We start from the raw sequence: 57,671 nt of genomic DNA, 5'->3' as shown, positions 1-57,671 counted from the left end.
AAACGACAGGGGAATTGCCGAAAGCGTCAATCCGCGACAAAGGGTCGCCAACCGACGTGATTGCCTACCTGTTCAAGCCCGTTCGCATGGGCCAGAATTCGTCGCATCACCGAATGTTTCACTGAATTAAGGGCGGCGACGCAATGAAATCCATCTTCTTGGCTTTGGCACTGATAGCGACTGGCGTACAGGCGGCCGAAGGGGCCGACGACAACCCCTGTGACGCCGTCGAAAACGAAGTCCAGACCCTGGAATGCTCGGCTTACAGCAGAAACACCGCCGAACAGCTGCTGAGCGACAACTACCAAGGCCTGAACGAGCGCATGCAAACGCGCTACGGCAGTAACAAGGCGCAACTGGCCGACATCACCGCAAAAATCAAAACTGCGCAACAACAATGGCTGAAGACCCGGGATGCCGATTGCGCGGTGGAAGCGTTCCCGGCGACGAGCGGCAGCAAGGCGTTCAACATTGCGCAAAATGATTGCGTGGCGCGGATGAGTGACGAGCGGTCGGAGTTTTTGGAGTCGATTGGGCAGGAGTAAAAAGGCCACAGCGGTTGACATAAACACTTGCCAACTTGAGCTGTAAGCTGCACGTCATCAGCCAGTAAAGGGATTCAAATGAAAATCTGCGGCATCGAAATCAAAGGCAGCGAAGCAATCCTTGCCGTGGCCTCCCTCGACGATCAGGGGCTGACCCACGTCGCGCTGGCCACCAAGAAAATCGCCCTCGACGATGACGACGAAGCCGCCAACGTCAAAGTCTTTGCCGCTCAGGTGGCGTCGTTTATTCGTGAGAATTCAATCGACCGGATCGCGATCAAAAAGCGCAGCAAGAAAGGTGAGTTCGCCGGTGGGCCGACCACCTTCAAGATCGAAGGGGTTTTCCAGCTGCTGGAAAATTGCGAGGTGACGCTGCTGTCGCCGCAAACCATCAATGCGCAGAACAAAAAGTTCGACTTTGAACTGCCGGCCACGCTGAACAAGTATCAGCACGAGGCCTACAAAGCGGCCTGCTCGGCGCTGATGAAGAAGTAACGACATAAATCCCGTAGGAGGTCGGTTTCAGGCCTTCTGGCTTTGTCGGCGATCCTCCCGCGGGCACCGCTCGAATCTCGCCCGATAACTGCGGGTGAAATACGATGGCGATTCAAACCCGCAGGCGATACTCACCTCCAGCACGCTCATGTCCGTCTGGCGCAGCAGCTGCCGCGCCTTCTCCAGCCTTAATCGCAGATAGAAATTGCTCGGCGTATCGTGCAGGTGCAGGCGAAACAGGCGCTCTAGTTGACGCCGGGTCACTTTGATCGATTCCGCCAGCTCCAAAGTGCTGAGCGGCGGTTCGCTGTGCTGTTCCATCTCCCCAATGACATGCACCAGTTTCTTGTTGCTGATGCCATATCGCGTGGCGACTTCCATGCGTTGGTGGTCTTTGCGCGGGCGAATGCGCCCGAGCACGAATTGTTCGCTGACCTGGATCGCCAGTTGCGGCCCGTGGGCCTGGGCGATGAGGTCAAGCATCAGGTCGATCGAGGCGGTACCGCCGGCGGAGGTGATACGCCGTCGGTCGATCTCGAACAGTTCCTGGGTGACGCTCAGCTGTGGATAAGATTCCTTGAAGGCGTCGATGGCTTCCCAGTGCAGGGTCAGGCGATGACCGTCGAGCAGGCCGGCTTCGGCGAGGATGAAGCTGCCGGTGTCGATGGCGCCGAGCGTCACGCCTTCGTTGTCCAGGCGACGTAACCAATGCTCCAGGGCCGGGGTGGCGAACTTCAGCGGTTCGAAACCGGCGACCACCAACAGGGTTGCGCCTTTCTTCAGCGGCTCCAGCGCTGCATCGGCGTTGACCGACATGCCGTTACTGGCCAGAACCGCCCCGCCATCGGCGCTCAACACATGCCAGCGGTACAACTCGCCGCGAAAGCGATTGGCGACCCGCAGCGGCTCGATCGCCGAGATAAAACCGATCGCCGAAAAACCCGGCATCAACAAGAAGTAGAAATCCTGGGACATGGAGCGCACTCGACTGGCAGGCAACGAGAGGGCGGGAAGCGTGTGGACGTTGATACGCCACTTGCAAGCAGCATTCAAGTGCACAGGTCGCCGCAGTGCAAGAGCTGGTCGCCGCAGTGCGTTTCCACGGGGGCTTTGCTGCGTAACTTGGCATCACCGGCGCATCAGACACCGGAACCCACAATAAACGACCTGCCGAGGAACCCCGACATGAAACGACTGATCAGCAGCTGTGTTCTTGCACTCAGCGGTACCGCTTTCTTGAGCGCCAGTGTCATGGCGGCCGAACCCGCGTCGTGCCAGAACGTGCGCATGGGCGTAGTGAACTGGACCGACGTGATCGCCACCAGCGCCATGACCCAGGTCCTGCTCGACGGCCTCGGCTACAGCACCAAACAAACCAGCGCCTCCCAGCAAATCGTCTTTGCCGGCATTCGCGACCAGCGCCTGGATTTGTTCCTGGGCTACTGGAACCCGCTGATGACCCAGACCATCACGCCGTTTGTCGATGCCAAGCAGGTCAAAGTGCTTGAAGCGCCAAGCCTCAAGGACGCCCGCGCTACCCTGGCAGTACCGACTTACCTTGCCGACAAGGGTCTGAAAACTTTCGCCGACATCGCCAAGTTTGAAAAAGAACTGGGCGGCAAGATTTACGGCATCGAACCTGGCTCGGGCGCCAACACCCAGATCAAGGCGATGATCGCCAAGAACCAGTTCGGCCTCGGCAAGTTCCAGCTGGTCGAGTCCAGCGAAGCCGGCATGCTGGCGGCAGTAGATCGCGCGGTACGCCGCAAGGAAGCCGTGGTGTTCTTCGGCTGGGCGCCGCACCCGATGAACGTCAACGTGAAGATGACCTACCTCACCGGCAGCGACGACGCCCTCGGCCCGAACGAAGGCATGGCCACGGTCTGGACCGTCACCTCGCCGAACTACGCGCAGCAATGCCCGAACGTCGGTCGCTTGCTGAGCAACCTGACGTTCACCGCCGAAGACGAGAGCCGGATGATGCAGCCGCTGCTGGATCACAAGGACGCTTTCGAATCGGCCAAACAGTGGCTCAAGGATCACCCGCAAGACAAGCAACGCTGGCTTGAAGGCGTGACCACATTCGATGGCAAGCCGGCCGCTGAAAACCTGAAGCTGACCAGTAAATAGAACCGAAATGAACCGCCGATTCGCAGCCCGATGCGGGCTGCGAGCGGGATCGCCACGCCCAAGCTCTGCCAAAAAAACTCAAGCCTGAAGGAAACCGCCTCATGAACCACGACGTCATCATCACCTGCGCACTCACCGGTGCTGGCGACACGACCGCCAAGAGCCCACACGTGCCGGTCACCCCGAAACAAATCGCTGCAGCCGCCGTGGAAGCCGCCAAGGCGGGCGCTACCGTGGTCCACTGCCACGTTCGCGATCCACAAACCGGCAAGTTCAGCCGTGACGTGGCGCTGTACCGCGAAGTGATGGAGCGCATCCGCGAGGCGGACGTCGACATTATCGTCAACCTCACTGCCGGCATGGGCGGCGATCTGGAAATCGGCGCAGGCGAGAACCCGATGGAATTCGGCCCGAACACCGATCTGGTCGGCCCACTGACCCGTCTGGCCCACGTTGAAGAATTGCTGCCAGAAATCTGCACCCTGGATTGCGGCACCCTGAACTTCGGCGACGGCGACACCATTTACGTGTCCACCCCTGCCCAGCTGCGTGCTGGCGCCAAACGCATTCAAGAGCTGGGCGTCAAGCCTGAGCTGGAAATTTTCGACACCGGTCACCTGTGGTTCGCCAAGCAGATGATCAAGGAAGGTCTGCTGGATAACCCGTTGTTCCAGCTGTGCCTGGGCATCCCGTGGGGTGCGCCAGCGGATACCACCACCATGAAAGCCATGGTCGACAACCTGCCAGCCAATGCGGTCTGGGCAGCGTTCGGTATCGGGCGCATGCAGATGCCGATGGCGGCGCAAGCGGTGCTGCTCGGCGGTAACGTGCGGGTCGGCCTGGAAGACAACCTGTGGCTGGACAAGGGCGTGTTGGCGACCAACGGCCAACTGGTCGAACGCGCCTCGGAAATCCTCAGCCGCCTCGGCGCCCGCGTTCTGACCCCGGCAGAAGGCCGGGCAAAAATGGGCCTGACCAAGCGCGGTTGAAACAAATCACCCTTTCCCCCTGTGGGAGCGAGTTTGTGTGGCGAGGGGGCTTGCCCCCGTTGGGTCGCGAAGCGGCCCCAAAACGTGTTGCCGCGGTGTATCAGCCATACTGCATGCAATGTTTTACGACTGCTTCGCAGCCGAACGGGGCGATGCGGCGTTCCGACAAGCCCCCTCGCCACACAGGTTCGCTCCCACATTTTTTTTGAGCCCAATTCAGGAAGTCGCCATGAGCTTTATCACTGAGATCAAAACCTTCGCAGCACTGGGCAGCGGTGTCATCGGCAGCGGCTGGGTGTCCCGCGCCCTCGCCCACGGCCTCGATGTGGTGGCCTGGGATCCGGCACCCGGTGCCGAAGCGGCGCTACGCAAACGTGTCGCCAATGCCTGGGGCGCGCTGGAAAAACAAGGCCTGGCACCCGGCGCATCGCAGGATCGGCTGCGCTTTGTCGCCACCATCGAAGAATGTGTTCGCGACGCAGATTTCATTCAGGAAAGCGCCCCTGAGCGTCTGGACCTGAAACTGGAACTGCACAGCAAAATCAGCGCGGCGGCCAAGCCCAATGCGTTGATCGGTTCCAGCACCTCGGGACTGTTGCCGAGCGAGTTTTACGAGAGTTCGACGCACCCGGAGCGCTGCGTGGTCGGGCACCCGTTCAACCCGGTTTATCTGCTGCCATTGGTGGAAGTGGTCGGCGGCAAGAACACCGCGCCAGAAGCGGTGCAAGCGGCGATGAAAGTCTATGAATCCCTGGGCATGCGTCCGCTGCATGTGCGCAAGGAAGTACCGGGATTTATCGCCGATCGTTTGCTCGAAGCGTTGTGGCGTGAGGCGCTGCACCTGGTCAACGACGGCGTGGCGACCACCGGTGAAATCGACGATGCAATTCGTTTTGGCGCAGGTCTGCGCTGGTCGTTCATGGGCACCTTCCTGACTTACACCCTGGCCGGTGGCGATGCTGGCATGCGGCACTTCATGGCGCAGTTCGGGCCGGCGTTGCAGTTGCCGTGGACGTATCTGCCGGCACCGGAGCTGACCGACAAGTTGATTGACGATGTGGTGGATGGCACCAGCGATCAGTTGGGCACACACAGCATCTCGGCACTGGAACGCTATCGTGACGATTGCTTGCTGGCGGTGCTGGAGGCGGTGAAAACCACCAAAGAAAAGCATGGGATGGCCTTCAGCGAATAAACACACACCCTGTGGCGAGGGAGCTTGCTCCCTCGCCACACATGTGTACACCAGCGATTATCTGTGGAGTTCCACCATGCCCACCCTCACCACCTACCAAACCAGAATCATCCCCGACTGGGTCGACTACAACGGCCATCTGCGCGATGCCTTCTACCTGCTGATTTTCAGCTACGCCACTGACGCGTTGATGGATCGGCTGGGTATGGACAGCAACAACCGCGAGGCTAGCGGCCACTCGCTGTTTACCCTCGAACTGCACCTTAATTACCTGCACGAAGTGAAACTCGATGCCGACGTCGAAGTGCATACGCAGATCATCGGCCACGACCGCAAGCGCCTGCACCTCTACCACAGCCTGCATCTGGTGGGCGGTGACAAGGAGCTGGCGGGCAATGAACAAATGCTGCTGCACGTCGACCTCGCCGGGCCGCGATCCGCACCATTCAGCGAAGCAACCTTGAGCAAGCTGCAGGCCATTGTCGCTGATCAAGCCGACTTGCCCGCACCCGCCTGGATCGGCCGAGTGATCGCATTACCCCCCGAAAAATAACAAGGAGCCTGCCATGAACACCGCCGCCGCTTTTGCCGATTTCCGCACCTATCCATTGATCAGCGCGTTGACCGCCGCGCACACCCTGGCGGACCGCATTCAAGTGAAGTGGGCGGACGGTCGGGTCAGCCCTTTTCATCATCAATGGCTGCGGGACAACTGCCCGTGCCCACAGTGCGTCTACACGGTGACGCGTGAGCAAGTGCTGGAAATCGTCGATGTCGCAGAGCACCTGATGCCTGAAAACGCCACGGTCGATGCCGAAGGCTGCCTGTGCGTCGATTGGCAGGATGGCCACCTCAGCCGCTTCGATCCGGGCTGGCTGCGGGCCCATGCCTATGACGATGAGTCCCGCGCCGAACGCCAGGCGGGCAAACCGAAAGCCAGGCTTTGGCACAGCGATTTGCAGCTGCCAGTGTTCGAATACCAGGCCCTGATGGAAAACAACGACGCCTTGTTGCAATGGCTGCTGGCCGTGCGCGATATCGGCCTGACTCAAGTGCGCGGAGTCCCCACCGAGCCAGGCTCGCTGAAGCTGATCGCCCAGCGGATTTCGTTCATCCGCGAGAGCAATTTCGGCGTGCTGTTCAACGTGCAATCCAAGGCCGATGCCGACAGCAATGCCTATACCGCCTTCAACCTGCCACTGCACAGCGATTTGCCGACCCGGGAGTTGCAACCGGGGCTGCAATTTCTGCATTGCCTGGTGAATGACGCCGACGGCGGCGAGAGTATTTTCGTCGACGGTTTTGCCATCGCCCAAGCTTTGCGTCAGGAAGATCCAGAGGCGTTTCAAGCCTTGTGTGAAATCCCCGTGGAGTTCCGCAACAAGGACCGCCACAGCGACTACCGCTGCCTGGCGCCGATCATCGCGCTGGATGCATTCGGGCAAGTGTCGGAAATCCGCATGGCGAACTTTCTGCGTGGGCCATTCGATGCTTCAGTGGAGCAGATGCCCAGGCTGTATCGCGCTTACCGGCGCTTTATTGCGATGACCCGCGAGGCGCGTTTCCGGGTGATGACACGGCTCAACCCCGGCGAGTTGTGGTGCTTCGACAACCGCCGCACCCTCCACGCCCGCAACGCCTTTGACCCCGCCACCGGCGCCCGGCATTTCCAGGGTTGCTATGTCGACCGGGATGAATTGCTGTCGCGCATTCTCGTATTACAACGCTAGACCGCGTCATCGTTCATCGCGGGCAAGCCACGCTCCCACAGGTTACTCACGCCCCCTGTGGGAGCGTGGCTTGTCGGATCGCCGCACCGCCGCGATGGCGTCCGCACAAGCAACACAAATTCTGGATTCGCAGGCAAAAAAAACCCCGATCAAGCCGTGACAAGATCGGAGCTGAGGAGGGTACTGTTGAGGAGCTGTTGCGCGAGGGTGACCAAACCTTCGTGATGCCAGCTGAGTTCAGTGTGCCTACTCCCATCTTTCGCAAGTTAGCCGAAAGCGACCTGTTCATAGGTATTGCGGCCATTGCGACAAATCGTCCTTGCCGACACCCACAGCCCCTACCAGAATCGAACCACGACACCGTTCCCTGAAGAAGGATTGCGTCATGATGTACGCCGATTTGATAGACCAGGAAGACCTGTTGAGCCAGCTGAAAGCGTTGGGGTTTTCAGTGCCCCCCGGCGCAACCGCCGAGCAAGCCTGCGAATGCGCAGTACGGGGCTTGAACAACGAGCGGGCAATGGAACTGCGGACCATGGTCAAGCAGATGTACACCAGCAGCGCGTCAATCCAGCCGGCCGTGCGTCAGGCCATTGACAAGCAACTGTTACCGGCATTGGCGCAGTACCAACAGAGCCATAGCGCCTGATTTCCGGGGTGTGAACACTTTGTGGCGAGGGAGCTTGCTCCCTCGCCACAATAGTTTGCCTGGTTTAGAGCCTTACGCTGGCAAACGTCGATTCATTACGTGCCTGGCTCAACGCCGACAGCGGCCCGGACAACGGCGACAGCACCAGTGCTTGCGGCAGCGGCATCATCGCCACTTGTTGCGTGGTATTGGAGCCTACGCGCTCGTCACGCGGTGGAATGCCGAAGTATTCGCGGTAGCACTTGGAGAAGTGCGGCGTGGACACGAACCCGCACACCGACGCCACTTCGATGATCGACATCGGCGTTTGCTTGAGCAGTTGCCGAGCACGGATCAGGCGCAGTTTCAGGTAGTAACGCGACGGCGAGCAGTGCAGGTATTTCTGGAACAGCCGCTCCAGCTGACGACGCGAAACGGCGACATAAACCGCCAGTTCATCGAGGTCGATCGGCTCTTCGAGGTTAGCCTCCATCAGCGCCACGATTTCCTGCAGTTTCGGCTGGTTGGTGCCGAGCATGTGCTTGAGCGGCACGCGCTGGTGATCCTGCTCGTTGCGGATACGCTCGTAGACGAACATCTCCGAAATCGCGGCCGACAGTTCACGGCCATGATCGCGGCTGATCAGGTGCAGCATCATGTCCAGCGGCGCGGTGCCGCCGGAGCTGGTGAACCGGTTACGGTCGAGGGTAAACAGCCGGGTGCTCATGGCCACTCGCGGGAAAGCTTCCTGCATAGCGGCCAGACATTCCCAGTGCACGCTGCAATCGAAACCGTCCAGCAGGCCGGCGCACGCCAGGGCCCAGCTGCCGGTGCAGACCGCGCCGAGACGACGGGACTGACGCGCCTGGCTTTGCAGCCACGACACATGCTCACGGGTTACGGTGCGCTGAATGCCGATGCCGCCGCAGACAATGACGGTGTCCATGGGTGGTGCTTTGTGCATGGAGGCGTCGGGGGTGATCTGCAGACCGTCACTGGCCCAGACCTGACCGCCATCGACGGTGAGCGTGGTCCAGCGATACAGCTCGCGGCCGGACAATTGGTTGGCCATGCGTAGAGGTTCTACTGCAGAGGCCAGAGAAATCAGCGTGAAATTGTCCAGCAGCAGAAAGCCGATGGATTGAGGCGCACGGTTCTGGGGTTGGGCCCCGGAGTTGAACGTCGTCATCGCGGTATCTCCTCACACAAAGCGGGTGATGGCCTCAGGCGGAGGCTCTTTTTATTGCCATCGTTCTCGCGTGGGAGACGGGCTTTGTAATGACAGAGCAATTGCCATGCCTAAATTGAATGCGCGTTCAATAACTCCTGAAAACGACGTCGCGATGCGTCTAGATATGGCGCGCAGAGATAAGAGGTTAAAAGTGCCATCAAAGGCCCCAAACCCGTGCCCCCGTTGCGTGTGAGCAAATCGGTAGCACTTGTGGGAACAGGTCTGCGACGCGGCGGTCAAGAGTGTCACCGCTGGCACAGGTGACGAACGGTCAGGGTTTGAATTTGATCCCCGAACGGGGAGCCGGGCTTACCTGTTTGCGACGCGCCAAAAGGTGGCGCGTTTTAGTGCGCGTGTTCACTTGGTGCACAGTTTTGACTGGTCTGGTGTAGCACATGAGGTCTTTGTGGAGAGCAGGCTTGCCCCCTCTCCACAGGTCAACTCGGTTTCAGCACTCCACCGCGCTAACCGCCAAGCCACCGCGCGACGTCTCTTTATATTTGTCGTGCATGTCGGCACCGGTATCACGCATGGTGCGGATCACCCGGTCCAGCGAGATAAAGTGCTGGCCGTCACCGCGCAGCGCCATCTGCGCGGCGTTGATCGCTTTCACCGCAGCAATCGCATTGCGCTCGATGCACGGTACCTGCACCAACCCGCCCACCGGGTCGCAGGTCAAGCCGAGGTTATGCTCCAGGCCGATTTCCGCCGCGTTACACAACTGCTCCGGCGTGGCACCAAGAACCTCCGCCAACCCGGCCGCCGCCATGGCGCAAGCCGAACCGACTTCACCCTGGCAACCGACTTCGGCACCGGAGATCGAGGCGTTCTTTTTGCACAGAATCCCTACCGCCGCAGCACTGAGGAAGTAATCGACCACATTGGCGTCGGTCACTGCCTCGCTGAATTTCATAAAGTAGTGCAACACCGCCGGAATGATCCCCGCCGCACCGTTGGTCGGTGCCGTGACCATGCGCCCGCCGGCAGCGTTTTCTTCGTTGACCGCCAACGCGAACAGGTTGACCCACTCCATCGCGCTCAAGGTCGAGCCGATCACGTTGGGCTTGTTCAGCTCTTGCAAACTGCGGTGCAACTTGGCCGCGCGACGGCGCACATTGAGACCGCCGGGCAGGATGCCTTCGTGCTTGAGGCCTTGCTCCACACAATCCTGCATGGCGCGCCAGAGTTTCATCAGGCCACTGCGGATTTCTTCTTCGCTGCGCCAGACTTTCTCGTTGGCCATCATCAATTCGGCCACGCGCAGGTTGTGCTTCTTGCACAGGCTGAGCAATTCGACGGCACTGGAGAAGTCGTAAGGCAGCACGGTGTTATCCAGATCCACCACACCGCTGGAAGCTTGCGCCTCGTCGACGACAAAACCGCCGCCGATGGAATAGTAGGTGTCGCGATGCAGCTCGCCGTGATCGCCTTCGGCAACCAGGGTCATAGCGTTCGGATGGAACGGCAGGTTCTCGTCGATCAGACGCATGTCCCGGGCCCAGATGAACGGGACCGACAAGCGGCCGTCGAGCAATAGCGTGTGAGTTTCACGCAAGGCTTCTATACGGATGCCGATTTGCGACGGATCGATCGCGTCGGGCCACTCGCCCATCAACCCCATGATCACTGCGTTGTCGCTGCCGTGGCCGATGCCGGTGGCCGAGAGCGACCCATAAAGCTGAACTTCGACGCGACACACCTGCTCCAGAAGTCCCCGCTCGCGCAAACCTTGCACGAACAGCGCCGCGGCGCGCATGGGCCCCACGGTGTGCGAACTGGAAGGGCCGATGCCGATTTTGAACAGGTCGAAAACGCTGATAGCCATTACTGCTGAACTCCTGGATGTGCCTGCTCCAGGCGCAAAAGCGCCCAGTGACGGAGCTGCTACGCTCAAGCTGCAATCCGTCGAGATGGCCGCATCATCAGGCTTTTACCATGTCGTTCAACGTCTCACACCGACGCACTCATGCCCACTAGCGCCGCGGGTCTCTTACGCAATGTTTTCGCCGCTTTTTTGCGGATCAGCGGGGCAAATCGGGCTGAAAAAAGCTGTAAACGACGTCACCGACACTGGATGCGACCATCCCTGTACTGGTTACGACGCACCCTGTAGGCGTCAGATTTTCACTGGTACATGATCGTATCGACTCGATTGCAAGGCGCTGTGGTAGAGCTGTCTCCAAAACGCCATCCAACCGCAACAGATAAGTGCGGTGGTCCAGTCGGAACACTGCCAAAAAAAACACTTAGGAGTCGCCCCTATGAAAGGTTCCCCGTCGTTGTTGTTGGCCGCCATGCTGAGTCTGCCGTTCCTGGCTCAAGCCGCAGAGCCGGCCCAATGCAGCACCGTAAACTTCTCCGATGTCGGCTGGACGGACATTACCGCGACCACCGCGACCACCAGCGTTGTGCTCAACGCCCTCGGCTACAAGACCAAGACCACGATGATTTCCGTGCCGGTGACCTACAAGTCCCTGGCCGACGGCAAGAACATGGACGTGTTCCTAGGTAACTGGATGCCGACCATGGAAAACGACATCAAGGCCTATCGGGATGCCGGCACCGTGGAAACCGTGCGCACCAACCTCAAAGGTGCCAAATACACCCTCGCCGTACCACAAGCGCTGTACGACAAAGGGCTGCATGACTTTGCCGACATCGCCAAATTCAAGAAAGAACTCGACGGCAAGATCTACGGTATCGAGCCAGGCAACGACGGCAACCGTCTGATCCAGAGCATGATCGACAAAGACGCCTTCGGTCTCAAAACCGCCGGTTTCAAAGTCGTCGAGTCCAGCGAAGCGGGCATGCTGTCGCAAGTCGACCGTGCGCAAAAACGCGACACCGCCGTGGTGTTCCTCGGCTGGGCACCGCACCCGATGAACAAACGTTTCAAGATTCAGTACCTGACCGGTGGCGATGACTTCTTCGGCCCGGATTTCGGTGCTGCCACCGTTGCGACCAACACTCGCAAGGGGTATACCCAAGAGTGCAGCAACGTCGGCCAACTGCTGAAAAACCTGGAGTTCACCGTCGACATGGAGAGTACGCTGATGGGCAACATCCTGGACGACAAGATGAAGCCTGAAGCGGCCGCCAAGGCCTGGCTGAAAAAGAACCCACAGGTGCTCGATACCTGGCTCGCTGGCGTGACCACCATTGACGGTAAACCAGGCCTGGAGGCCGTGAAAGCCAAGCTCGCGCAGTAATCGCTTACGCCGGGCGGGCTCGCCTGCCCGGGCTGTTTATTTCCTTGCATGCGGACGTTCACTACCATGCTGATTGATCAGAAAATACCCTTAGGCCAGTACATCGCGAGCTTCGTTGAATGGTTGACGCAACACGGCGCCAGCACCTTCGACGCCATCGCCGTGTCACTGGAAACGATGATCCACGGCGTGACTTTTGCGCTGACCTGGTTCAACCCGCTGGCATTGATCGGCCTCATCGCACTACTGGCACATTTCATCCAACGCAAATGGGGCCTGACCGTTTTCGTCATCGCTTCCTTTCTGCTGATCCTCAATCTGGGGTACTGGCAGGAAACCATGGAAACCCTCGCCCAGGTGTTGTTCGCGACCCTGGTCTGCGTAGTGATCGGCGTGCCGTTGGGTATCGTCGCCGCGCACAAACCGATGTTCTACACACTGATGCGGCCGGTGCTCGATCTGATGCAGACCGTACCGACTTTCGTGTACCTCATTCCTACCCTGACCCTCTTCGGTCTGGGTGTGGTCCCGGGTCTGATCTCGACGGTGGTGTTCGCGATTGCCGCGCCCATCCGCCTGACCTACCTGGGTATCCGCGATGTTCCGGACGAACTGATGGACGCCGGTAAAGCCTTTGGCTGCTCGCGCCGTCAGTTGCTCTCGCGCATCGAACTGCCCCACGCCATGCCAAGCATCGCGGCCGGTATCACCCAGTGCATCATGCTGTCGTTGTCGATGGTGGTGATTGCGGCACTGGTGGGCGCCGACGGCTTGGGCAAACCTGTGGTCAACGCACTGAACACTGCTGATATCGCACTGGGCTTCGAAGCAGGCCTGGCGATCGTACTGCTGGCGATCATGCTCGACCGTATCTGCAAACAACCCGAAGCCAAAGTAGGGGGTGACGCATGAGCATTATTCGCTTCGAAGACGTGGACGTGATCTTCTCCAAAGATCCACGCGCGGCTCTCAAACTGCTCGACCAGGGCATGACCCGCAACGAGATTCTGAAAAAGACCGGGCAAATCGTTGGTGTCGAAAAGGCCAGCCTGGACATCGAGAAAGGTGAAATCTGCGTACTGATGGGTTTGTCCGGCTCCGGCAAATCCAGCCTGTTGCGCTGCATCAACGGCCTCAACACCGTTAGCCGTGGCAAGTTGTTCGTCGAACACGAAGGTCGGCAGATCGACATCGCGTCCTGCACCCCGGCGGAACTGAAGATGATGCGCACCAAGCGCATCGCGATGGTGTTCCAGAAGTTCGCCCTGATGCCTTGGCTGACGGTGCGCGAGAACATCAGCTTCGGTCTGGAAATGCAGGGTCGCCCCGAGAAAGAACGCCGCAAACTGGTGGACGAGAAGCTTGAGCTGGTGGGCCTGACCCAGTGGCGTAACAAGAAACCCAATGAGCTCTCCGGCGGCATGCAGCAACGTGTCGGCCTGGCCCGTGCGCTGGCGATGGACGCCGACATCCTGCTGATGGACGAACCGTTCTCGGCCCTCGACCCGCTGATCCGCCAGGGTCTGCAAGACGAGCTGCTGGAACTGCAAAACAAGCTGAGCAAGACCATCGTCTTCGTGAGCCACGACCTCGATGAAGCCCTGAAGCTGGGCAGCCGTATCGCGATCATGAAAGACGGCCGGATCATCCAGTACAGCGTGCCGGAAGAAATCGTCCTGAACCCTGCGGACGATTACGTGCGCACCTTCGTCGCCCACACCAATCCGCTGAACGTATTGTGTGGTCGCAGCCTGATGCGCACCCTGGACAACTGCAAACGCATCAACGGTTCGGTGTGCCTGGATCCGGGCGGCGATTCGTGGCTGGACCTGGCCGAAGGCAACACCATCAAAGGCGCGCGCCAGAACGGCTCGAGCCTGGACCTGCAGAAATGGATACCTGGGCAAGCGGTTGAAGCCCTGGGCCGTCGACCAACGCTGGTGGACTCCAACATCGGCATGCGCGATGCGCTGCAGATTCGTTACCAGACCGGCAACAAGCTGGTGCTGCACGACAACAACAAAGTGGTCGGGATCCTGGGCGACAGCGAGCTGTACCACGCGCTGCTCGGCAAGAACCTGGGGTAAGCAAGACAGCAGACACAAAAACGCCGCGAGATGATCGCGGCGTTTTTGCTTGTGCACAGATTGGATCTGGAATGCTGACTACTGTGGCGAGGGAGCTTGCTCCCGCTGGGTTGCGGAGCGGCCCCAAAACCTGACACCGCGATTATTCAGATACACCGCATCATCCGGATTTACGACTGCTTCGCAGCCGAACGGGGGCAAGCCCCCTCGCCACAATGGATCTGCGGTGCAGCTTGTGCACCGCATTACCTCAAACCTCAGCTATAAACCCGGCCTAGCAGCTGCCGATGGCTTTCAAACTGATCGAGCACGTCACGGGTGATCTGATCCTGAGTGAAGCCCATCAAGTCATAGTCCTGGCTGCCGTTGTGCAGGTACACCTCGGCGCGGTAGTAACGTGCGCGCGGTTCATCGGCACTTTCGGCCGACACCGTTTCGCTCGCCGCCGCCAGATAACCGTCCAGGCTCACTTCGTAGACAAAAGGATTGCCCTCTTCCATCTCGATCCGCAGGCCCATGCAACGCTTGGCTTTGCCCAGCAACGTTTGCACGTCCAGGCCCTTGCCACGCAGTTGAACCACGGCCTCTTCCAGCGCCGGACTGACTTGCTTGTCCATGAAACGCTGAACAATCGACTGATTCGGTTGCAGATCCAGCTGGGTCAGACGCTCGCTGAAACCACGACGACCACGCGCCGCCAGTTCCGCTTGCTCCTGTTCGATCTGCACGTCCTGGCGCATGGCCTTGTGCAAACCGAACATGAAGAACACCAGCACCACCGAGAACGGCAGCCCCGCCAGCACCACCATGGTTTGCATGGCTTCGAAGTTACCGGCGAACAGCAGACCGATGGTCACCAGGGTGATCACCACCGACCAGAAAATCCGCAGCCAGTGCGGCGCGTCTTCGTCGACGTTGCCGCCCTTGCACGAAAGGTTGGCCATCATCACCGCGCCGGAGTCCGCCGGGGTCAGGAACAGCACAAAACCGACAAAGATCGACACGCCGATTACCACTTTCGACGCCGGGTAATGCTCAAGCAACTGGTAGATCGCCATCGATGGCTGTTCCAGCGCCGTCTTCCCGAGCTCCACCGCCCCATGGTTCATCACCAGGTCCAGGGCCGAGTTACCGAAGATCGACAGCCATGCCAGGGTGAAACCCAGCGGGATCAGCAGCACACCGGCGACCAGCTCACGCACCGTGCGACCACGGGAAATACGCGCGATGAACATGCCGACAAATGGTGCCCAGGAAATCCACCAGGCCCAGTAGAACAGGGTCCACAGGCCCAACCAGCGGTCGGACTTCTCACTGTCGCCTTCGTACACGTAGAGGTCGAAGGTCTTCAGTACCACACCGTTCAGGTAGTCGCCGATGTTCTGCACAAAACCATTGAGCAGGTGCAAGGTCGGGCCGAACAACAGCACGAAAATCAACAGACCGCTGAACAGCACGATGTTCAGGTTGGACAGACGACGAATGCCGTTTTCCACCCCGGACACCGCTGCGATGGTCGCCACGGTGCTCATCACAATGATCACGATCAGCAAGTTGGTGTTGCTGTGCGCCATGCCGAACAGGTTTTCCAGCCCCGACGACACTTGCAGCGAACCGATCCCCAGGTTCGTCACCAGCCCCAGCAGGGTCACGAACATGCCGAAGCCGTCCACCGCATGACCGGCCGCGCCTTTGACCCAACGCTCGCCGACCAGCGGATACAGCGCCGAACGCAGCGCCAGCGGCTGGTTATGACGATAAGCAAAGTACGCCACGGCCAGGCCGACCAAGGCGTAGATCGCCCAGCCATGCAGGCCCCAATGCAGGAACGTCAGCTGCACTGCCTGACGCGCGGCAAGGTTGCTGCCGGCCACGCCTTCCGGTGGATTGAAGTAGTGGTCCAGCGGCTCGGACGCACCGAAGTACAGCAGCGAGATGCCGATACCCGACGAGAACAGCATCCCCGCCCAGGCGCCGTAGCTGAAGTCCGGGGTATCGTCCTTGCTGCCCAGCTTGAGCTTGCCGTAAGACGAAAACGCCAGGCCGACGACAAAAACCAGATAGGCGGCGATCACCACCATGTAGTACCAGCCGAAGCTGCGGGACAACCACGCCTGGGCAATGCCGAGCATTCTGCCGGCCTCTTGCGGGGCGATGATCAGAATGGCGGTCAACAACAGAATCAACGCGGTAGAGGTGTAGAACACCCAACCGTTGACCATCACCTTCTCGGGTGGGGTCTTTATTAGAGAGGCAGAACTCATGGCACAGATGCTCCGGGCAGTGCGAGAGAAGAACACAAGGCAACGCGGTACCCGACCAATCGATTAGTTGGCAGCCGACCGGCGGGTGATATAAAGACACCCCGAAAAAAGCCCGAAACCCCTGGAACGCGTCTGCGTATGGGTTTCGAGCATTTTTGGATGTCGGTTTATCGTCATTTACACGTAGGAAAAATCTGTAAGCAGCGACGAATTGTCGCAGATCTTATTCTTTGTTGATTGAACGTTCAATCAAAACAAAATAGACTGGCCCTCAATCCGGTAGCCGTATTTCGTCCACCGGAAGGCCTAAGGAGATGTGCAAGATGCCCAAGGTCGGTATGCAACCCATCCGCCGCCAGCAATTGATCGAAGCCACGTTGCAGGCCGTCGATCAGGTCGGCATGGGGGACGCCAGCATTGCGCTGATCGCCCGTTTGGCCGGTGTCTCGAATGGCATCATCAGTCACTATTTTCAGGACAAGAATGGCCTGATCGCCGCCACGATGCGGTATCTGATGAGCGTCCTCAGCGAGAACGTCACCGCGCGCCGTCAGGCGATGGCAGATGACAGCCCACGGGCGCATCTGCAGGTGATTATCGAAGGCAACTTCGACGCCAGCCAGGTCAATGGCCCGGCAATGAAAACCTGGTTGGCCTTCTGGGCCACCAGCATGCACCAGCCGTCTTTGCACAGGTTGCAGCGGATCAACGATCACCGTCTGTATTCCAACCTGTGCTGCCAGTTCCGCCGTGCGTTGCCGCTTGATCAAGCGCGCAGCGCCGCCCGGGGCCTGGCAGCCCTCATTGACGGTTTGTGGTTGCGCGGCGCGCTGTCGGGAGATGCTTTCGACACCGAGCAGGCGCAACGGATCGCTTACGAATACATGGATATCCAATTGGCCAAGCAGGTGAGTTAGAGCACACATAAAACCGCTCAACCCCTGAACCGCCACTGATCAGCGTCGCCAACGCTACACGGCACGTCCCAGTGGTTAACGCCAACCAACTTATGCACTTGCGAGGACTTTATGGCCCGTTTCGAACTGCAAAAACTCTACATCGACGGCGGCTACAGTGACGCCAGCAGCGACGCCACCTTCGAAGCCATCAACCCGGCTAACGGTGAAGTCCTCGCAACCGTACAGCGTGCGACCAAGGAAGACGTTGAGCGTGCAGTGGTCAGTGCCGAAAAGGGCCAGAAAATCTGGGCCGCGATGACCGCCATGGAGCGTTCGCGCATCCTGCGTCGTGCCGTCGACATCCTGCGCGAGCGCAACGACGAACTGGCCGCCCTGGAAACCCTGGACACCGGCAAGGCGTACTCCGAAACCCGTTACGTCGACATCGTCACCGGCGCTGACGTGCTGGAATACTACGCAGGTCTGGTACCGGCCATCGAAGGCGAGCAGATTCCGCTGCGCACCACCTCTTTTGTCTACACCCGTCGCGAGCCGCTGGGCATCGTGGCCGGTATTGGCGCGTGGAACTACCCGATCCAGATCGCTCTGTGGAAATCCGCGCCAGCCCTGGCGGCCGGCAACGCGATGATCTTCAAGCCAAGCGAAGTCACCTCGCTGACCACCCTGAAACTGGCCGAGATCTACACCGAAGCCGGTCTGCCGGCTGGTGTGTTCAACGTGTTGACCGGCAGCGGCCGTGAAGTCGGCACCTGGCTGACCGAACACCCACGCATCGAAAAAGTCTCCTTCACCGGCGGCACCGACACCGGCAAGAAAGTCATGGCCAGCGCTTCCGCCTCCACGCTGAAAGACGTGACCATGGAACTGGGCGGCAAATCCCCGCTGATCATTTTCGACGACGCCGACCTCGATCGCGCCGCCGACACCGCGATGATGGCCAACTTCTACAGCTCCGGTCAGGTCTGCACCAACGGCACTCGCGTGTTCGTCCCGAGCCACCTGAAAGCCGCGTTCGAAGCCAAGATCGTTGAGCGCGTTGCGCGCATCCGCGTCGGCAACCCAGAAGATGAAAACACCAACTTCGGCCCGCTGGTCAGCTTCGCCCACATGGAAAGCGTGCTGGGTTACATCGCCAAAGGTAAGGAAGAAGGTGCTCGCCTGCTGTGCGGCGGCGCTCGTCTGACCGACGGCGAATTCGCCAAAGGCGCATTCGTGGCCCCGACCGTGTTCACCGACTGCACCGACGAGATGACCATCGTGCGCGAAGAAATCTTCGGCCCGGTGATGAGCATCCTGACCTACGAAACCGAAGAAGAAGTGATCCGTCGCGCCAACGACACCGACTTCGGTCTGGCTGCCGGCGTCGTTACCAAAGACCTGAACCGCGCGCACCGCGTGATTCATCAACTGGAAGCCGGTATCTGCTGGATCAACGCCTGGGGCGAGTCCGACGCCAAGATGCCGGTCGGCGGCTACAAGCAGTCGGGCGTGGGCCGTGAGAACGGCATCAGCTCGCTGAACAACTTCACACGCATCAAATCGGTACAGGTCGAACTGGGCGATTACGCCTCGGTTTTCTAAGGCCTGCGAGGTCTCTGTGGCGAGGGGGCTTGCCCCCGCTGGGTCGCGAAGCGGCCCCCATCCAGACATCGCACGTCTTCAGATAGAGCGTGGTCGCTGATTTTACGACTGCTGCGCAGCCGAACGGGGGCAAGCCCCCTCGCCACAGGTTACGCAGCGCATCGGCGACGGGCGACCTGACCAACTTCAAAGAGGGTGCATTCAATGTCCCAAGTATTCGATTACATCATCATCGGTGCCGGCTCCGCCGGTAACACCCTGGCGACCCGTCTGACTGAAGACGAAGGCGTCACCGTCCTGCTGCTCGAAGCGGGCGGCCCGGATTACCGTCTGGATTTCCGCACACAAATGCCAGCAGCTTTGGCGTTCCCGCTGCAAGGCCGTCGCTACAACTGGGCGTACGAAACCGATCCAGAGCCACACATGGACGGTCGTCGGATGGAATGCGGTCGCGGCAAGGGCCTGGGTGGTTCTTCGCTGATCAACGGCATGTGCTACATCCGCGGCAACGCCATGGACTACGACAACTGGGCGAAACTGCCAGGTCTGGAAGACTGGACCTACCTCGACTGCCTGCCGTATTTCCGCAAGGCGGAAACCCGTGACATCGGCCCGAACGACTACCACGGTGGCGACGGTCCGGTCAGCGTGACCACGCCAAAAGCCGGCAACAACCCGCTGTTCAGTGCGATGGTTGAAGCAGGCGTGCAGGCCGGTTACCCGCGTACCGAAGACTTGAACGGTTACCAGCAGGAAGGTTTCGGCCCGATGGACCGCACCGTGACGCCGAACGGCCGTCGCTCCAGTACCGCTCGCGGTTACCTGGACATCGCCAAGAAGCGTTCGACCCTGACCATCGTCACCCACGCCCTGACCGACAAGATCCTGTTCGAAGGCAAGCGTGCGGTCGGCGTGCGTTACCTGATCGGCGCGGCTGAAGAGCGCGTTGAAGTCCGTGCCCGCAAAGAAGTGCTGCTGTGCTCCGGCGCCATCGCGTCGCCGCAGATCCTGCAACGTTCCGGTGTCGGCCCGGCCGACCTGCTGAAAAAGCTTGATATTCCGGTGGTCCACGACCTGCCGGGCGTCGGTGAAAACCTGCAGGATCACCTCGAGTTGTACCTGCAATACGCCTGCACCCAACCGGTCTCGCTGTACCCCTCGCTGCTCCTGCACAACCAGCCGGCCATCGGTGCCGAGTGGCTGTTCAAGGGCACCGGTATCGGCGCCAGCAACCAGTTCGAAGCCGGCGGTTTCATTCGTACCCGTCCGGAATTCGAATGGCCGAACATCCAGTATCACTTCCTGCCGGTAGCGATTAACTACAACGGCAGCAACGGCGTGAAAGAGCACGGCTTCCAGGCGCACATGGGTTCCATGCGTTCGCCAAGCCGCGGTCGCATCCAGGCCAAATCCAAGGATCCGCGCGAATACCCGAGCATCCTGTTCAACTACATGGCTACCGAGCAGGACTGGCAGGAATTCCGCGATGGCATCCGCCTGACCCGTGAAATCATGCAACAGCCGGCGCTGGATGCCTTCCGTGGTCGCGAAATCAGCCCCGGCATCGACGTGCAAACCGACGAGCAGCTGGACAAGTTCATCCGTGAGCACGCCGAAACCGCGTTCCACCCGTCCTGCTCGTGCAAGATGGGCACCGACGAAATGGCCGTGGTCGATGGCGAAGGTCGTGTGCATGGCATGCAAGGCCTGCGCGTGGTCGATGCCTCGATCATGCCGATCATCACCACCGGCAACCTGAACGCGCCAACGATCATGATGGCCGAGAAAATCGCCGACAAGATCCGCGGTCGCAAACCATTGCCGCGCAGCAAGGCCAAGTACTACGTGGCCGGTGATGCACCGGTGAAGGGCAAGCCGTTGCGGGATGTGAGCCCTACCGCTCAGTAACGCAGTTACACCGAGGCGCGGCCTTGATCATTCCCACGCTCCGCGTGGGAATGATCAGCCTATAAATTCCTGACTCACCCAACCTCAACTCTTCCTACACCGCTCTTCACTTGATCCTACCCCCATGCAGGCCTAATCTAGCGCCACGCAAACGTTTCACCCCCCTCGCAACACCGATTCGCCGCCACTCCATACCAAGGAGGTTCCCGAATGTTCGATTTCCACCCCCAGCTCAAGCAGCGCTTCGCTGCGTTGCGCACGGGCGCTGAATTCTTTTCGCTGCGTTATGTTCGCGAATCCGGCCAGTATCTGTCAGTGCGCAAGAACGTTGCCGAACCGCCGAGCCTGAGCCGGGACGAAGGTGCGATGCTGACCGTTCGGGTCAACGGCGTCGAAGCCTATGCCGCGACCAACGACTTGTCTCAGTCCGGGCTGCAAGCTGCGCTGGAGAAGGCCGAGCAACAAGCCCGTCGACTCAAGCCACACGCCCTCCTCGACTTGCGTGAGCAAGCGGTTTCCAGCGAGCGCGCCGACTATTTCTCGCCGAGCCTCGACCAGCCCTTCCCGTCTCTCAGCGATTGCTACCAACTGCTCGGCGCCGAATCTGCCGCCGTGCCCAAGGACGAACGCCTGGTGAACTGGCAGGCGAGCATCGGTATCACCAACGTCGAGCAGATCTACCTCAACAGCGCCGGCGCCGAACTGCGCCAGACCCAGCGCTTCGTCTACCCGAGCATGGACGTCACCGCCTACGACGGTAGCGACAGTCAGACCCGCACCCTCGGCCGCGAGAATTTCGGTCAGCAGGGCGGCTTTGATGTGATCAGCCGCTGCGGCCTGATCGGCGCCGGCCCGAAAGTCGCCGACCAGGCGTTGCAATTGCTGCTGGCACCGAATACCCCGCAAGGCCCGCGCGACCTGTTGCTGATGCCCGACCAGATGATGCTGCAGATCCACGAGTCCATCGGTCACCCGCTGGAACTGGACCGCATCCTGGGCGACGAGCGCAATTACGCCGGCACCAGTTTCGTCAAGGCGCAAGACTTCGGCCGCCTGCAATACGGCTCCGAACTGCTCAACGTGACATTCGACCCGGACATCCCCGAACAGCTCGCCAGCTACGGCCATGACGACGAAGGCACCGCCGCCAGCAAGCAATTCCTGATCAAGCAAGGTTTGCTGCTGCGACCATTGGGCGGCGCGCTCTCGCAGTTCCGGGCCAGCCTCGACGGCGTGGCCAACAGCCGCGCCTGCGGCTGGAACCGTCCGCCGATCGACCGCATGGCCAACCTCAACATCGAGCCCGGCGATCAGCCGCTTGAGCAACTGATCGGCAACATCGAGCACGGCATTTTGATGAGCACCAACCGTTCGTGGTCCATCGACGATGCGCGCAACAAATTCCAGTTCGGTTGCGAATGGGGCCAGTTGATCGAAAACGGCGAACTCAAAGGCGTGGTGAAGAACCCGAATTACCGGGCGATTTCCGCGCAATTCTGGAAGAGCCTGAGCGCCGTCGGTGACGCCAGCACCTTCAAGGTGCTGGGCACGCCGAACTGCGGCAAGGGCGAACCGAACCAGGTGATCCGTGTCGGCCATGCGTCGCCGGCCTGTGTGTTCAGCAATGTTGATGTGTTTGGGGGAGATGCCTGATGAGTACATTCAAAGGTCAGGCCGAGTCGTTTAAAACATTGGTCAACTGGCTGCGTGATGCGCTGCATGAGCCTGAACAATTCACCCTCAGCTACGCCGCCGAATCGTCGGCCTTCGTGCGCTTCAACCACGCCAAGGTGCGTCAGGCCGGGCAGGTGCAGCAGGCAAGCATCGGCTTCAAACTGATCGACGATGGGCGCCACGCCGACCTCGACATCACCTTGTCGGGCGATGCAGAAGTCGACCTTCAGCGTCTGGCCGAGGGGCTGCAACAGTTGCGCGAAACCCTGCCGTTGCTGCCTCAGGACCCGTACCTGCTGCTCAACCATGACGACTGGCAGAGCAACAACGTGCAGGATCATCCGCTGCCGGACACCGAGCAGGTGGTCGCTGAAATCACTCAGGCCGGCGAGGGGCTGGATCTGGTCGGCTTCTACGCCGCCGGGCCGATCAGTCGCGGTTTCGCCAGTTCTTCGGGCGCGTTCGGCTGGCATCAGGCCAACAGCTTCAACTTCGATTTCAGCCTGTTCCATGAAAACGGTCAGGCGGTGAAAGCCAGCTATGCCGGGCACGACTGGAACCGCGAAGGCTTTGCCCGGCGTTTCCAGCAGGCCCGCGAGCAGTTGGCGTTTCTGGGGCGGCCAACGCGCACGCTGGCGCCGGGTCAGTACCGCGCGTACCTCGCGCCGGCAGCCCTGGAAGAAATCATGGGCATGCTCAGTTGGGGCGGGTTCTCGGCGCAGTCGATTGCCAGCAAGAGCAGTCCGTTGCAGAAGCTCTACGGTGGCGACAGCTCGTTCAGCCCGTTGGTGTCCCTGGATGAAAAAGTCAGCGGCTCCCTGAGCCCGGCGTTCTCCGGTGAAGGTTATCCACGCAGTGATCTGCGGCTGATTGTTGAGGGCAAGGCGGGCGAGCAACTGGTCGGTTCACGCAGCGCCGCCGAATACGGACTGACCGCCAACGGTGCTGGCGGCGGTGAAGCGCCAAGTGCGTTGAACATGGCGGCCGGCTCGTTGCCTGACGCCGAGATCCTCAAGCAACTGGGCACCGGTTTGTATATCAGCAACCTGTGGTACCTGAACTACTCGGACCAACCGGCGGCGCGCCTGACCGGCATGACACGGTTCGCGACCTTCTGGGTCGAGAACGGCGAGATTCAGGCACCGGTCAGCACCATGCGTTTCGATGACAGCGCCTACAGCCTGCTCGGTTCGCAGCTGGAAGCGTTGACCGAGGAACGCGAGCTGATGTTGTCGGCCAGCACCTACAGTCAGCGGAACACGTCTTCGGCATTGCTGCCGGGAGCGCTCGTCAGCCGATTGACCTTGACCCTGTAAACACAAAAACCTGACACAGATCGTTCCCACGCTCCGCGTGGGAACGATCATTTCCGACACCAAGAGGCCCCATGCCCAACCGCCCACCTCTCGACGCTGTCACCGCCCGCTGGTTGCCGTGGGTCGTCGCCATTGCCTTCTTCATGCAGTCCCTCGACGGGACAATCCTCAACACCGCCCTCCCCGCCATGGCCCGGGACCTGGCCGAAGACCCGCTGCGCATGCAAGGTGTGATCATCGCCTACATGCTCACCGTCGCCTTGCTGATTCCCGCCTCCGGCTGGATCGCCGACCGTTTCGGCACCAAGAAAATCTTCTTCGGCGCCATCCTGTTGTTCAGCATCGGCTCATTGCTCTGCGCCTTGTCGAGCACCCTGAGCATGCTGATCGGCGCCCGGGTGATCCAGGGCCTGGGCGGCGCCTTGATGTTGCCGGTCGGGCGACTGGTGGTGCTGCGCGCCTATCCGCGCTCGGATCTGGTGCGGATCATGGGGTTCATCACCATTCCCGGCCTGCTCGGCCCGCTGATCGGCCCAACCATGGGCGGCTGGATGGTGCAATACCTGACCTGGCACTGGATCTTCCTGATCAACCTGCCGGTGGGTGTCATCGGCTGCTATGCGGTGTGGAAATTCATTCCCGACCTGCGCGGCAGTGAACGCACCCGCTTCGATAGCCTGGGCTTTTTGCTGTTCGGCGCGGCGATGGTGCTGATCACCATCGCCATGGAAGGCCTCGGCGAACTGCATCTGCCGCACTTGCGGGTGATGTTGCTGTTGTTTGCCGGCATGGCCTGTCTGGCGGCCTATTGGCTGCGGGCCGGGCACACCGACAATCCACTGTTTGCGCCATCGCTGTTCAAGACCCGGACATTTGCCGTGGGCATCCTCGGCAACCTGTTCGCCCGGTTGGGCAGCGGCGCATTGCCGTTCCTGGTGCCGTTGCTGCTGCAAGTGGCGCTGGGCTATTCGCCGTCTCAGGCCGGGATGAGCATGCTGCCCCTGGCCGCAGCGGCGATGGTCGCCAAATCGGTGGCGCGGCCATTGATCGAACGTTTCGGCTACCGCATCGTGCTGACCGGCAACACCCTGGCGCTGGGGATCATGCTGGCGAGCATGGGCCTGGTCAGCGAGCAGACGCCGTATTGGCTGTTGCTGGGCCAGTTGGCGATTCTGGGGGCGATCAACTCCTTGCAATTCACCGCGATGAACACCGTGACCCTGATCGATCTCGACGACGCCAGCGCCAGCAGCGGCAACAGTTTGCTGTCGGTGGTAGCGCAATTGTCCCTGAGCCTGGGCGTGGCGTGCGCCGGTGCGCTGCTCGGCGGATTCACGGCGGAGATGGGCAATGACGACGTGGACACGGTGCTGGGCGCGTTCCAGCTGACTTTTGTGACGGTAGGAATCATGGCGATGCTGGCTGCAACGATCTTCTCGCAGCTTTCACCAAAGGATGGCCGACGGATGGTCAGCCGTGAGCACGATATCGAGCACTGACCCGTACCTCGACAGCTGCTACGGCTATTCGTCCAGAATTTGCAGGTGGAGAGCCTGGGACTGATACACTGCGCGACATTTTGTTTTGCAGGCCAGTCCCGTGACCACCATCGCCACCGCTTTTAATACTTTGCCGCTGTCCGCCGCCATGCTGGCTAACCTCGACTCCCTCGGTTATGCCCAGATGACGCCGATCCAGGCGCAAAGCTTGCCGGTGATCCTCAAGGGGATGGACCTGATCGCCCAGGCCAAGACCGGCAGCGGCAAGACCGCCGCCTTCGGTATCGGCCTGTTGAACCCGATCAATCCGCGCTTCTTCGGTTGCCAGGCACTGGTCATCTGCCCGACCCGTGAGCTGGCCGACCAGGTCGCCAAGGAAATCCGTCGCCTGGCCCGCTCCGAAGACAACATCAAGGTGCTGACCCTGTGCGGCGGCGTGTCTTTCGGCCCACAGATCGGCTCGCTGGAGCACGGCGCGCACATCATCGTCGGTACTCCGGGGCGCATCCAGCAACACCTGCGCAAGGGTTCGCTGGTGCTTCACGGCCTGAACACGCTGATCCTCGACGAAGCCGACCGCATGCTCGACATGGGTTTCTACGATTCCATCGAAGAAATCATCGCCCAGTGCCCGGAACGTCGCCAGACCCTGCTGTTCTCCGCCACCTATCCGGTGGGCATCAAGCAGTTGGCGTCGAAGTTCATGCGTAATCCGCAGCAAGTGAAGGCCGAAGCGTTCCACGACGACACGCAGATCGAGCAGCGCTTCTACGAAATCTCCCCGGAAGAGCGCATGAGCGCGGTGACCAAGGTGCTCGGCCACTTCCGTCCGGCGTCCTGCGTGGCGTTCTGCTTCACCAAGCAGCAGGTGCAGGAAACCGTCGATCACCTGACGTCCAAAGGCATCTCCGCCGTCGGCCTGCACGGCGATCTGGAACAGCGTGACCGCGACCAGGTGTTGGCCATGTTCGCCAACCGCAGTACGTCGGTACTGGTCGCCACCGACGTCGCCGCACGCGGCCTGGACATCGATGCGCTGGACATGGTGATCAACGTCGAACTGGCCCGTGACTCGGAAATCCATATTCACCGTGTCGGCCGTACCGGTCGTGCTGGCGAGAAAGGCATCGCGATCAGCCTGGTCGCACCGTCCGAAGCCCATCGCGCCCAAGCCATCGAGCAACTGCAGAAGTCGCCGTTGAATTGGGATCAGGTGGATAACCTCACGTCCCAGGGCGGCGGTCCGCTGCTGCCGCTGATGAGCACGCTGTGCATTGGTGCGGGCCGTAAAGACAAAGTCCGTCCAGGCGACATTCTCGGCGCACTGACCGGTGAGGCGGGCATTCCCGGCGCCCAGGTCGGCAAGATCGCGATTTTCGACTTCCAGGCCTATGTGGCCGTGGAACGCGGGATCGCCAAGCAAGCCTTGCAGCGTCTGAACGACGGTAAAATCAAAGGCCGTTCGCTGCGCGTACGCATTTTGTAAAACCGCACCGCCCCCCCTGTAGGAGCGAGGCTTGCCCGCGAAGAACGAAAACTCGGTACACCTGATGCAACGCGTTATCGTTCTTCGCGGGCAAGCCTCGCTCCTACGGGATCGCCGTTAGCTCTGAGATTTATGTGAGGACACCGTTTTGCGCTCTACCGAAGTCGTGATCATTGGCGCTGGCGCCGCAGGGTTGATGTGTGCGCTGACCGCCGCCGGGCGCGGGCGCAAGGTGATGTTGCTTGACCATGCCAACAAGGCCGGCAAGAAAATCCTGATGTCGGGCGGTGGCCGCTGCAATTTCACCAACATGTACACCGAGCCGAGCAATTTCCTCTCGCAGAACGCACATTTCTGCAAATCTGCGTTGGCACGTTACACCCAGTGGGACTTCATCGGTCTGGTGGCCAAACACGGCGTGCCGTACCACGAGAAGAAACTCGGCCAGTTGTTCTGCGATAACAAATCCAGCGACATCCTCGACATGCTGCTCGACGAGTGCAATCAGGTTGGCGTCAGCCTGCACCTGGACACCTCGATCCAGACCATCGAGAAGCTCGAAAGCGGTTATCTGCTGGATACCACGCTGGACCAGATCACTTGCCAATCCCTGGTGATCGCCACCGGCGGCCTGTCGATTCCGACCCTCGGCGCCACCGGTTTCGGCTATCAGGTGGCCAAGCAGTTCGGCCACGACCTGCTGCCGACCCGCGCCGGTCTTGTACCGTTCACCATCACCGATCAGCTCAAGGAGCTGTGCACCGAGCTGTCCGGTACGTCGGTGGATTGCCTGGTGAGCTGCAACGACCAGAGTTTCCGCGAGAACATCCTGTTCACCCACCGCGGTCTCAGCGGCCCGGCGATTTTGCAGATTTCTTCGTTCTGGGAATCCGGCGACACGGTAGAGATCAACCTGATGCCGGATCACGACGTACCGAGCTGGCTGCAACAGCAGCAAGTCGAACGCCCGAACAGCGAGTTGAAAACCCTGCTCGGTGAGATCTTCACCAAGAAGATGGCCAACTTGCTGGCGGATAACTGGTTCGTCTCCAAACCGATGAAGCAGTACACCCACGCGGAAATTGCAGACATCGCCGAAAAACTGGCGAGCTGGAAAGTCGTGCCAGCCGGCACCGAGGGCTACCGCACGGCCGAAGTGACCCTGGGTGGCGTCGACACGCGTGAAGTGTCTTCCAAAACCATGGAATCGCTGAAAAGCCCTGGCCTGTATTTCGTCGGTGAAGTGCTCGACGTCACCGGGCATCTGGGTGGTTTCAACTTCCAATGGGCCTGGGCGTCCGGTTACGCGGCGGCGCAGTACGTCTGACTACACCTCTCCCCCTGCAGGGGAACGTGTTTCGCCTGGGAAGGAACAGATTTTGCTGCCTGATGTGATCGGCGCCATTGCGTCGGCGTCATTAGTGGCTCAATTTAGCGTCATCGCCTCGGAAGGCCTTCGCACTTCATGTCATCGACCACATTTCGGCAGTCTCTGCGTCGCCTCTGGGCGCTGGATAAATTCAGTTACAGCGTTCGGGTATTCATCGCCCTGACCGGCACCATGGCGCTGTGTTGGTCTCAGGATCAAATGGGGCTGCTGATCCCGTTGTTCCTGGGGATCATCGCCAGCGCCCTGGCCGAAACCGACGACAGTTGGCAGGGCCGCCTCAACGCACTGGCCGTGACGCTGGTGTGTTTTATGGTCGCCGCCCTGTCCGTCGAACTGCTATTTCCCTACCCCATCCTCTTTATCATCGCCTTTGCCTTGGCCAGCTTCTGCCTGACCATGCTCGGCGCATTGGGCGAACGCTACGGCGCGATTGCGTCAGCGACGCTGATTCTGTCGGTCTACACCATGATCGGCGTGGACCAGCGCGGCGGCGCAGTCACTGATTTCTGGCACGAGCCGGTGCTGCTGGTGGCTGGTGCGGCCTGGTACGGCTTGCTCTCGGTGTTGTGGCAGGCACTGTTTTCCAACCAGCCGGTGCAACAGAGCCTGGCGCGGTTGTTCCGTGAACTGGGTTATTACCTGAAACTGAAATCGTCGTTGTTCGAACCGATCCGGCAGTTGGACGTGGAAGCGCGCCGCCTGGAGCTGGCCCAGCAGAACGGTCGGGTGGTGGCAGCCCTGAACGCCGCCAAGGAAATCATTCTGCACCGGGTCGGCGATGGCAGGCCGGGTGCGAAACTCAGCCGATATCTGAAACTTTACTTCCTCGCCCAGGACATCCACGAGCGCGCCAGCTCCTCGCACTACCCTTACAACGCGCTGGCCGAGGCGTTCTTCCACAGCGACGTGCTGTTCCGCTGTCAGCGCCTGCTGCGCCAACAAGGCAAGGTGTGCCGCGCGCTGGCCGAATCGATCCAGATGCGCCAGCCGTTCATCTATGACGCCAGCTTCGCCGAAGCCCTGAGCGACCTGCACGCCTCCCTCGAACACCTGCGCATCCAGAGCAATCCGGCCTGGCGTGGTCTGTTGCGCTCGTTGCGGGCATTGGCCGCCAACCTCGGCACCCTCGACCGTTTGCTCAGCGACGCCAGCAACCCCGATGCGCTTGCAGATGCCACCGACAGCAGCCTGCTCGACCGTTCGCCACGCAGCCTCAAGGATGTGTGGATTCGCTTGCGCACACAGCTGACGCCAACGTCCTTGCTGTTCCGCCACGCCCTGCGCCTGCCCCTGGCATTGAGCATCGGCTACGCGATGGTGCATTTGATCCACCCCTCGCAAGGTTACTGGATCATCCTCACCACGTTGTTTGTCTGTCAGCCGAACTACGGCGCCACCCGCCGCAAACTGGGCCAGCGGATCATCGGCACCGCCATCGGCCTGACCGTGGCCTGGGCGCTGTTCGATCTGTTCCCCAACCCGTTAATCCAGTCGAGCTTCGCCATCGTTGCCGGGGTGGTGTTCTTTACCAACCGCACCACCCGCTACACCCTGGCGACGGCCGCCATTACGATCATGGTGCTGTTCTGCTTCAACCAGGTGGGCGACGGTTACGGGCTGCTTCTGCCGCGACTGTTCGATACCTTGCTCGGCAGCCTGATCGCCGGCCTGGCGGTGTTCCTGTTCCTGCCGGACTGGCAGGGCCGACGCCTGAACAAAGTGCTGGCCAATACCCTGACCTGCAACAGCATTTACCTGCGCCAGATCATGCAGCAATACGCCGTCGGTAAAAGCGACGACCTGGCTTATCGCCTGGCCCGACGTAACGCGCACAACGCCGACGCGGCGTTGTCGACGACGCTGGCCAACATGCTGATGGAGCCGGGACACTTCCGTAAGGAAGCCGATGTCGGGTTCCGATTCCTGGTGCTGTCGCACACCCTGCTCAGCTATTTGTCGGGGCTTGGGGCACACCGTGAAACCCAACTGCCATCGGATGTGCGCGAGCACTTGATCGACGGTGCGGGCGTGAGCCTGGCCGCCAGCCTCGACGACATCGCCCAGGGCCTGGCGAGCAAACAGCCGGTGGCAATTCAGAGTGACGAGGAGGAAGCCCTGGCCAACGAGCTTGAGCAGATGCCGGATGAGATCGATGAAGGGCAGCGGCTGGTGCAGACGCAACTGGCGTTGATCTGTCGGCAGCTGGGGCCGTTGCGGACGCTGGCGGCGCATCTCATTAAAGACACCAGCGAAGCCTGAGATGTGTAGTGACTGGGCGGGCCTGTTCGCGGGCAAGCCTCGCTCCTACAGGATCAGTGTCGGCCACGGGATTTGCACCCGACACAAACTCTGAGCGAGGCTTGCCCGCGAAGGCTTCAGCTCAGACACTGCTGGCCTTTCAGATTACATCCCATGCTGCCTGAGCAACTTCTCATAACTCCCATCAGCCTTCATCGCCGCAATCTCGCGATCGAAACCGGCGACGATCTGTTCATGCTCCGGGTTCTTCAGGCTCACCAGAATATGCAGACTGTTCTCGCTCAACGGCTTGGGCAGGAACTCCACGGCATTGCGCACTTTGGGTGATTCCCGCGCCAGGTAATACCGGGCGACGAACTCGTCTTCCAAAGTCAGCTTGACCCGATCGGCCGCGACCATGCGCACAGCCATGGCGAAGTTATGCACCGGGACTTTCTGCAACGACACATCGTCGTCAAATTCGTGCGAATAGGCATAACCGCGTACGACCGCTATCGGGTAGGTGTGCAGTTGTTGCAGGTTGTTGTATTCGATTGGCGTGTCTTTGCGCTTGAGAAAGCGCACGCGGTTGAGCAGGTACTCACCTGAAAATTGCCCCAGCTTCGTGCGCTCATCGGTGTACCAGGTGTTGACCAGTACGTCGTAACGTCCCTCGCCCACCCCAAACAAGGCCCGGGCCCACGGCACTTGTTCGAAATCGCTGGCGTAACCGGCCCGGGCCAGTGCGGTGCTGACGATGTCCGTGGCCACACCGCCATTGACCAGCGTGGCGTCGGTAAAGGGTGGCCAGGCATCGGCGACCAGACGCAGCTTTTCCGCAGCCTCGGCCTGTGTCAGCAACAGCAATCCGATCAAAGCAAACGCTCGATGAAACCGCGGCATGCCAGAAATCCTTAGCGGGCGAGCTGCCCGACGTGTTTTTCAGCCAAAACTCCAAGGTCCCTCTACCGGCAAACCCAGGTCCTAACATTAGCTCATTGAGGCCATTGCACAGCGCTTCATCGCAGATTACACAAAGAAGACAATCTCGCGAGAAATGAATGATGGCATTTTGGTCTTTATCACAGATTCCTCTGTCATAAAGACATCCCGCCTCAGGGCGCTTAGTATCGGAACAACGTTGTTCAAGGAATGTGAAGATGACAATCGATTGGGTCTGCAAACATCACAGCGATCTGGGTAAAGAGCAGCTGTACGCCATTTTGCAGCTGCGCGCCGAAGTGTTTGTCGTCGAGCAGAAATGCGCTTATCAAGACATCGATGGCCAGGACCTGGAAGGTGACACTTGCCATTTGATGGGCTGGGACGGGGATCGGCTGGTGGCCTACCTGCGATTGCTCGACCCAGAGTTGCAGGGCGGCGATGTAGTGATTGGCCGGGTGATCATCGCACCCGCGGCACGCGGCGCCGGGCTTGGGCATGAGTTGATGAGCCAGGCGTTGAAACAGGCCGAGAAGCACTGGCCCGAGGTGCCGATCTACCTCTCGGCCCAGGCACATTTGCAGGGGTATTATGGGCGGTACGGGTTTGTGGTGGTGGGTGAGGAATACCTGGAAGATGAGATTCCGCATATCGGGATGCGTCGTCCTTGAGGGCCCCATCGCGGGCAAGCCCGCTCCCACAGGAACAGTGAACCCCTGTAGGAGCGAGGCTTGCCCGCGAAGGCGTCATCTGCAACACCGCAAAAGCTCAGGGATACTCCAGCACCGCTTTAATCTGCCGCAGATTACGCTCGATCCACCCCCGATCAATCGCCCCCCACTCGCGAATCCGATAGCGTCCCGCGTGGTTACGTGCGCCTTCTTCCTGCTCGAACTCACAAACGATATCCAGATCCGCCAACGCCGCGATGGTGTCCTGAGCCGTGCGTCGGGGCATGCCGGTCACCTCGGTCAATGCCGGGACGTTACTGGCCAGCCCGCTGTCGATCAGGTACGCCACGTACAATCGGCGGTAGAAGCTGCTCTTGGTCTTGCTCACGTCCATCCATGCGCTCCCGATTAATTAGCAGATTTGTTCAGTGCATATCCCGCCACGTCAGGTACACCCGCAAATCGAACTCCACCTGGTGATACCCTGGCAACATGTGCTCGCACAACTTGTAGAACGCCTTGTTGTGATCCGACTCTTTGAAGTGCGCCAGCTCATGCACCACGATCATCTTCAGAAACTGCGGCGCCGCGTCCTTGAACAGCGAGGCGATGCGAATTTCTTTCTTGGCCTTGAGCTTGCCACCCTGCACCCGTGATATCGCGGTGTGCAGACCGAGCGCGCGGTGGGTCAGGTCCAGGCGGTTGTCGAACAACACCTTGTCGATGGCCGGGGCGTTACGCAGGTATTCCTGCTTGAGGTCCAGGGCATAGGCGTACAGCGCCTTGTCGCTCTGCACCCCGTGTTTTTCCGGATAGCGCTGGCTCAGGTAATCGCCCAGCCGACCTTCGGCGATCAGTTGGCGCACCTGGTCCTGCAACGCGGCAGGATAAGCCTGGAGGTATTTCAACACAGTCATTGGAGCGGCAACACGCATCACGAAAAGGTCGCCAGTGTAGCGAATTCAACTCGTCAGCGCGCCCCAGTCGAACGGCTCGACAAAGTGACCGGTGTCCTCGGCCATCAACGGCCGCGCCACCAGGAAACCCTGCACATACTGGCAACCGTTGGCTTGCAGCCACTCATATTGCGCCACCGTTTCAACCCCTTCGGCGATCACCAGCAGCCCTAACCGGTTGCACAAATCGATGACACTGCGTGCCAGCGCCGCATCCCGTTCAGACCCTGGCAACCGGGCGATCAAATGCCGGTCGAGCTTGAGCGTGTCCAGTTCCAGGTCGCGCAAATGCGCCAGCGAACAAGCCCCGGAGCCGAAGTCATCCAGCGCCACCCGCACCCCCAGATTGCGCAGCAAACGCAGTTGTTTGCGGGTCTCGTCGGGGTTAGACATCAAGGCCTCTTCCGTGACCTCGACTTCCAGCTGCTGCGGTTTCAAGCCATGGCGCTCCAGCACCTGACGCAGCTCGGTGACTAGGTTGGGCAACCCGAATTGGGTGCTGCTCAAGCTGACGCCCAGCACCAAATCTTCGGCGAACAAGGTTTCCCAGGCTTTGCGCTGTTTGGCCCCGCGATGATAAATCCAGCTACCCAGGCGACTGATCAATCGCGCCTCTTCCAGCAACGGTAAAAACAGCCCCGGCGGTACATCGCCGACACTCGGATGCTGCCAGCGCAACAACGCTTCGAACCCGCGGATCTGCCCATCGGCAATCGCCACCTGGGGCTGATACACCAGGTTGAAATCGCGGTTCTCGATGGCCGTGCGCACGCTCTCTTCAAGCATCAGCCGCGAGCGCGCCCGGCCGTTCATTTCGTGATCGTAGAAGCGATATTGCTGACGCCCGGCGCGCTTGGCTTCGTACATGGCAATGTCGGAGGCGCGCATCAGTCCGTCCAGATTAGACCCGCAATCGGGATAAGTGGCGATGCCGATGCTGGCACCCAAGGCGATGTCCATGCCTTCGATCTGCTGACAGATCGACACCCGCTCGATGAGCTTCTCGGCAATCTTTGCCGCCTGCTCGGGGAGCTCAAGATCCAGCAACGCAGTGAACTCATCGCCCCCCATCCGCGCCAGAATATCGAAGGGCCGCAGGCACGCCTTCAACTGCTCGGACACCCAACGCAGCACCCGGTCGCCGGCATCGTGGCCGAGGGAATCATTGACCCGCTTGAAGCCGTCGAGGTCCAGGTACAACAGCACCCAAGTGCTGTCGGAACGTTCGCCGCGCAGCAGCAGGTTTTCAACGGTCTGGTAGAAACCCCGGCGATTGAGCAGCCCGGTCAGCGGGTCGGTCACCGCCTGGAACTCCAACTGCTGATGCAGATGGCGCACCACCGACATGTCCAGCACCGTCACCACCATCGCATGTTGTTCGGCGGGCAAAGGCGCGCAAGACAACGCCACCGGCACTTGCTGGCCGGGTGCGGTACGCAGCAGCGCATCGTGCAAGCGCAGGGTTTCACCGCGTTTGTAACCGGCAAACAAATCGGAATCGGCCCAGATCGGGATGTGCGGTTTTTGCAGGAAATCCAGAAACTCCTTGCCTTGCAGGTCGTTCACCGTGGCATTGAGCAAGCGAGACATCGCCGGGTTGGCAAAGCGAATCACCCCGTCCTCGCCCACCACCAGAATGCCTTCGGCGGCGTTATCCAGCACCGAAGCATTGAAAGCCCGGGCGACTTCCAGATCATGGCTCAACCGCTGCAAGGCACGGCGATTACGCTGGTGCTCGAGCAACGCCTGGACTTTGGGTTTGAGTATTTGCGGGTCGAACGGTTTGAACAGGTAATCCACCGCGCCACTGGCGTAACCCTTGATCACGGCGTCCTGGGACTGTTCGTTGGCGGTAAGAAAAATGATTGGCGTAAGACGGGTTCGCTGGCTGCCGCGCATCAAGCGCGCCACTTCAAAACCGTCCATGCCCGGCATCTGCACATCCAGCAGCACCAGGTCGACATCGTGTTCGAGTAACAGGCCAAGGGCTTCAAAACCGGAAGCCGCGGTCATGACCTGCCAATCCTGGCGCTGTAACAACGCGCGCATGCTGATCAGGTTTTCAGGGTAATCATCAACAATTAACAGGATTGAGTTGCCTTCAGCTGGCTTAGATTGTGCGCATTCCATGCTGCATCTCTTGTTCGGGGCGTCAGGCCGGCTTTTTGTTAAAACCGGTCACCTATTGCGACTTCACTCTAGACCCGGATCCCATAAAGCAGAAGCCGCTGGTATCCCATCACTTCGGTAAAGTTTCATATAGCCGACTAACGGTCAGCCCTGCAGGCCTTATAAACCGGGAAGGATGGCATTTCGACAGGTTGTTGACGCCAATCATCTGCCAGAAGGGCATTAACAAAGAGGCCTTCTACGCTTATAAAGACCCACCCGAAGGCGCGAGCTAGAGCTTCTGGCACGCACGTGCAGTAAAAAAAGTGGAAGCTTGAATTATGATCGATCTCGCAACCTGGAACCTCAGCGTTCCCGTCGGCAGCCCGCCGTACACCGTCGAAACAGCCAAGCTGGTAGACGGCTTCAAGGATCAATACTTCCACTCCGACACCGGTACCTTGTTTTTCTGGTCCCCGGTAACCGGCACCAAAACCGAAAACGCGATCTACCCGCGCACCGAACTGCGCGAAACCTACAGCAACGGCACGCTGAAAAACTGGTACTACCCTGACGCGGACAACACCCTGCGTGCCACCCTCTCGGTCAGCCAGGTGCCCAGTTCGGGCAAGATCGTCATTGGCCAGATTCACGCCTATAAGAGCCAAAAGCCCTTGGTGAAGGTCGAGTATCAATACAAAACCTCCACCTCGACCGGCAACATCGTCGCCAAAGTCCGCATGCACCCCGACGACGACACCGCCCGGGTCATCACCATCGCCACCGGCGTGAAACTCAATCAGGAATTCTCCTACCTCATCCACCTCAGCCCGGGCGGTGCATTAGGCATCAGTGCGGCGGGCTACCAGTGGGACACCGAAATAAGCACGATGTGGCGTGATAAGCCGCTGTACTTCAAGGCCGGGGTTTATGTGCAGGACAATACCGGGTACACCACTGAAGGTGGGGAAGTGACGTTCAGCCATCTGGATATCGATCACAATACGTAATCCCAGGACCACTCGGACAGCAGAACAATCCGGGCATCCACAGAACCCGCAGGAATCCACCCATTGTGGCGAGGGGGCTTGCCCCCGTTGGGCTGCGATAGCAGCCCCAAACCCTGCCACCCCATTCCCGCTGGTGCACCGCGCCTCCCAGTTTACGGCGGCTACGCCGCCGAACGGGGGCAAGCCCCCTCGCCACAGCCCCACTTAAACGCCAACGTTTAAAGACACTCAGCGTTACTTCATGAGGCCTACAACGGCTTGCGTCGCTGCCTACAGGTACGCCAGAATCCGCCGGCTTGTGCGTCTGGGAGGCCATCGGTAACTTGATTCGTGTCACTGATTCGCAGTGATCGGGTTTAGTAGCCCGTGGTTTCGAGCTTGGTGCACAAGCATCTGTCAGTCAGGGATTTCGATTCCTGGACTTGATGGTAACTGTGCGCAGGGCACCTTCGGGTGCGCCGGCTTGCTCGAAACCCCGGTCTACTAACCTGCGTACAGTTGCCTCCACTTTGATTAGTAGCCAGAGAGGGGCACTCCAATCAGGTTTCGAGCAAATGACTAAATCAACGCCGCATCCGCCGGTCACAGACCCGGCATCCCCCTACGAATCCCCCGATTCAAAAAAATTCCACGAAGCCGCCGAGCGCGCCCTCGACCATTACCTCAACCCCGCCGCCCAAATCATGGCCACCACCCACGAACCCGAGCCCATGTACCTCGCCAATCCGAAGTACAACACCGAAGCGCTGCTGGCCAACGCCAGCGAAACACTCGGCTCGGCCACCCTCATGCTCAACAATTTCGCAGCATTGCTGGAGACCTCCCATCGCAAGACCCTGCTGGGCATTGCGCAAGTGGTCATGCTCGGTGAACTGGCGGTGAACCAGGCACTGGATCACGTCGAACCGAAGGAGTAATCGCGGCTCGGTTGGTGCAAGGCGAGCAAACTTGCTTCCAAAAAAAACCCGCCTCTCGGCGGGTTTCTTATCAACGCAGCTTAACGCTCGGGCTTAGTTAACCTTAGCGTTCAACTCGCCTTTCAGGTAACGCTGGAACATCGCTTCCAACGAAATCGGCTTGATCTTCGAAGCATTACCGGCAGTACCAAACTGCTCATAACGCGCAATACACACGTCACGCATCGCAGTCACAGTCGCGCCGAAGAATTTACGCGGGTCGAACTCGCTCGGGTTGGTGGCCATCAGGCGACGCATCGCACCGGTGGACGCCAAACGCAGGTCGGTGTCGATGTTGACCTTGCGCACGCCGTGCTTGATGCCTTCGACGATTTCTTCAACCGGTACGCCGTAGGTTTCTTTGATGTCGCCGCCGTACTGGTTGATGATCGCCAGCCACTCTTGCGGAACCGAAGACGAACCGTGCATCACCAGGTGGGTGTTCGGGATGCGTTTGTGGATTTCCTTGATGCGGTCGATGGCCAGCACGTCGCCGGTAGGTGGCTTGGTGAACTTGTAGGCGCCGTGGCTGGTGCCGATGGCGATGGCCAGGGCGTCGACCTGGGTCTTCTTGACGAAGTCCGCGGCTTCTTCCGGGTCGGTCAGCATTTGGCTGTGATCCAGAACGCCTTCGGCGCCGATGCCGTCTTCTTCACCGGCCATGCCGGTTTCCAGCGAACCCAGGCAGCCCAGCTCGCCTTCCACCGATACGCCGCAGGCGTGAGCCATGGCCACGGTTTGTTGGGTAACGCGAACGTTGTACTCGTAGTCGGTCGGGGTCTTGCCGTCTTCGCCTAGGGAGCCGTCCATCATGACCGAGCTGAAGCCCAGTTGAATGGAGCGCTGGCAGACGTCAGGGCTGGTGCCGTGGTCCTGGTGCATGCACACCGGGATGTGCGGGAATTCTTCGATGGCCGCCAGGATCAGGTGACGCAGGAACGGGGCGCCTGCGTATTTGCGAGCACCGGCCGAAGCCTGGACGATCACCGGGGAGTCAGTCTTGTCAGCGGCTTCCATGATGGCGCGCATCTGCTCAAGGTTGTTGACGTTGAAGGCTGGAACGCCGTAGCCGAACTCGGCTGCGTGGTCCAGCATCTGGCGCATGCTGATAAGTGCCATTGTGTGTGTCTCTCCCGGTTGAGGGTCGTTAATCGTGCCAGCCTGCCGTAGCGGCGGCGGCTATTCAAGTTATTGCAGATCGGGGGTTGGCCCGGGCTGCGAATTCGGTACAACAAAACTCTTGTATCGCTGAAGCCTTGTGGCGAGGGGGCTTGCCCCCGTTCGGCTGCGCAGCAGTCGCAAATCGGACGACGTGGTCTAACTGAAGCACTGCATCCGCTGGCTTCGGGAGTGCTTCGCACTCCAACGGGGGCAAGCCCCCTCGCCACAAAAGCCCGCACCCACATTAGGTCCGTGGCGTGTCAATTACTGCGCTTTACAACCGCGGCCGATCAAATCATTGGTGGCGACCCAGTACACCAGGCCCTCCTCACCTTTTACGTGAAACGCCAGCATGTCGTTGCTGTACAGCGAGCCTTCGGCGCCCGGCTCAAGCTTCAGGCGGTAGACCTGATCGGCGCCGCCCAAACGGACATCGACTGCCTTGCGGCTCACGCCAGTGTAGCGCCAGAGCACTTTGGCCTGACTGTCGCAGGTCCAGGTGGTCCAGTTGTCCGTTGATTGGGCAGGCTTGAACAGGTCGAAATTCGAACAACCTGCCAGCAATGCCACTGCCGCAACGGCAATAAAGCGTTTCATCCGTGTTCCTCGACTGACAGCACACGCCGCCAGCCCTGAGTTAAAGAGTCAGACCCGTCAAGGGCAGCCATGTTCCTTGGCCGGAGTCTGTGTCTCGTATTTGTCCAGGCCATCGGGCCCGGACCGCTTGTTGATCACCGGGTTGGTTTCCGCTTGCCAGTCAGCCTGGTAGCAGCCTTTATCCGACGCGGATGGCGCGGGCTCCGGCGTGGCTTTCGGGTTACTCCCGCAAGCCGCCAGCATACCCGCGGCGATCAACAGCATTAATGTCCTGACCATCTGAACACTCCTTTGCCTGGTCAAATGAGCGGCCTCAGGCCTTGGCCCGGCTTTCCAGGACTTCAACGGCCGGCAGCACTTTGCCTTCGACGAATTCGAGGAAAGCACCGCCGCCGGTAGAAATGTAGGAGATTTGCTCGGCAACGCCATATTTATCGATGGCCGCCAGAGTGTCGCCACCGCCGGCAATGGAGAACGCCGAGCTTTCCGCGATGGCCTGGGCCAGCACTTTGGTGCCGTTACCGAACTGGTCGAATTCGAACACGCCCACCGGGCCGTTCCACAGGATGGTCTTGGACGACTTCAGCAGCTCGGCGAAATTCGCCGCGGTCTGTGGGCCGATGTCCAGGATCATGTCGTCTGCAGCCACGTCGGCGATCAGTTTGACAGTCGCGGTCGCACTTTCAGCGAATTCCTTGGCGACTACCACGTCCACTGGCAATGGCACGCTGACTTTCGCCGCGATTTCACGAGCGGTGTCCAGCAGGTCCGGCTCGTACAGCGATTTGCCAACCGGGTGACCGGCAGCGGCCAGGAAGGTGTTGGCAATGCCGCCACCAACGATCAGCTGGTTGCAGATCTGGCTCAGGCTGTTGAGTACGTCGAGTTTGGTCGACACTTTAGAGCCCGCAACAATGGCAGCCATTGGCTGGGCCGGGGAGCCCAGGGCCTTGCCCAGTGCGTCCAGTTCGGCGGCGAGCAACGGGCCAGCAGCGGCGACTTTGGCGAATTTGGCCACGCCATGGGTCGAGCCCTCGGCGCGGTGAGCAGTGCCGAAAGCGTCCATCACGAACACGTCGCACAGAGCGGCGTATTGCTTGGCCAGCTCGTCGGCGTTCTTTTTCTCGCCCTTGTTGAAGCGCACGTTTTCGAACAACACGATGTCGCCGGCTTTCACGTCGACGCCGCCCAGGTAATCGGACACCAGCGGCACTTCACGGCCCAGAGCCTTGCTCAGGTAGTCAGCCACTGGCTTGAGGCTGTTCTCGGCGGAGAATTCGCCTTCGGTCGGACGGCCAAGGTGCGAGCAGACCATCACTGCCGCGCCTTTTTCCAGGGCCAGCTTGATGGTCGGCAGCGAAGCCAGGATACGCGCATCGCTGGTGACAACACCGTCCTTGACTGGGACGTTGAGGTCTTCGCGGATCAGTACGCGCTTACCTTGCAGATCGAGGTCGGTCATCTTCAACACGGTCATGGGTCGCAATTCCTGGGTTACTGTTTTTGAAAGACAGATTGTGGAGTAGTAGCGGCTTGCAAATAGTGCTCTGCAACGTCCAGCATTCGATTGGCAAAACCCCATTCGTTGTCGAACCAGGCCAGGATGTTCACCAGCCGTGGGCCGGAAACGCGTGTCTGACTGGCATCGACGATGGCCGAATGTGGGTCATGATTAAAATCACAACTGGCGTGAGGCAACTCGGTGTAGGCCAGAAGGCCTTTGAGCGGGCCATGGGTGGCGGCCTCGCGCAGAATCCGGTTGACCTCGGTGGCGTCGGTATCGCTCACGGTCTGCATCGTAATATCGAGGCAAGACACGTTAACCGTCGGCACCCGCACGGCTTTGGCCTGAATTCGCCCGGCAAGTTCCGGCAGCAGGCGCTCAATGCCTCGCGCCAGACCAGTGGACACCGGAATCACCGACTGGAACGCCGAACGGGTGCGGCGCAGGTCTTCGTGGTGATAGGCGTCGATCACCGGCTGATCGTTCATCGCCGAGTGGATGGTGGTGATCGACACGTATTCCAGACCAATGGCCTGATCCAGCAGGCGCAACAGCGGCACGCCGCAGTTGGTGGTGCAAGACGCGTTGGACACCAGCAGCTCGTCGCCGGTCAGGCAATCCTGGTTCACGCCGTAGACGATGGTGGCGTCGACATCCGCCTCGCTGGCCATCGGCTGGGAAAACAGCACCCGTGGCGCACCGGCGTCGAGAAAACGCTGGCCATCCTGACGGGTGTGATAAGCGCCGGAGCACTCCAGCACCAGATCGACGCCCAACGACGCCCAATCGATGCCTTCGGGGGTGGCACTGCGCAGGACCTTCACGCAGTCGCCCTTAATATGCAGACAATCGCCCTCAACCCTCACTTCACCGGGAAACCGCCCGTGAGTGGAGTCGAAGCGTGTCAGGTATTCGATGCTGGCCATGTCGGCCAGATCGTTGATCGCGACAATTTCAAACCCGGCTTTCTCGCCTCGCTCAAACAACGCACGCAAGACGCAACGACCAATTCGGCCGTAGCCGTTGAGTGCAACTTTGTAAGGACGCGGTTGAGGCATGGGGTTCTCGATTACCGTGGTGAATCCGTCAGTGCAGCATTGACTGGCCCGACGCCTTCGCGAGCAAGCCCGCTCCCACAGGAGAGTGCGATCTCCAGTGGGAGCGGGCTTGCTCGCGAAAGCGGCAGTCCAGACGACACATTTTCTGGATCAGTCTTCCAGCAGCTCTTCAGCCTGACCCAGGATGTTTTCCAGGGTGAAGCCGAACTCTTCGAACAAGGCCGGCGCAGGCGCCGACTCGCCGTAGGTGGTCATGCCGATCACGCGACCTTCCAGGCCCACGTACTTGTACCAGTAGTCCGCGTGGGCGGCTTCGATGGCGATACGCGCGCTGACCTGCAACGGCAGAACCGATTGCTTGTAGCCGGCGTCCTGGGCTTCGAAGACGCTGGTGCACGGCATCGATACCACACGGACCTTACGGCCTTGCTCGGTCAGTTTGTCGAAGGCTTGAACGGCCAGGCCGACTTCCGAACCGGTGGCGATCAGGATCAGCTCAGGCTCGCCTGCGCAGTCCTTCAACACGTAACCGCCACGGGCGATCTCTTCGATCTGGATCGCATTGCGGGTTTGGTGCTGCAGGTTCTGACGGGAGAAGATCAGCGCCGAAGGACCGTCGTCACGCTCCAGGGCGAACTTCCAGGCCACCGCCGATTCAACGGCATCGGCCGGACGCCAGGTGTCGAGGTTCGGTGTGCAGCGCAGGCTGGCCAGTTGCTCGATCGGCTGGTGCGTCGGACCGTCTTCGCCCAGACCGATGGAGTCGTGGGTGAACACGTAGACAATGCGTTTCTTCATCAGCGCCGACATGCGTACCGCGTTGCGGGCGTATTCCATGAACATCAGGAAGGTCGCGCCGTAAGGCACCAGGCCGCCGTGCAGAGCCACGCCGTTCATGATCGCGCTCATGCCGAACTCGCGAACGCCGTAGTACATGTAGTTGCCGCTGGCGTCTTCGGCGGTGACGCCTTTGCAACCTTTCCACAGGGTCAGGTTGGAACCGGCCAGGTCAGCCGAACCGCCGAGCAGTTCCGGCAGCAGCGGGCCGAAGGCGTTCAGGGCGTTCTGGCTGGCTTTACGGCTGGCGATGGATTCGCCTTTGGCCGCGACTTCAGCGATGTAGGCCTGGGCCTTCTCGGCGAAATCGGTCGGCAGATCACCGCTCAGGCGACGAACCAGTTCATTGGCCAGCTCAGGGAAGGCGGCGGAGTACGCAGCGAAACGCTGATCCCACTCGGCTTCGGCAGCGCGACCGGCTTCCTTGGCGTCCCACTCGGCATAGATATCAGCCGGGATTTCGAACGGGCCGTAGTTCCACTTCAGCGCTTCACGGGTCAGAGCGATTTCCGCGTCACCCAACGGGGCGCCGTGGCAATCTTCCTTGCCTTGCTTGTTCGGCGAACCGAAGCCGATGGTGGTCTTGCAGCAGATCAGCGTCGGTTGTGCGCTTTTGCGCGCGGTTTCGATCGCGATCTTGATTTCTTCCGGATCGTGACCGTCGACATTGCGGATCACTTGCCAGTTGTAGGATTCGAAACGCTTCGGCGTGTCGTCGGTGAACCAGCCTTCGACTTCGCCGTCGATGGAGATGCCGTTGTCATCGTAGAAGGCGATCAGTTTGCCCAGGCCCAGCGTACCGGCCAGGGAACTGACTTCGTGGGAAATGCCTTCCATCATGCAGCCATCACCCAGGAATACGTAGGTGTGGTGATCGACGACGTTATGGCCAGGACGGTTGAACTGCGCCGCCAGGACTTTTTCCGCCAGGGCGAAACCGACTGCGTTGGCCAGGCCTTGGCCCAGTGGACCGGTGGTGGTTTCAACGCCCGGTGTGTAGCCGTATTCCGGGTGACCCGGGGTGCGGCTGTGCAGTTGGCGGAAGTTTTTCAGGTCATCGATTGACAAGTCGTAGCCGGTCAGGTGCAGCAACGAGTAGATCAACATCGAGCCGTGACCGTTGGACAGCACGAAGCGGTCACGGTCGGCGAACGATGGATTGCTCGGGTTGTGCTTCAGGTAGTCACGCCAAAGTACTTCGGCGATATCCGCCATACCCATAGGGGCACCGGGATGGCCGCTGTTGGCTTTTTGCACGGCATCCATGCTGAGGGCACGAATGGCGTTGGCGCGCTCACGACGGCTGGGCATCGCTGATCTCCTGCGGATATTGAATCGAGAGTGAATAAAACGAAACGGAAAAAAGGCGAGCATTTTCCCTCACCGACCCGCCTCGGGGCAATGAGAGATAGTCATCCGAAGGCGTTTTTCCAATGGATAACGGCGTATTCGACTGATGAAACCTTTCCGCTGTTGGTTTGTGGACTGAAACTAACGTTAATAAGTGCCATCTATCGACCAATATCAAAACTTTTTGATATTGCTCTTGCGGTGTTTTCTGACCGTCACTAGACTGCTGGCCTTATGAATCTGCGCGTGCCTTCCATTCAACATGACGATTGCGATGAGCTGGCGGCCCTGTGCAAGGCCGGCGGCGATCCTCTGCGGCTGAATGTATTGCGCGCGCTGGCCAACGATTCGTTCGGCGTACTGGAACTGGCGCAGATCTTCGGCATCGGTCAGTCCGGCATGAGTCATCACCTCAAGGTATTGGCCCAGGCCGACCTGGTGGCGACCCGCCGTGAAGGCAATGCGATTTTCTACCGTCGTGCCCTGCCCCACACCGATCTGCTGGGCGGCAAGCTGCATGCCGCGCTGCTCGAAGAAGTGGACAACCTGACCCTGCCGACTGACGTTCAGGCGCGGATCGGTCAGGTCCACGGGCAACGTGAGGCGGCCAGCCAGGACTTTTTCTCACGGGTCGCGGAGAAGTTTCGCGCCCAGCAAGACTTGATTGCCGGCCTGCCGCAATACCGCGAAAGCGTGGTGGCCCTGCTCGACAAACTGAGCTTCGGCCCCGGCGCCACGGCCATCGAAGTAGGTCCCGGCGATGGCGCTTTTCTGCCGGAGCTGGCGCGTCGCTTCACTCAGGTCACGGCGCTGGACAACAGCCCGGCGATGCTCGAACTGGCCCGTCAGGTCTGTGAACGTGAAACGCTGGCTAACGTCAGCCTGCAATTGGCCGATGCATTGAACGGTGTAAGCCTTCAGGCCGACTGCGTTGTACTGAACATGGTGCTACACCATTTTGCCGCACCGGCCGAAGCGCTCAAGCACATGGCCGGCTTGCTGCAACCAGGCGGTAGCCTGTTAGTGACAGAGTTATGTAGCCACAACCAGAGTTGGGCCAGGGAGGCCTGCGGTGATCTCTGGTTGGGGTTTGAACAGGACGATCTGGCCCGTTGGGCCACCGCTGCGGGACTCGTTCCCGGGGAAAGCCTCTATGTAGGCTTACGTAATGGTTTCCAGATACAGGTCCGCCATTTTCAGCGACCGGCTGGCGACACTCACCATCGGTAAATTCAGGAAAAAATCGAGATGAGCGAATACTCCCTCTTCACCTCCGAGTCCGTGTCTGAAGGGCATCCGGACAAAATCGCCGACCAGATTTCCGATGCGGTGCTGGACGCCATCATTGCCGAAGACAAGTTCGCCCGCGTGGCGTGCGAGACTCTGGTGAAAACCGGCGTGGCAATCATCGCCGGTGAAGTCACCACGTCGGCCTGGGTCGATCTGGAAGACATCGTCCGTAACGTGATTCTCGACATCGGCTACAACAGCTCCAATGTCGGCTTCGACGGTGCAACCTGCGGCGTGATGAACATCATCGGCAAGCAGTCCCCCGACATCAACCAGGGTGTTGACCGTGCCAAGCCTGAAGATCAGGGCGCCGGCGACCAGGGCCTGATGTTCGGCTACGCCAGCAATGAAACCGACGTGCTGATGCCAGCACCGATCACCTTCTCGCACCAACTGGTTCAGCGCCAGGCCGAAGCCCGCAAGTCCGGCCTGCTGCCTTGGCTGCGTCCAGACGCCAAGTCGCAAGTGACCTGCCGCTACGAAAACGGCAAGGTTGTCGGTATCGACGCCGTTGTACTGTCGACCCAGCACAACCCGGAAGTGTCCTACAAAGACCTGCGCGAAGGCGTGATGGAGCTGATCGTCAAGCACGTGCTGCCTGCCGAACTGCTGTCCAAGGACACCCAGTTCCACATCAACCCGACTGGCCAGTTCATCATCGGTGGCCCGGTGGGCGACTGCGGCCTGACCGGTCGCAAGATCATCGTTGACAGCTACGGCGGGATGGCCCGTCACGGCGGCGGCGCGTTCTCCGGTAAAGATCCATCGAAGGTTGACCGTTCGGCTGCCTACGCCGGTCGTTATGTGGCCAAGAACATCGTCGCTGCCGGCCTGGCCGAGCGTTGCGAGATTCAGGTTTCCTACGCAATCGGCGTCGCTCAACCGACTTCGATTTCGTTGAACACCTTCGGCACCGGCAAGATCAGCGATGACAAGATCGTCAAACTGGTCCGCGAAGTGTTCGACCTGCGTCCATACGCGATCACCACCATGCTCGACCTGCTGCACCCGATGTACCAGGACACCGCTGCGTACGGCCACTTCGGTCGCACCCCGGAAACCAAAACCGTGGGCGACGATACGTTCACCACGTTCACCTGGGAAAAAACCGACCGCGCCGACGCTCTGCGTGTCGCGGCCGGCCTGTAAGACCTCCCCGGTTGTCAAAAAGCCCCGCACGGTTCGCCGTGCGGGGCTTTTTCATGAAGAAGATCCCACCTCGAAACACGCAGAATTACACCTCTGCACTCCACACCCGAAACCTGACTAGCCTTGAAAGCATCCCAACGAGCAAGGACGCTCTCGATGCTGCCCAACCTGCGCCTGTTTTTCGGTTTCCTGCTGACCCTCACCTGCCTGACCGCCAATGCCGCCGACTGCCCTGATTGGCCGCCGGCCCGCGCTCTGGACGAAATCAACGCACTGCAAAAACGAATCGACCTCTGGGACGACAGCTATCATCGCGAAGGACGCTCTTTGGTCGCCGATGAACTCTATGATCAATCCCGCATACGACTAAGCGAATGGCGCGAGTGTTTTGACTCAGGCCCTTCAGCCGAACCGTTGCGCACTGCCGGTGGCACGATTGCTCACCCCATCGCCCACACCGGCCTGGAAAAACTGCGCGATGGGCGCGCGGTCGAAGCCTGGCTGAAAAATCGGGATGAGGTCTGGATTCAGCCCAAGGTCGACGGCGTGGCAGTGACGTTGATCTATCGCAACGGCTGGCTGCACCAGGCGATCAGTCGTGGTGACGGGATGACCGGCCATGACTGGACTGCCTCAGCACGCCAGATCACCACCATTCCCCAAAAACTTCCGCAGCCGCTGGACCTGCTGCTGCAAGGCGAACTCTATTGGCGCCTGACCGAGCACGTGCAAGCCGAGGCCGGCAGCCTCAATGCCCGCGCCACGGTGGCCGGGTTAATGGCACGCAAGACGCTGAACCCTGAGCAAGCCGCCGGTATCGGCCTGTTCGTCTGGGACTGGCCACAAGGCCCGAAAAGCCTGCCCGCCCGCGTGGCGGCTCTGGATGAGCTGGGGTTCCCGAGCACCGCGCCCTACAGCCAGCCGATCGAGGCATTTGCCGATGCCGAACGCTGGCGCGATCACTGGTATCGCTCGCCTCTGCCCTTTGTCAGCGATGGCGTCGTTTTGCGACAGAGCCAGCGCCCAGCGGCCGAGCGCTGGCAGGCGAAAACGCCTTACTGGAGCGTCGCCTGGAAGTATCCCTTCGCCCAGGCACTGGCCGAGGTGCGCAAGGTCCACTTCAAGATTGGACGAACCGGCCGGATCACACCGGTGCTGGATCTGGCACCGGTGATGCTCGATGACCGGCAGATCAAGCGTGTCAGCGTCAGTTCCCTGCAGCGCTGGGAAGCGCTGGACATTCGTCCCGGCGATCAGGTCGCCATCAGCCTGGCCGGGCTGACCATCCCCAGGCTCGACGGTGTCGTATTGCGCAGCACCGAACGTCCTGAATTGAACGCACCGCTGGCAGCAGATTTTCATCCGTTAAGTTGCTGGCAGCCGACGCCCGGGTGCGAAAGCCAGTTCCTCGCGCGCCTGGCCTGGCTCAGCGGCAAACAGGGGCTGGCCTTGCCGCATGTCGGGCCGGGCACCTGGGAGAAACTGCTCAAGGCCGAACGTCTCGACAACTTGCTCGATTGGTTGACCCTCGACGAGCAAGAGCTTGCTAACATTGACGGCTTCGGCGAACGCAGCAGTGCTCGTCTTTTGAACAGTTTCAACAGCGCCCGGCAACGACCGTTCGCCCGCTGGCTCAAAGCCCTGGGCTTGCCGCCGACTGGCCAGGCACAGCTCGCCGATTCATGGCAGGCGCTGGCGCAACGAAACACCGAACAATGGCAGGCCGAAACCGGCATCGGCCCGGGACGCGCAGCGCAATTGAGCGCATTTTTCCGCGACCCGCAGGTCATGGCCTTGAGCGAGACATTACGTGTTGCCGGGATTGACGGTTTTTAGCAGCCGGCGACGCCCGCGAGCCTGGGAACCCATAGGTACCGATGCGCTCAAACAGCCCATCGCTACATCGATTTTTCACCTGGAGCTTTTATGAAACTTCTTTCACCGCTCGCCTTGTTGACCCTGTGCAGCGTGATGGCCGCTCCATTAATGGCCGCCGAAGACGCCCCGGGCCTGACCGGCTGCGCTGCCAAAAAACAAGGCATCATCAACCAGATCGAACTGGCCAAGTCTCACGGTAACGCCGATCAACAGGCTGGCCTTGAAACCGCCCTGAGCGAAGTTACCGCCCATTGCACCGACGCTTCCTTGAAGAAGGAACGGGAAAACAAGGTGCTCGACGCCAAGCACGAAGTCAGCCGGCGTCAGGCCGACCTCGACAAGGCGATGAAAAAAGGCGACGCCGAGAAGATCAACAAACGCAAAGACAAACTGGCTCAATCGCGCAAGGATTTACAGGACGCGCTCGACGAGCTGGATAAGTAATCCGGTTTGAACACGCCGCCTCAATGATCCCGAAACTCTTTATGGCAGGCACTACAGGCGTCTTCGACTTTCTGAACTGCCGGCCCCAGGTTGCTGGCCTTGTAGGGTTGAACCTGGCTGGCGATCACCAGTTCACCGGTGGCGCCTTCAAGGGTGCGGGCCATTTCCTGGAAGCGTGCCTGCTTCTGCCAGACATCGTCCTTGGCGCTGGTGTGATCTTCTTCGCGCACCTGCGGGAAATGTTTCCACGGCTCATGGGACAACGCGTCGAGCTTCACGGCACCGTCGGCGAATTTCGGGCCATCGAACGGAATACGCCCACGCAACATGCCACCCAGGTCTTCGCCGGTCTTGAGCATTTGCTTGAAGATCGCCTTGCGCTGGCCCAGAGGCGAGTTCGGGTCGACACCGCCGCAGGCGGACAAGGTCAGGCAGGCCAGCAATACAACAGAGAGTCTTTTAAGAGTCATGGTGGCTTCAGATCACTGGAAACGGCGGCCAGTATCCTCGCGTCACCGGCAAAGACCAATAGCCCTATTATCAATACGGGTTGTTTGAGCGCATGGAGCACTCAGGCAACCGGCAAAGGAATTACTCCATGAACAGCCGTTTCAAGGCGTGGCGTCACAACCTGGCCTGGACCCTTCCGATGGTGGCCGTGCTTGCGGGCTGCACCGGTGGCGACAGCAGCACACCGAAAACCCACGCACTGGCGACCTACTCCAGCGCTACCTGGGAAGCCCTTCCAGCGGTGTCCGACAACGACCTCGTCGCCGGTTTTGGCTCGTGGCGCAGCGCCTGCACCCGACTCAAGGCCGACCCGGTCTGGGGTGGCACCTGTGCCGCTTCCGCCAACGTGCAGCCAACCGCCAGCGACATCCGTGGTTTTCTCAAACAGAACCTCGACGTCTACGGCCTGCGCGCCGCCAATGACAACCCCAACGGCCTGATCACCGGTTACTACGAACCGGTGTATCCCGGCAGCCTGACCCAGACCAAGCAAGCGAACATCCCGGTGTACGGCGTGCCCGAGGACATGATCATCGTCTCGCTGGACAGTATCTACCCGGAGCTCAAAGGCAAACGCCTGCGCGGACGACTCGAAGGTCGCGTGCTCAAGCCTTACGACGATGCGGCAACCATTGAAACCAAAGGCGTGAAGGCGCCGGTGATTGCCTGGCTGACCGACCCGATGAACCTGCAATTCCTGCAAATCCAGGGTTCGGGGCGCATCCAGCTCGATGATGGCCGTCAATTGCGCATTGGTTATGCCGACCAGAACGGCCACCCCTATCGACCTATTGGCCGCTGGCTGGTGGATCAGGGCGAGCTGAAGAAAGAAGAGGTGACCATGAGCGCCATCGATAACTGGGCCAAGGCCAATCCGACGCGCATTCCCGAACTGCTCGGCAGCAACCCCAGCTACGTGTTCTTCAATCGCAACCCGGACAGCAACGAAGGGCCGCGCGGTTCGCTGAATGTGCCATTGACCGCAGGTTATAGCGCGGCAGTGGATCGCAAGGTGATTCCGCTCGGCAGCTTGTTGTGGTTATCGACGACGCGACCGGACGGCAGCGCACTGGTGCGTCCGGTGGCCGCTCAAGATACCGGCGGCGCGATTGCCGGCGAGGTCCGCGCAGACCTGTTCTGGGGCACGGGCGAGGCGGCCGGGCAATTGGCCGGCGACATGAAACAGCAGGGGCAGATCTGGATGCTCTGGCCTAAAGGGGCGGCGTTGCCTCAGGTGCCGCAGGTGGCTGACAAACTTTAGAAGCAAACGATCGCAGACTACGCCAGCGTCAGCATCGAGAGCGTTCGTCGCAATATCGCGAATGAACATCGATCCCTGCAGGGAATGGCGCAGCCTGCGATCCTTTGATCTTGCCGTTAAACAGACACCACAAAGAAACTGACGATCAGCCCCATGCCTATGGCCCACACCAGCGACCGCAGAATCGCCCAGTCCGCCAGATAGCAAATGATGTACAGCAGCCGACTGGTGATGAACAGCACCGACAGCACATTGATCGTCACCAGTTCGGCATTGCCGGCCAGATGCGCCACGATCACCGCCGCGGCAAACGCCGGGGTCACTTCGAAGCTGTTCAACTGCGCCGAATGCGCACGCCTGGCCACTCCTTCGAGCGAATCCAGAAACGCCCTTGGGTCGTGATTCTGTTTCAGCCCGAACTTGCCATTGCTGAACTTGGCGACGCCCGTGCACAGATAAGGCAAGCAGATCGCAATCAAAATGCACCACAGAGCAACCGTCATAACGCAGTCCCTTCTTCAAGTTGTAGAGAATCGAATTCCATCAGCGGCGACTAAAACTTCATCACCAACATGCCGATCAATACCAGTCCACAGGCTAAGAGCCGTGGCCTGCCAAAAGGTTCTTTGAGGTAGCGCATACCGAACAGCACCACCAGAATCACGCTGATCTCGCGCAGCGCCGCTGCCTCGGCAATTGAACCGAGCTGCATGGCCCACAGCACCAGAGCGTAGCTGAACAACACGCAGAACCCGACCGCCAACCCCAACCGCCACTGTTCGCGCCAGAACAACATGAACGCCGGTCGTTTGCGCACCAGCGCCAGCAATGGGAACGACCAGGCACTGAGCACGGTGACCCATACCAGGTAATCCAGCGGATGGGACCAGCGCCGCAAGGCCTGGCCATCGATGAAGGTGTAGCAACCGATGCACAACCCGATCAGCGCCACCACCGGCAGCATCGACCACGGCAGGCGCACCCCGCCACCGCCCTGCCAGAGCAGGCACACCATGCCGAACGGGATGAGCAAAATCCCGAAGATCTGCTGAGCCGTCAGCACTTCTCCGGCGAAGATCAGCGTCAGTGCCAGCACCACCAGCGGCGACAAGCCGCGCATCAACGGATAGACCAGACCGAGATCGCCGACCCGATAGGCCTGGATCAACAGGTAGCGATAGAGCAACTCGAATGCCGCCGACGCAAGAATCCACGGCCACATATCCAGTGGCGGCAGCGCCACGAAGGGCAGCATCAGCGCGACAAACAGCAACGCCACGCTGTCCATGCAGGCCACCACCAACAGCCGCTCCGCGCTGAACTTGATCAGGGTATTCCACGCCGCATGCAACAGCGCCGCCACCAACACCAGAATCGTCGCAAGCACGGCACACTCCTTGTATTGCCCCTACATCTCGGGACAGAGATTTGATTCGCCATATGTCCGCAGCTGTTTATACTGCAAGCGACCACGCCGCACTCAGTTGCGCACAGACTAATTCCAATAATTCCTGCCCCTGCCCGCTCTCATCGAGAACGGTCGTCGGCCTGCGTATGCCTGATCAAAGCGTCAAGACTACCGACAGAGACCTTGCGCATGCCACTCGCCTTGCTTGCACTGGCCGTTGCCGCTTTCGGCATCGGCACCACTGAGTTCGTCATCATGGGCTTGCTGCCCGATGTCGCCCGCGATCTCGCCGTGAGCATTCCTCACGCCGGCCTGCTCATCACCGGTTACGCCCTTGGCGTGGTGTTCGGTGCGCCGATTCTCGCGGTCGGCACCGCCAACATGCCGCGTAAAGCGACACTGCTGGGCATGACGCTGATGTTCATTCTCGGCAACATCCTCTGCGCCCTGGCGCCGAACTACGCCACCTTGATGGCCGCACGAGTGATCACCGCGCTGTGCCATGGCGCGTTTTTCGGCATCGGCTCAGTGGTCGCTGCCAGTCTGGTGGCACCGAACAAACGAGCCCAGGCGATTGCCATGATGTTCACCGGCCTGACCTTGGCCAACGTGCTGGGCGTGCCATTGGGCACTGCGCTGGGGCAATACGCCGGCTGGCGCTCGACCTTCTGGGCAGTGTCGGTGATTGGCGTGATTGCGGCCATTGCGCAGTGGGTCTGGCTGCCCAAGGAAATCCCCATGGACAAAGCCAACCTGGCCAGCGAATTCAAAGTGCTGGGCAAGGTCAATGTGCTGCTGGCGCTGGGCATGAGCGTGCTGGCGTCCACCAGCCTGTTCAGCGTGTTCACTTACATTGCGCCGATCCTGCAGGACATCACCGGCGTCAGTCCGCATGGCGTAACCATCATGTTGCTGTTGTTCGGGGTCGGCTTGACCGGGGGCAGCATGCTCGGCGGCCGATTGGCGGACAGTCGCTTGCTGCCTTCGCTGGTGGGGATGACATTGGCCGTAGCCATCGTGCTGGCCGCCTTCAGCCAATCCAGCCATTCAGTGATACCGGCAGCGATCACGCTGGTACTGTGGGGCATCTTCGCCTTCGCGCTATGCCCGATCCTGCAATTGCTGATCATCGATCAGGCCCATGAGGCGCCAAACCTCGGGTCGACCTTGAATCAAAGTGCATTCAATCTCGGCAACGCCGCCGGGGCGTGGATTGGTGGGCTGGTGGTGGCCAGCGGTGCGGACCTGGCGGACTTGCCGTGGACCGGCGCGCTGGTCAGCGTGTTCACGCTGCTGACGGCGCTGTTCTTCATCTACCTGCAACGTCGCAGTGCTGCCGCAATCAATGTCTCTGGCTGACATTGATCATTTTTTGACCTTCTGCGGTTCGGATTCCTGAGCCCGCTCCGCAGAGGTCTTCGGCGGCCCGCCTTCACTGCGAATCTGCGCGTGACTGATCAGCGCAAAGATAAAACTGCCGCCAATAATGTTTCCCACCAGCGTGGGACCTGCGAACACCCACCAAAAATCCTTCCACGGCAACTCGCCGGCAAACACCAGGTAAGAAACCTCGACCGATCCGACCACGATGTGAGTGAAATCGCCCAGCGCCATGAAATAGGTGATGAGGATGATGATCCACATCTTGGCGCTTTCCATGGACGGGATCATCCAGACCATGGTGGCGATCATCCAGCCGGAGATGATGCCTTTGGCGAGCATCTTGCCGGCATCGTTCTCCATGACCTTGCGCCCGATCTCAAGGAAGGCCAGATCGGTCTTGCTGTCGAATATCGGCAGGTGCAGCATCACATACGCCACCAGCAAGGTGCCGCAGAGATTGCCCACCAGCACCACCGTCCAAAGCCGCAGCAACCGACCGACATTACCCAGCGTCGGCTTGCTCATGATCGGCAGCACGGCGGTCAGGGTGTTTTCGGTGAAGAGTTGCTGACGGGCAAGAATCACCGCGAGAAAACCGGCGCAGTAACCGAAGCTGGCGATCACCTTGAAGCCTTCGCCGTCCGGCAGGCGCGAGTTGAGTAGTCCCATGCCCATCAGCGACAGGCCCATGGTCAGGCCGGCAGCCAAGGCCGACCACCACAGCGCCGCAACGCTACGCTCGAGTTCCTGGTCGCCTTGAGTACGAATGATTTCGTGCAGCACCGCCGCGCGCGGGGGCTGGTTCTTGTCGACCTCGCGCTGTTCCTGTGCCGAGAGGTCCGGGGTCTTGCCATCTTTGGGCGTGTCCATAAGGCTGCTCCTGAACCGGTGGCGTGTCGTTTACGTACGACACGCGGGGTTCGGAGCTGTTCACTACCCGGGGGGAACGCAGCAAACCCTGTGGCGAGGGAGCTTGCTCCCGCTCGGCTGCGAAGCAGTCGTAAGCTGACGTGAAGCCTGCCTGAAAGAACCCAATGACAGATTTCAGGGCCGCTTCGCGCTGGAGCGCCAGCCCGGCCCAACGGGAGCAAGCTCCCTCGCCACAGAAACAACAATCACCCGCCGATCTCGTCATCCTTGAACTGGTCTTTGACGTACCTGATCTCGGTCCGGCCGTGCGGCATGGGCAGGCCGTCTTCGCCCAGGTTCACGAACACCATCTTCTCTACTGTCAAAATGCTCTTGCGAGTGATCTTGTTGCGCACTTCACAGGTCAGAGTGATCGAGGTGCGACCGAACTCGGTGGCGGTGATGCCCAGCTCGATGATGTCGCCCTGACGCGAGGCGCTGACGAAATTGATTTCGGAAATGTACTTGGTGACCACGCGCTGATTACCCAGCTGGACGATGGCGTAGATCGCCGCTTCTTCGTCGATCCAGCGCAGCAAACTGCCGCCGAACAGCGTGCCGTTGGGGTTGAGGTCTTCGGGTTTTACCCATTTGCGGGTGTGGAAATTCATACTCACTCCTGACCGTCTTGCCGATTGATGCCGGCCATCATGGCAGAGCCCGGACTAGAGCTCTATCAAGCATCGACTATGGTCTCGATTACCGTTCGGACATTGACCAACAGAAACGCTTTGGAAGATCAGCATAGCCCGCTATAATCGCCCCCGTTTCAAAACGGTAATGTTCACTTGCTACCGTTTTCCCGCCACCTGTCCGAGGGGCGCTGCAGCAGGTTCAACCTGTCAGGCTCGGATGGGGCGTTGACTGGCCACGGCCAGACACTAAACGCACAACGGCGCCCATTCGCATACATTACGAATGGAGGCTCTTCATGAGCGCTGTTATCACGCCTGCAGATTTTAACGATTACAAAGTCGCCGACATGTCCCTGGCTGCCTGGGGCCGTCGCGAAACCATCATCGCCGAATCCGAAATGCCAGCCCTGATGGGTCTGCGTCGCAAGTACTCCGTTGAGCAACCGCTCAAGGGCGCGAAGATCCTCGGCTGCATCCACATGACTATTCAGACTGCCGTGCTGATCGAAACCCTGGTTGCCCTGGGTGCCGAAGTACGCTGGTCGTCCTGCAACATTTTCTCGACTCAGGATCAGGCCGCCGCTTCCATCGCCGCTGCCGGCATCCCGGTTTTCGCCTGGAAAGGCGAGACTGAAGAAGAGTACGAGTGGTGTCTGGAGCAAACCATCCTCAAGGATGGCCAGCCTTGGGATGCCAACATGATCCTCGACGATGGCGGCGACCTGACCGAGCTGCTGCACAAGAAGTACCCACAAGTACTGGATCGCGTTCACGGCGTCACCGAAGAAACCACCACCGGCGTTCACCGCCTGCTGGACATGCTGGCCAAGGGCGAGCTGAAAATCCCGGCCATCAACGTCAACGACTCGGTGACCAAGAGCAAGAACGACAACAAGTACGGCTGCCGTCACAGCCTGAACGACGCGATCAAGCGCGGCACCGACCACCTGCTGTCCGGCAAGCAAGCGCTGGTCATCGGTTACGGTGACGTGGGCAAGGGCTCGGCCCAGTCCCTGCGTCAGGAAGGCATGATCGTTAAAGTCTCCGAAGTCGACCCGATCTGCGCCATGCAAGCCTGCATGGACGGTTTCGAACTGGTTTCGCCGTTCATCGACGGTATCAACAACGGTACCGAAGCGAGCATCGACAAAGCGCTGCTGGGCAAGATCGACCTGATCGTGACCACCACCGGTAACGTCAATGTTTGCGACGCAAACATGCTCAAAGCCCTGAAGAAACGCGCTGTTGTCTGCAACATCGGTCACTTCGACAACGAAATCGACACCGCTTTCATGCGCAAGAACTGGGCATGGGAAGAAGTGAAGCCGCAGGTTCACAAGGTTCACCGCACCGGTCCAGGCGCTTTCGACGCTCAGAACGACGACTACCTGATCCTGCTGGCTGAAGGCCGTCTGGTTAACCTGGGTAACGCCACTGGTCACCCAAGCCGCATCATGGACGGTTCGTTCGCCAACCAGGTTCTGGCGCAGATCTTCCTGTTCGGCCAGAAGTACGCCGACCTGTCGCCAGCCCAGAAAGCCGAGCGCCTGACCGTTGAAGTACTGCCGAAGAAACTCGACGAAGAAGTGGCCCTGGAAATGGTCCGCGGTTTCGGCGGCGTGGTCACTCAACTGACCAAGCAACAGGCTGACTACATCGGCGTCACCGTCGAAGGCCCGTTCAAGCCGCACGCTTACCGCTACTGATACGCTGATTGACCGCTCTGCGCAGGAGCTGGCGAAGCCTGCGATCTTTTGATCTTAAAAGATCGCAGCCTAAGGCAGCTCCTACCGGGGCCAGCGTCCGGCTTACGTGTTTCCAAGGATATGACCATGTCCCAAGAACGTCGCTACAGCTTCGAATTCTTCCCGACGAAGACCGATGCTGGGCATGAAAAACTGATCGCCACTGCCCGTCAGCTGGCGACCTACAATCCCGACTTCTTCTCCTGCACCTACGGCGCTGGCGGTTCGACTCGTGATCGCACCCTCAACACCGTGTTGCAGCTGGAAAGTGAAGTCAAAGTCCCTGCCGCTCCGCATCTGTCTTGCGTGGGTGACAGCAAGAACGACCTGCGCGGCCTGCTGACCCAGTACAAGGCAGCCGGCATCCAGCGAATCGTTGCGCTTCGCGGTGACCTGCCCTCGGGTATGGGCATGGCCAGCGGCGAGTTGCGTCACGCCAATGACCTGGTTGAATTCATTCGTGAAGAGACTGGCGATCATTTCCACATCGAAATCGCCGCTTACCCGGAAATGCATCCGCAAGCGCGCAATTTCGAAGACGATCTCAACAACTTCGTGCGCAAGGCCAACGCCGGTGCCAACAGTGCGATCACCCAGTACTTCTTCAACGCCGACAGTTACTTCTACTTCGTCGAGCGTGTACAGGCGAAGGGTGTGAACATCCCGATCGTGCCGGGGATCATGCCGATCACCAACTACAGCAAGCTGGCGCGCTTCTCCGACGCTTGCGGTGCGGAAATCCCGCGCTGGATCCGCAAGCAACTGGAAGCCTACGGCGACGACACCCAGAGCATTCAAAGCTTTGGTGAGCAAGTCATCACCGAGATGTGCGAACGCCTGTTGCAAGGTGGCGCACCGGGGCTGCACTTCTACACACTGAACCAGGCTGAACCGAGCCTGGCGGTGTGGAACAACCTGAAGTTGCCGCGCTAATAGCCGTTAACGCAAGATCAAGAGATCGCAGTCTTCGGCAGCGCCTCCAGGGGAATATGTACCTCTACAGGCGCCGCCGAAGGCTGCGATCTTTTGCTTTTAATGCCCGATCCAGAGCTTCTGGATCCGGTTTCTGGCTCTTTATGATTTCTCGTCGTAATCTCAAGCCATGCCCCTGATCACCCAGTTACTGACCGTGCTTCTATTCACTTGCCTGAGCTTCACCGCTCGGGGCGAGAAGCTGCGTATTGTCACCGAACCCTGGGCGCCTTACGTCTATGAAGAAGGCGGCAAGAACCTCGGGCTCGACTACGAAACCACGGCCATCGTCTTCAAACGTCTCGGGATTGACGTGGAATGGCAGTTCTTGCCGTGGAAACGCTGCCTGTCGATGCTTGAGCAAGGCCAAGCGGACGGTGTGCTGGATATTTTCCACAGCGATGAACGCGAAGCGACCCTG

General features: G+C 60.0%; 51 protein-coding genes and 1 riboswitch (1 of these 52 only partly in view). Of the genes, 32 read left to right on the top strand and 19 right to left on the bottom strand.

The window, feature by feature from the left end:
* Positions 1–143 precede the first annotated feature (143 nt).
* A complete protein-coding gene (locus AC1RL4_RS06100; RefSeq protein WP_018928783.1) occupies positions 144–545 on the top strand; it encodes a lysozyme inhibitor LprI family protein in 402 nt (133 codons plus the stop codon).
* A 78-nt stretch (positions 546–623) separates the two neighbouring features.
* The gene (locus AC1RL4_RS06095; RefSeq protein WP_019580672.1) at positions 624–1,040 is read left to right on the top strand and encodes a DUF3010 family protein; all 417 of its coding nucleotides are present in this window, start codon (positions 624–626) and stop codon (positions 1,038–1,040) included.
* A gap of 27 nt (positions 1,041–1,067) precedes the next feature.
* On the opposite strand, the gene AC1RL4_RS06090 is transcribed toward AC1RL4_RS06095, so the two are convergent.
* A complete protein-coding gene (locus AC1RL4_RS06090; protein WP_018928780.1) occupies positions 1,068–2,015 on the bottom strand; it encodes a GlxA family transcriptional regulator in 948 nt (315 codons plus the stop codon).
* Between the two features lie 210 nt (positions 2,016–2,225).
* On the opposite strand from AC1RL4_RS06090, the gene AC1RL4_RS06085 reads away from it, so the two are divergent.
* The 6 genes from AC1RL4_RS06085 (at position 2,226) to AC1RL4_RS06060 (ending at position 7,733) form a co-directional block, all read left to right on the top strand.
* On the top strand, positions 2,226–3,170 hold the full coding sequence (locus tag AC1RL4_RS06085; protein WP_007937989.1) for a choline ABC transporter substrate-binding protein: 945 nt from the start codon (positions 2,226–2,228) through the stop codon (positions 3,168–3,170).
* A gap of 101 nt (positions 3,171–3,271) precedes the next feature.
* Positions 3,272–4,159, top strand: a complete 888-nt coding sequence (cdhC, locus tag AC1RL4_RS06080; RefSeq protein WP_019580671.1) for a 3-dehydrocarnitine:acetyl-CoA trimethylamine transferase CdhC — start codon at positions 3,272–3,274, stop codon at positions 4,157–4,159.
* Between the two features lie 229 nt (positions 4,160–4,388).
* A complete protein-coding gene (locus tag AC1RL4_RS06075) occupies positions 4,389–5,354 on the top strand; it encodes an L-carnitine dehydrogenase (RefSeq protein WP_019580670.1) in 966 nt (321 codons plus the stop codon).
* A gap of 76 nt (positions 5,355–5,430) precedes the next feature.
* Positions 5,431–5,907, top strand: a complete 477-nt coding sequence (locus tag AC1RL4_RS06070) for a thioesterase family protein (protein ID WP_111452947.1) — start codon at positions 5,431–5,433, stop codon at positions 5,905–5,907.
* 13 nt (positions 5,908–5,920) lie between these two features.
* The gene (locus tag AC1RL4_RS06065) at positions 5,921–7,084 is read left to right on the top strand and encodes a gamma-butyrobetaine dioxygenase (protein ID WP_230175547.1); all 1,164 of its coding nucleotides are present in this window, start codon (positions 5,921–5,923) and stop codon (positions 7,082–7,084) included.
* Between the two features lie 385 nt (positions 7,085–7,469).
* Entirely contained in the window at positions 7,470–7,733 is a 264-nt protein-coding gene (locus AC1RL4_RS06060; RefSeq protein ID WP_019580667.1) for a hypothetical protein, read from the top strand.
* 64 nt (positions 7,734–7,797) lie between these two features.
* Here AC1RL4_RS06060 and gbdR read toward each other — a convergent pair whose 3' ends face one another.
* Both gbdR and AC1RL4_RS06050 read right to left on the bottom strand, forming a co-directional pair.
* Entirely contained in the window at positions 7,798–8,901 is a 1,104-nt protein-coding gene (gene gbdR / locus AC1RL4_RS06055; RefSeq protein ID WP_007975492.1) for a choline metabolism transcriptional regulator GbdR, read from the bottom strand.
* 490 nt (positions 8,902–9,391) lie between these two features.
* Positions 9,392–10,768 carry an L-serine ammonia-lyase gene (locus AC1RL4_RS06050; RefSeq protein WP_019580666.1) on the bottom strand — a complete coding sequence of 459 codons (1,377 nt, stop codon included), beginning with the start codon at positions 10,766–10,768 and terminating at the stop codon, positions 9,392–9,394.
* A gap of 436 nt (positions 10,769–11,204) precedes the next feature.
* Here AC1RL4_RS06050 and AC1RL4_RS06045 point away from each other — a divergent pair, with 436 nt between their 5' ends.
* The 3 genes from AC1RL4_RS06045 (at position 11,205) to choV (ending at position 14,239) form a co-directional block, all read left to right on the top strand.
* Positions 11,205–12,152, top strand: coding sequence for a choline ABC transporter substrate-binding protein (locus AC1RL4_RS06045; RefSeq protein ID WP_018928773.1), 948 nt, complete (start codon positions 11,205–11,207; stop codon positions 12,150–12,152).
* A gap of 66 nt (positions 12,153–12,218) precedes the next feature.
* Positions 12,219–13,064: a choline ABC transporter permease subunit gene (gene choW / locus AC1RL4_RS06040; protein WP_018928772.1), complete on the top strand. Its 846-nt coding sequence runs from the start codon at positions 12,219–12,221 to the stop codon at positions 13,062–13,064.
* Entirely contained in the window at positions 13,061–14,239 is a 1,179-nt protein-coding gene (gene choV / locus AC1RL4_RS06035) for a choline ABC transporter ATP-binding protein (protein ID WP_018928771.1), read from the top strand. The genes choW and choV overlap by 4 nt, the downstream gene beginning before the upstream one ends.
* A 257-nt stretch (positions 14,240–14,496) precedes the next feature.
* Here the strand turns inward: choV and AC1RL4_RS06030 are convergent, their stop codons facing one another.
* Positions 14,497–16,446, bottom strand: a complete 1,950-nt coding sequence (locus AC1RL4_RS06030) for a BCCT family transporter (RefSeq protein ID WP_230175556.1) — start codon at positions 16,444–16,446, stop codon at positions 14,497–14,499.
* Positions 16,447–16,826: 380 nt separating this feature from the next.
* On the opposite strand from AC1RL4_RS06030, the gene betI reads away from it, so the two are divergent.
* The 9 genes from betI (at position 16,827) to yccS (ending at position 30,536) form a co-directional block, all read left to right on the top strand.
* Complete coding sequence (gene betI / locus AC1RL4_RS06025) at positions 16,827–17,420, top strand: transcriptional regulator BetI (protein WP_018928769.1); 594 nt, start codon at positions 16,827–16,829, stop codon at positions 17,418–17,420.
* A 111-nt stretch (positions 17,421–17,531) separates the two neighbouring features.
* Positions 17,532–19,004, top strand: coding sequence for a betaine-aldehyde dehydrogenase (gene betB / locus AC1RL4_RS06020; RefSeq protein WP_018928768.1), 1,473 nt, complete (start codon positions 17,532–17,534; stop codon positions 19,002–19,004).
* 204 nt (positions 19,005–19,208) lie between these two features.
* On the top strand, positions 19,209–20,912 hold the full coding sequence (gene betA / locus AC1RL4_RS06015) for a choline dehydrogenase (protein WP_230175546.1): 1,704 nt from the start codon (positions 19,209–19,211) through the stop codon (positions 20,910–20,912).
* A gap of 210 nt (positions 20,913–21,122) precedes the next feature.
* Positions 21,123–22,565 carry a TldD/PmbA family protein gene (locus tag AC1RL4_RS06010; protein WP_230175545.1) on the top strand — a complete coding sequence of 481 codons (1,443 nt, stop codon included), beginning with the start codon at positions 21,123–21,125 and terminating at the stop codon, positions 22,563–22,565.
* A complete protein-coding gene (locus tag AC1RL4_RS06005; RefSeq protein ID WP_230175544.1) occupies positions 22,565–23,902 on the top strand; it encodes a TldD/PmbA family protein in 1,338 nt (445 codons plus the stop codon). The genes AC1RL4_RS06010 and AC1RL4_RS06005 overlap by 1 nt, the downstream gene beginning before the upstream one ends.
* Positions 23,903–23,973: 71 nt before the next feature.
* Positions 23,974–25,401: a multidrug transporter subunit MdtD gene (gene mdtD / locus AC1RL4_RS06000; RefSeq protein ID WP_028939054.1), complete on the top strand. Its 1,428-nt coding sequence runs from the start codon at positions 23,974–23,976 to the stop codon at positions 25,399–25,401.
* 148 nt (positions 25,402–25,549) lie between these two features.
* Complete coding sequence (dbpA, locus tag AC1RL4_RS05995; RefSeq protein WP_230175555.1) at positions 25,550–26,887, top strand: ATP-dependent RNA helicase DbpA; 1,338 nt, start codon at positions 25,550–25,552, stop codon at positions 26,885–26,887.
* Between the two features lie 148 nt (positions 26,888–27,035).
* Positions 27,036–28,214, top strand: a complete 1,179-nt coding sequence (locus tag AC1RL4_RS05990; RefSeq protein WP_018928762.1) for a BaiN/RdsA family NAD(P)/FAD-dependent oxidoreductase — start codon at positions 27,036–27,038, stop codon at positions 28,212–28,214.
* Between the two features lie 138 nt (positions 28,215–28,352).
* Positions 28,353–30,536, top strand: coding sequence for a YccS family putative transporter (yccS, locus tag AC1RL4_RS05985; RefSeq protein WP_028939055.1), 2,184 nt, complete (start codon positions 28,353–28,355; stop codon positions 30,534–30,536).
* 144 nt (positions 30,537–30,680) lie between these two features.
* On the opposite strand, the gene AC1RL4_RS05980 is transcribed toward yccS, so the two are convergent.
* Complete coding sequence (locus tag AC1RL4_RS05980; protein WP_019580656.1) at positions 30,681–31,418, bottom strand: substrate-binding periplasmic protein; 738 nt, start codon at positions 31,416–31,418, stop codon at positions 30,681–30,683.
* 257 nt (positions 31,419–31,675) lie between these two features.
* Between AC1RL4_RS05980 and AC1RL4_RS05975 the strand changes: the two genes are divergently transcribed.
* Positions 31,676–32,128, top strand: coding sequence for a GNAT family N-acetyltransferase (locus tag AC1RL4_RS05975; protein WP_019580655.1), 453 nt, complete (start codon positions 31,676–31,678; stop codon positions 32,126–32,128).
* Between the two features lie 97 nt (positions 32,129–32,225).
* On the opposite strand, the gene AC1RL4_RS05970 is transcribed toward AC1RL4_RS05975, so the two are convergent.
* Genes AC1RL4_RS05970 through AC1RL4_RS05960 form a run of 3 tightly spaced genes read right to left on the bottom strand, consistent with a single transcriptional unit; the run spans position 32,226 to position 35,214 of the window.
* Complete coding sequence (locus AC1RL4_RS05970; RefSeq protein WP_007937940.1) at positions 32,226–32,522, bottom strand: winged helix-turn-helix domain-containing protein; 297 nt, start codon at positions 32,520–32,522, stop codon at positions 32,226–32,228.
* 31 nt (positions 32,523–32,553) lie between these two features.
* A complete protein-coding gene (locus AC1RL4_RS05965; protein ID WP_007937938.1) occupies positions 32,554–33,045 on the bottom strand; it encodes a M48 metallopeptidase family protein in 492 nt (163 codons plus the stop codon).
* A 45-nt stretch (positions 33,046–33,090) separates the two neighbouring features.
* Positions 33,091–35,214, bottom strand: a complete 2,124-nt coding sequence (locus tag AC1RL4_RS05960; RefSeq protein WP_230173344.1) for a putative bifunctional diguanylate cyclase/phosphodiesterase — start codon at positions 35,212–35,214, stop codon at positions 33,091–33,093.
* Positions 35,215–35,534: 320 nt separating this feature from the next.
* On the opposite strand from AC1RL4_RS05960, the gene AC1RL4_RS05955 reads away from it, so the two are divergent.
* Positions 35,535–36,203 (top strand): polysaccharide lyase family 7 protein, encoded by a 669-nt coding sequence (locus AC1RL4_RS05955; RefSeq protein ID WP_230173342.1) that lies wholly within the window; start codon positions 35,535–35,537, stop codon positions 36,201–36,203.
* Between the two features lie 554 nt (positions 36,204–36,757).
* On the top strand, positions 36,758–37,120 hold the full coding sequence (locus AC1RL4_RS05950; RefSeq protein WP_028939059.1) for a DUF6124 family protein: 363 nt from the start codon (positions 36,758–36,760) through the stop codon (positions 37,118–37,120).
* Between the two features lie 93 nt (positions 37,121–37,213).
* On the opposite strand, the gene fba is transcribed toward AC1RL4_RS05950, so the two are convergent.
* From fba to tkt, 6 genes are all read right to left on the bottom strand, one after another.
* The gene (fba, locus tag AC1RL4_RS05945; protein WP_018928755.1) at positions 37,214–38,278 is read right to left on the bottom strand and encodes a class II fructose-bisphosphate aldolase; all 1,065 of its coding nucleotides are present in this window, start codon (positions 38,276–38,278) and stop codon (positions 37,214–37,216) included.
* A 306-nt stretch (positions 38,279–38,584) separates the two neighbouring features.
* Positions 38,585–38,917, bottom strand: a complete 333-nt coding sequence (locus AC1RL4_RS05940) for an MliC family protein (protein ID WP_230173334.1) — start codon at positions 38,915–38,917, stop codon at positions 38,585–38,587.
* 57 nt (positions 38,918–38,974) lie between these two features.
* A complete protein-coding gene (locus AC1RL4_RS05935) occupies positions 38,975–39,196 on the bottom strand; it encodes a hypothetical protein (protein WP_019580652.1) in 222 nt (73 codons plus the stop codon).
* Positions 39,197–39,230: 34 nt separating this feature from the next.
* Positions 39,231–40,394: a phosphoglycerate kinase gene (locus AC1RL4_RS05930; protein ID WP_007937921.1), complete on the bottom strand. Its 1,164-nt coding sequence runs from the start codon at positions 40,392–40,394 to the stop codon at positions 39,231–39,233.
* A 17-nt stretch (positions 40,395–40,411) separates the two neighbouring features.
* Complete coding sequence (gene epd, locus AC1RL4_RS05925) at positions 40,412–41,479, bottom strand: erythrose-4-phosphate dehydrogenase (RefSeq protein ID WP_018928752.1); 1,068 nt, start codon at positions 41,477–41,479, stop codon at positions 40,412–40,414.
* Between the two features lie 150 nt (positions 41,480–41,629).
* Positions 41,630–43,627, bottom strand: coding sequence for a transketolase (tkt, locus tag AC1RL4_RS05920; RefSeq protein WP_018928751.1), 1,998 nt, complete (start codon positions 43,625–43,627; stop codon positions 41,630–41,632).
* Positions 43,628–43,900: 273 nt separating this feature from the next.
* On the opposite strand from tkt, the gene AC1RL4_RS05915 reads away from it, so the two are divergent.
* The 4 genes from AC1RL4_RS05915 to AC1RL4_RS05900 all read left to right on the top strand — a co-directional run bounded on the left by AC1RL4_RS05915 (position 43,901) and on the right by AC1RL4_RS05900 (position 48,427).
* Positions 43,901–44,896, top strand: a complete 996-nt coding sequence (locus AC1RL4_RS05915; RefSeq protein WP_019580651.1) for an ArsR/SmtB family transcription factor — start codon at positions 43,901–43,903, stop codon at positions 44,894–44,896.
* Positions 44,897–44,914: 18 nt separating this feature from the next.
* On the top strand, positions 44,915–46,105 hold the full coding sequence (metK, locus tag AC1RL4_RS05910) for a methionine adenosyltransferase (RefSeq protein WP_028939060.1): 1,191 nt from the start codon (positions 44,915–44,917) through the stop codon (positions 46,103–46,105).
* Between the two features lie 156 nt (positions 46,106–46,261).
* On the top strand, positions 46,262–47,941 hold the full coding sequence (ligB, locus tag AC1RL4_RS05905) for an NAD-dependent DNA ligase LigB (RefSeq protein ID WP_230173333.1): 1,680 nt from the start codon (positions 46,262–46,264) through the stop codon (positions 47,939–47,941).
* Positions 47,942–48,031: 90 nt separating this feature from the next.
* Complete coding sequence (locus AC1RL4_RS05900; protein ID WP_019580648.1) at positions 48,032–48,427, top strand: DUF1090 domain-containing protein; 396 nt, start codon at positions 48,032–48,034, stop codon at positions 48,425–48,427.
* 20 nt (positions 48,428–48,447) lie between these two features.
* Here AC1RL4_RS05900 and AC1RL4_RS05895 read toward each other — a convergent pair whose 3' ends face one another.
* Positions 48,448–48,897, bottom strand: coding sequence for a c-type cytochrome (locus AC1RL4_RS05895; protein ID WP_026286618.1), 450 nt, complete (start codon positions 48,895–48,897; stop codon positions 48,448–48,450).
* A gap of 128 nt (positions 48,898–49,025) precedes the next feature.
* Between AC1RL4_RS05895 and mltA the strand changes: the two genes are divergently transcribed.
* Complete coding sequence (mltA, locus tag AC1RL4_RS05890; RefSeq protein WP_019580647.1) at positions 49,026–50,198, top strand: murein transglycosylase A; 1,173 nt, start codon at positions 49,026–49,028, stop codon at positions 50,196–50,198.
* 116 nt (positions 50,199–50,314) lie between these two features.
* Here the strand turns inward: mltA and AC1RL4_RS05885 are convergent, their stop codons facing one another.
* Positions 50,315–50,701: an MAPEG family protein gene (locus AC1RL4_RS05885; protein ID WP_018928745.1), complete on the bottom strand. Its 387-nt coding sequence runs from the start codon at positions 50,699–50,701 to the stop codon at positions 50,315–50,317.
* A gap of 50 nt (positions 50,702–50,751) precedes the next feature.
* Positions 50,752–51,585, bottom strand: a complete 834-nt coding sequence (locus AC1RL4_RS05880; protein ID WP_019580646.1) for an EamA family transporter — start codon at positions 51,583–51,585, stop codon at positions 50,752–50,754.
* Positions 51,586–51,795: 210 nt separating this feature from the next.
* On the opposite strand from AC1RL4_RS05880, the gene AC1RL4_RS05875 reads away from it, so the two are divergent.
* Positions 51,796–52,965 (top strand): MFS transporter, encoded by a 1,170-nt coding sequence (locus AC1RL4_RS05875; RefSeq protein WP_019650249.1) that lies wholly within the window; start codon positions 51,796–51,798, stop codon positions 52,963–52,965.
* A 6-nt stretch (positions 52,966–52,971) separates the two neighbouring features.
* On the opposite strand, the gene AC1RL4_RS05870 is transcribed toward AC1RL4_RS05875, so the two are convergent.
* Both AC1RL4_RS05870 and AC1RL4_RS05865 read right to left on the bottom strand, forming a co-directional pair.
* Positions 52,972–53,859, bottom strand: coding sequence for a formate/nitrite transporter family protein (locus AC1RL4_RS05870; RefSeq protein ID WP_230173329.1), 888 nt, complete (start codon positions 53,857–53,859; stop codon positions 52,972–52,974).
* A 245-nt stretch (positions 53,860–54,104) separates the two neighbouring features.
* Complete coding sequence (locus AC1RL4_RS05865; protein WP_018928741.1) at positions 54,105–54,509, bottom strand: acyl-CoA thioesterase; 405 nt, start codon at positions 54,507–54,509, stop codon at positions 54,105–54,107.
* A 198-nt stretch (positions 54,510–54,707) separates the two neighbouring features.
* A riboswitch (S-adenosyl-L-homocysteine riboswitch) is annotated at positions 54,708–54,806 on the top strand.
* Positions 54,807–54,829: 23 nt separating this feature from the next.
* Between AC1RL4_RS05865 and ahcY the strand changes: the two genes are divergently transcribed.
* The 3 genes from ahcY to AC1RL4_RS05850 all read left to right on the top strand — a co-directional run.
* On the top strand, positions 54,830–56,239 hold the full coding sequence (gene ahcY, locus AC1RL4_RS05860; RefSeq protein WP_018928740.1) for an adenosylhomocysteinase: 1,410 nt from the start codon (positions 54,830–54,832) through the stop codon (positions 56,237–56,239).
* A 126-nt stretch (positions 56,240–56,365) separates the two neighbouring features.
* Positions 56,366–57,211 (top strand): methylenetetrahydrofolate reductase [NAD(P)H], encoded by an 846-nt coding sequence (gene metF, locus AC1RL4_RS05855; RefSeq protein ID WP_018928739.1) that lies wholly within the window; start codon positions 56,366–56,368, stop codon positions 57,209–57,211.
* Positions 57,212–57,380: 169 nt separating this feature from the next.
* Positions 57,381–57,671 carry the beginning of a substrate-binding periplasmic protein gene (locus AC1RL4_RS05850; RefSeq protein WP_018928738.1) on the top strand. The gene runs 525 nt beyond the window's last position, so 291 of the gene's 816 nt are visible here — the first part of the coding sequence; the start codon lies at positions 57,381–57,383; its stop codon lies off the right edge, out of view.

This window comes from Pseudomonas sp. GW822-FHT07A10 (assembly GCF_058798795.1).
This window is presented reverse-complemented; position numbering and strand designations above follow the sequence as displayed.

Bases quoted from the DNA above. Each gene is read 5' to 3' on its own strand.
- ligB (WP_230173333.1), top strand. From the start codon at position 46,262: ATGCTGCCCAACCTGCGCCTGTTTTTCGGTTTCCTGCTGACCCTCACC.
- yccS (WP_028939055.1), top strand. From the start codon at position 28,353: ATGTCATCGACCACATTTCGGCAGTCTCTGCGTCGCCTCTGGGCGCTG.
- AC1RL4_RS05980 (WP_019580656.1), bottom strand. From the start codon at position 31,418: ATGCCGCGGTTTCATCGAGCGTTTGCTTTGATCGGATTGCTGTTGCTG.
- AC1RL4_RS06005 (WP_230175544.1), top strand. From the start codon at position 22,565: ATGAGTACATTCAAAGGTCAGGCCGAGTCGTTTAAAACATTGGTCAAC.
- AC1RL4_RS05870 (WP_230173329.1), bottom strand. From the start codon at position 53,859: ATGGACACGCCCAAAGATGGCAAGACCCCGGACCTCTCGGCACAGGAA.
- AC1RL4_RS05915 (WP_019580651.1), top strand. From the start codon at position 43,901: ATGAATCTGCGCGTGCCTTCCATTCAACATGACGATTGCGATGAGCTG.
- fba (WP_018928755.1), bottom strand. From the start codon at position 38,278: ATGGCACTTATCAGCATGCGCCAGATGCTGGACCACGCAGCCGAGTTC.
- AC1RL4_RS06075 (WP_019580670.1), top strand. From the start codon at position 4,389: ATGAGCTTTATCACTGAGATCAAAACCTTCGCAGCACTGGGCAGCGGT.
- AC1RL4_RS06065 (WP_230175547.1), top strand. From the start codon at position 5,921: ATGAACACCGCCGCCGCTTTTGCCGATTTCCGCACCTATCCATTGATC.
- betA (WP_230175546.1), top strand. From the start codon at position 19,209: ATGTCCCAAGTATTCGATTACATCATCATCGGTGCCGGCTCCGCCGGT.
- AC1RL4_RS06010 (WP_230175545.1), top strand. From the start codon at position 21,123: ATGTTCGATTTCCACCCCCAGCTCAAGCAGCGCTTCGCTGCGTTGCGC.
- choV (WP_018928771.1), top strand. From the start codon at position 13,061: ATGAGCATTATTCGCTTCGAAGACGTGGACGTGATCTTCTCCAAAGAT.
- cdhC (WP_019580671.1), top strand. From the start codon at position 3,272: ATGAACCACGACGTCATCATCACCTGCGCACTCACCGGTGCTGGCGAC.
- AC1RL4_RS06050 (WP_019580666.1), bottom strand. From the start codon at position 10,768: ATGGCTATCAGCGTTTTCGACCTGTTCAAAATCGGCATCGGCCCTTCC.
- AC1RL4_RS05875 (WP_019650249.1), top strand. From the start codon at position 51,796: ATGCCACTCGCCTTGCTTGCACTGGCCGTTGCCGCTTTCGGCATCGGC.
- dbpA (WP_230175555.1), top strand. From the start codon at position 25,550: ATGCTGGCTAACCTCGACTCCCTCGGTTATGCCCAGATGACGCCGATC.
- AC1RL4_RS05940 (WP_230173334.1), bottom strand. From the start codon at position 38,917: ATGAAACGCTTTATTGCCGTTGCGGCAGTGGCATTGCTGGCAGGTTGT.
- AC1RL4_RS05975 (WP_019580655.1), top strand. From the start codon at position 31,676: ATGACAATCGATTGGGTCTGCAAACATCACAGCGATCTGGGTAAAGAG.
- AC1RL4_RS05970 (WP_007937940.1), bottom strand. From the start codon at position 32,522: ATGGACGTGAGCAAGACCAAGAGCAGCTTCTACCGCCGATTGTACGTG.
- gbdR (WP_007975492.1), bottom strand. From the start codon at position 8,901: ATGACGACGTTCAACTCCGGGGCCCAACCCCAGAACCGTGCGCCTCAA.
- epd (WP_018928752.1), bottom strand. From the start codon at position 41,479: ATGCCTCAACCGCGTCCTTACAAAGTTGCACTCAACGGCTACGGCCGA.
- AC1RL4_RS05955 (WP_230173342.1), top strand. From the start codon at position 35,535: ATGATCGATCTCGCAACCTGGAACCTCAGCGTTCCCGTCGGCAGCCCG.
- AC1RL4_RS05885 (WP_018928745.1), bottom strand. From the start codon at position 50,701: ATGACGGTTGCTCTGTGGTGCATTTTGATTGCGATCTGCTTGCCTTAT.
- AC1RL4_RS05950 (WP_028939059.1), top strand. From the start codon at position 36,758: ATGACTAAATCAACGCCGCATCCGCCGGTCACAGACCCGGCATCCCCC.
- AC1RL4_RS05935 (WP_019580652.1), bottom strand. From the start codon at position 39,196: ATGGTCAGGACATTAATGCTGTTGATCGCCGCGGGTATGCTGGCGGCT.
- AC1RL4_RS05960 (WP_230173344.1), bottom strand. From the start codon at position 35,214: ATGGAATGCGCACAATCTAAGCCAGCTGAAGGCAACTCAATCCTGTTA.
- betI (WP_018928769.1), top strand. From the start codon at position 16,827: ATGCCCAAGGTCGGTATGCAACCCATCCGCCGCCAGCAATTGATCGAA.
- metK (WP_028939060.1), top strand. From the start codon at position 44,915: ATGAGCGAATACTCCCTCTTCACCTCCGAGTCCGTGTCTGAAGGGCAT.
- AC1RL4_RS06060 (WP_019580667.1), top strand. From the start codon at position 7,470: ATGATGTACGCCGATTTGATAGACCAGGAAGACCTGTTGAGCCAGCTG.
- betB (WP_018928768.1), top strand. From the start codon at position 17,532: ATGGCCCGTTTCGAACTGCAAAAACTCTACATCGACGGCGGCTACAGT.
- ahcY (WP_018928740.1), top strand. From the start codon at position 54,830: ATGAGCGCTGTTATCACGCCTGCAGATTTTAACGATTACAAAGTCGCC.
- AC1RL4_RS06090 (WP_018928780.1), bottom strand. From the start codon at position 2,015: ATGTCCCAGGATTTCTACTTCTTGTTGATGCCGGGTTTTTCGGCGATC.
- AC1RL4_RS05965 (WP_007937938.1), bottom strand. From the start codon at position 33,045: ATGACTGTGTTGAAATACCTCCAGGCTTATCCTGCCGCGTTGCAGGAC.
- AC1RL4_RS06070 (WP_111452947.1), top strand. From the start codon at position 5,431: ATGCCCACCCTCACCACCTACCAAACCAGAATCATCCCCGACTGGGTC.
- AC1RL4_RS06045 (WP_018928773.1), top strand. From the start codon at position 11,205: ATGAAAGGTTCCCCGTCGTTGTTGTTGGCCGCCATGCTGAGTCTGCCG.
- tkt (WP_018928751.1), bottom strand. From the start codon at position 43,627: ATGCCCAGCCGTCGTGAGCGCGCCAACGCCATTCGTGCCCTCAGCATG.
- AC1RL4_RS05895 (WP_026286618.1), bottom strand. From the start codon at position 48,897: ATGACTCTTAAAAGACTCTCTGTTGTATTGCTGGCCTGCCTGACCTTG.
- AC1RL4_RS06085 (WP_007937989.1), top strand. From the start codon at position 2,226: ATGAAACGACTGATCAGCAGCTGTGTTCTTGCACTCAGCGGTACCGCT.
- AC1RL4_RS06095 (WP_019580672.1), top strand. From the start codon at position 624: ATGAAAATCTGCGGCATCGAAATCAAAGGCAGCGAAGCAATCCTTGCC.
- AC1RL4_RS05900 (WP_019580648.1), top strand. From the start codon at position 48,032: ATGAAACTTCTTTCACCGCTCGCCTTGTTGACCCTGTGCAGCGTGATG.
- mltA (WP_019580647.1), top strand. From the start codon at position 49,026: ATGAACAGCCGTTTCAAGGCGTGGCGTCACAACCTGGCCTGGACCCTT.
- mdtD (WP_028939054.1), top strand. From the start codon at position 23,974: ATGCCCAACCGCCCACCTCTCGACGCTGTCACCGCCCGCTGGTTGCCG.
- AC1RL4_RS05930 (WP_007937921.1), bottom strand. From the start codon at position 40,394: ATGACCGTGTTGAAGATGACCGACCTCGATCTGCAAGGTAAGCGCGTA.
- AC1RL4_RS06100 (WP_018928783.1), top strand. From the start codon at position 144: ATGAAATCCATCTTCTTGGCTTTGGCACTGATAGCGACTGGCGTACAG.
- choW (WP_018928772.1), top strand. From the start codon at position 12,219: ATGCTGATTGATCAGAAAATACCCTTAGGCCAGTACATCGCGAGCTTC.
- metF (WP_018928739.1), top strand. From the start codon at position 56,366: ATGTCCCAAGAACGTCGCTACAGCTTCGAATTCTTCCCGACGAAGACC.
- AC1RL4_RS05865 (WP_018928741.1), bottom strand. From the start codon at position 54,509: ATGAATTTCCACACCCGCAAATGGGTAAAACCCGAAGACCTCAACCCC.